At 67.6% G+C, this 56195-nt stretch carries 55 protein-coding genes, 1 tRNA gene and 1 other RNA gene (2 of these 57 cut by a window edge); 32 read left to right on the top strand and 25 right to left on the bottom strand.

What is annotated here, in order from left to right; genetic code table 11:
• A protein-coding gene (locus CQ042_RS08610) for a DedA family protein (RefSeq protein WP_105670069.1) crosses the window boundary here: on the bottom strand, positions 1-477 show its 5' portion. It extends 141 nt beyond the left edge of the window; 477 of the gene's 618 nt are visible here — the first part of the coding sequence; the start codon lies at positions 475-477; its stop codon lies beyond the left edge, outside the window.
• A 163-nt stretch (positions 478-640) separates the two neighbouring features.
• Here CQ042_RS08610 and CQ042_RS08615 point away from each other — a divergent pair, with 163 nt between their 5' ends.
• The 4 genes from CQ042_RS08615 to CQ042_RS08630 are packed head-to-tail and all read left to right on the top strand — an operon-like array spanning position 641 to position 4017.
• Positions 641-2239, top strand: a complete 1599-nt coding sequence (locus CQ042_RS08615; protein WP_105670070.1) for an ABC-F family ATP-binding cassette domain-containing protein — start codon at positions 641-643, stop codon at positions 2237-2239.
• A gap of 44 nt (positions 2240-2283) precedes the next feature.
• The gene (locus CQ042_RS08620; RefSeq protein WP_105670071.1) at positions 2284-2952 is read left to right on the top strand and encodes an HAD family hydrolase; all 669 of its coding nucleotides are present in this window, start codon (positions 2284-2286) and stop codon (positions 2950-2952) included.
• A gap of 43 nt (positions 2953-2995) precedes the next feature.
• Complete coding sequence (locus CQ042_RS08625; protein ID WP_181157503.1) at positions 2996-3586, top strand: pyridoxal 5'-phosphate synthase; 591 nt, start codon at positions 2996-2998, stop codon at positions 3584-3586.
• The gene (locus tag CQ042_RS08630; RefSeq protein WP_105670072.1) at positions 3583-4017 is read left to right on the top strand and encodes a cupin domain-containing protein; all 435 of its coding nucleotides are present in this window, start codon (positions 3583-3585) and stop codon (positions 4015-4017) included. Before CQ042_RS08625 ends, CQ042_RS08630 begins: the two co-directional genes overlap by 4 nt.
• 15 nt (positions 4018-4032) lie before the next feature.
• On the opposite strand, the gene CQ042_RS08635 is transcribed toward CQ042_RS08630, so the two are convergent.
• From CQ042_RS08635 to CQ042_RS08650, 4 genes are read right to left on the bottom strand one after another with little or no spacing between them, the layout of a single operon-like run.
• Positions 4033-4845: an SURF1 family protein gene (locus CQ042_RS08635; protein ID WP_105670073.1), complete on the bottom strand. Its 813-nt coding sequence runs from the start codon at positions 4843-4845 to the stop codon at positions 4033-4035.
• Positions 4842-5036 carry a hypothetical protein gene (locus CQ042_RS08640; protein WP_105670074.1) on the bottom strand — a complete coding sequence of 65 codons (195 nt, stop codon included), beginning with the start codon at positions 5034-5036 and terminating at the stop codon, positions 4842-4844. The genes CQ042_RS08635 and CQ042_RS08640 overlap by 4 nt, the downstream gene beginning before the upstream one ends.
• Entirely contained in the window at positions 5033-5380 is a 348-nt protein-coding gene (locus CQ042_RS08645; protein WP_105670075.1) for a DUF3099 domain-containing protein, read from the bottom strand. Before CQ042_RS08645 ends, CQ042_RS08640 begins: the two co-directional genes overlap by 4 nt.
• A gap of 55 nt (positions 5381-5435) precedes the next feature.
• A complete protein-coding gene (locus CQ042_RS08650) occupies positions 5436-5972 on the bottom strand; it encodes a DUF4190 domain-containing protein (RefSeq protein ID WP_146115368.1) in 537 nt (178 codons plus the stop codon).
• Between the two features lie 141 nt (positions 5973-6113).
• Here CQ042_RS08650 and CQ042_RS08655 point away from each other — a divergent pair, with 141 nt between their 5' ends.
• The gene (locus tag CQ042_RS08655) at positions 6114-6824 is read left to right on the top strand and encodes a beta-ketoacyl-ACP reductase (RefSeq protein WP_105670077.1); all 711 of its coding nucleotides are present in this window, start codon (positions 6114-6116) and stop codon (positions 6822-6824) included.
• Between the two features lie 15 nt (positions 6825-6839).
• On the opposite strand, the gene CQ042_RS08660 is transcribed toward CQ042_RS08655, so the two are convergent.
• Genes CQ042_RS08660 through CQ042_RS08670 form a run of 3 tightly spaced genes read right to left on the bottom strand, consistent with a single transcriptional unit; the run spans position 6840 to position 9507 of the window.
• The gene (locus tag CQ042_RS08660; RefSeq protein ID WP_105670078.1) at positions 6840-7535 is read right to left on the bottom strand and encodes an alpha/beta fold hydrolase; all 696 of its coding nucleotides are present in this window, start codon (positions 7533-7535) and stop codon (positions 6840-6842) included.
• A 44-nt stretch (positions 7536-7579) separates the two neighbouring features.
• Positions 7580-8215 (bottom strand): phosphoserine phosphatase SerB, encoded by a 636-nt coding sequence (gene serB, locus CQ042_RS08665; protein WP_105670079.1) that lies wholly within the window; start codon positions 8213-8215, stop codon positions 7580-7582.
• A 50-nt stretch (positions 8216-8265) separates the two neighbouring features.
• Positions 8266-9507 carry a glucose-1-phosphate adenylyltransferase gene (locus CQ042_RS08670; protein WP_105670080.1) on the bottom strand — a complete coding sequence of 414 codons (1242 nt, stop codon included), beginning with the start codon at positions 9505-9507 and terminating at the stop codon, positions 8266-8268.
• A gap of 46 nt (positions 9508-9553) precedes the next feature.
• Between CQ042_RS08670 and glgA the strand changes: the two genes are divergently transcribed.
• From glgA to CQ042_RS08685, 3 genes are all read left to right on the top strand, one after another.
• Complete coding sequence (gene glgA / locus CQ042_RS08675) at positions 9554-10738, top strand: glycogen synthase (RefSeq protein WP_105670081.1); 1185 nt, start codon at positions 9554-9556, stop codon at positions 10736-10738.
• Positions 10739-10755: 17 nt separating this feature from the next.
• A complete protein-coding gene (locus CQ042_RS08680) occupies positions 10756-11541 on the top strand; it encodes an ABC transporter ATP-binding protein (protein ID WP_105670082.1) in 786 nt (261 codons plus the stop codon).
• A 91-nt stretch (positions 11542-11632) separates the two neighbouring features.
• Positions 11633-11890, top strand: coding sequence for a type B 50S ribosomal protein L31 (locus CQ042_RS08685; RefSeq protein ID WP_028501712.1), 258 nt, complete (start codon positions 11633-11635; stop codon positions 11888-11890).
• Positions 11891-11983: 93 nt separating this feature from the next.
• Here CQ042_RS08685 and CQ042_RS08690 read toward each other — a convergent pair whose 3' ends face one another.
• From CQ042_RS08690 to CQ042_RS08700, 3 genes are read right to left on the bottom strand one after another with little or no spacing between them, the layout of a single operon-like run.
• Complete coding sequence (locus tag CQ042_RS08690) at positions 11984-12265, bottom strand: hypothetical protein (RefSeq protein WP_105670083.1); 282 nt, start codon at positions 12263-12265, stop codon at positions 11984-11986.
• Between the two features lie 56 nt (positions 12266-12321).
• Positions 12322-13575, bottom strand: coding sequence for an alpha/beta fold hydrolase (locus CQ042_RS08695; RefSeq protein WP_105670084.1), 1254 nt, complete (start codon positions 13573-13575; stop codon positions 12322-12324).
• Entirely contained in the window at positions 13572-15575 is a 2004-nt protein-coding gene (locus CQ042_RS08700; protein WP_105670085.1) for a DUF262 domain-containing protein, read from the bottom strand. The genes CQ042_RS08695 and CQ042_RS08700 overlap by 4 nt, the downstream gene beginning before the upstream one ends.
• A gap of 176 nt (positions 15576-15751) precedes the next feature.
• Here CQ042_RS08700 and CQ042_RS08705 point away from each other — a divergent pair, with 176 nt between their 5' ends.
• Positions 15752-16525 carry a hypothetical protein gene (locus CQ042_RS08705; protein ID WP_105670086.1) on the top strand — a complete coding sequence of 258 codons (774 nt, stop codon included), beginning with the start codon at positions 15752-15754 and terminating at the stop codon, positions 16523-16525.
• A gap of 199 nt (positions 16526-16724) precedes the next feature.
• Positions 16725-17228, top strand: coding sequence for a DUF3145 domain-containing protein (locus CQ042_RS08710; RefSeq protein WP_028501717.1), 504 nt, complete (start codon positions 16725-16727; stop codon positions 17226-17228).
• 140 nt (positions 17229-17368) lie between these two features.
• Here CQ042_RS08710 and CQ042_RS08715 read toward each other — a convergent pair whose 3' ends face one another.
• The gene (locus CQ042_RS08715) at positions 17369-18772 is read right to left on the bottom strand and encodes a PLP-dependent aminotransferase family protein (protein ID WP_105670087.1); all 1404 of its coding nucleotides are present in this window, start codon (positions 18770-18772) and stop codon (positions 17369-17371) included.
• A gap of 94 nt (positions 18773-18866) precedes the next feature.
• On the opposite strand from CQ042_RS08715, the gene CQ042_RS08720 reads away from it, so the two are divergent.
• Entirely contained in the window at positions 18867-19532 is a 666-nt protein-coding gene (locus tag CQ042_RS08720; protein ID WP_105670088.1) for a YitT family protein, read from the top strand.
• A 74-nt stretch (positions 19533-19606) separates the two neighbouring features.
• On the opposite strand, the gene CQ042_RS08725 is transcribed toward CQ042_RS08720, so the two are convergent.
• The 6 genes from CQ042_RS08725 to aceE form a co-directional block, all read right to left on the bottom strand.
• The gene (locus CQ042_RS08725) at positions 19607-20845 is read right to left on the bottom strand and encodes a beta-ketoacyl synthase (RefSeq protein ID WP_105670089.1); all 1239 of its coding nucleotides are present in this window, start codon (positions 20843-20845) and stop codon (positions 19607-19609) included.
• 97 nt (positions 20846-20942) lie between these two features.
• Positions 20943-21191: an acyl carrier protein gene (locus CQ042_RS08730; RefSeq protein WP_017830435.1), complete on the bottom strand. Its 249-nt coding sequence runs from the start codon at positions 21189-21191 to the stop codon at positions 20943-20945.
• Positions 21192-21259: 68 nt separating this feature from the next.
• Positions 21260-22261, bottom strand: a complete 1002-nt coding sequence (locus CQ042_RS08735) for a beta-ketoacyl-ACP synthase III (RefSeq protein WP_105670090.1) — start codon at positions 22259-22261, stop codon at positions 21260-21262.
• Positions 22258-23178, bottom strand: a complete 921-nt coding sequence (locus CQ042_RS08740) for an ACP S-malonyltransferase (protein ID WP_105670091.1) — start codon at positions 23176-23178, stop codon at positions 22258-22260. Before CQ042_RS08740 ends, CQ042_RS08735 begins: the two co-directional genes overlap by 4 nt.
• Before the next feature lie 92 nt (positions 23179-23270).
• Positions 23271-24467, bottom strand: a complete 1197-nt coding sequence (locus tag CQ042_RS08745) for a CdaR family transcriptional regulator (protein ID WP_105670092.1) — start codon at positions 24465-24467, stop codon at positions 23271-23273.
• 31 nt (positions 24468-24498) lie between these two features.
• Positions 24499-27225 (bottom strand): pyruvate dehydrogenase (acetyl-transferring), homodimeric type, encoded by a 2727-nt coding sequence (gene aceE, locus CQ042_RS08750; protein WP_105670093.1) that lies wholly within the window; start codon positions 27223-27225, stop codon positions 24499-24501.
• A gap of 153 nt (positions 27226-27378) precedes the next feature.
• Between aceE and CQ042_RS08755 the strand changes: the two genes are divergently transcribed.
• From CQ042_RS08755 to CQ042_RS08765, 3 genes are all read left to right on the top strand, one after another.
• A tRNA-Val gene (locus tag CQ042_RS08755) sits at positions 27379-27451 on the top strand.
• Between the two features lie 292 nt (positions 27452-27743).
• Complete coding sequence (locus tag CQ042_RS08760; RefSeq protein ID WP_181157505.1) at positions 27744-29522, top strand: ATP-dependent endonuclease; 1779 nt, start codon at positions 27744-27746, stop codon at positions 29520-29522.
• 326 nt (positions 29523-29848) lie between these two features.
• Positions 29849-30409 carry a recombinase family protein gene (locus CQ042_RS08765; protein WP_105670095.1) on the top strand — a complete coding sequence of 187 codons (561 nt, stop codon included), beginning with the start codon at positions 29849-29851 and terminating at the stop codon, positions 30407-30409.
• 191 nt (positions 30410-30600) lie between these two features.
• Here the strand turns inward: CQ042_RS08765 and CQ042_RS20695 are convergent, their stop codons facing one another.
• On the bottom strand, positions 30601-30735 hold the full coding sequence (locus tag CQ042_RS20695; protein ID WP_258132154.1) for a hypothetical protein: 135 nt from the start codon (positions 30733-30735) through the stop codon (positions 30601-30603).
• A gap of 72 nt (positions 30736-30807) precedes the next feature.
• On the opposite strand from CQ042_RS20695, the gene CQ042_RS20700 reads away from it, so the two are divergent.
• The 4 genes from CQ042_RS20700 to CQ042_RS08785 all read left to right on the top strand — a co-directional run bounded on the left by CQ042_RS20700 (position 30808) and on the right by CQ042_RS08785 (position 34212).
• Positions 30808-31218: a TIGR02391 family protein gene (locus CQ042_RS20700; RefSeq protein ID WP_258132155.1), complete on the top strand. Its 411-nt coding sequence runs from the start codon at positions 30808-30810 to the stop codon at positions 31216-31218.
• Between the two features lie 453 nt (positions 31219-31671).
• Entirely contained in the window at positions 31672-32229 is a 558-nt protein-coding gene (locus tag CQ042_RS08775) for a dihydrofolate reductase family protein (RefSeq protein ID WP_105670097.1), read from the top strand.
• Between the two features lie 84 nt (positions 32230-32313).
• Positions 32314-33201 carry a TIGR01777 family oxidoreductase gene (locus CQ042_RS08780; RefSeq protein WP_105670098.1) on the top strand — a complete coding sequence of 296 codons (888 nt, stop codon included), beginning with the start codon at positions 32314-32316 and terminating at the stop codon, positions 33199-33201.
• 57 nt (positions 33202-33258) lie between these two features.
• The gene (locus CQ042_RS08785; protein ID WP_105670099.1) at positions 33259-34212 is read left to right on the top strand and encodes an L-lactate dehydrogenase; all 954 of its coding nucleotides are present in this window, start codon (positions 33259-33261) and stop codon (positions 34210-34212) included.
• Positions 34213-34249: 37 nt separating this feature from the next.
• On the opposite strand, the gene CQ042_RS08790 is transcribed toward CQ042_RS08785, so the two are convergent.
• Positions 34250-35014 (bottom strand): SDR family oxidoreductase, encoded by a 765-nt coding sequence (locus CQ042_RS08790; protein ID WP_105670100.1) that lies wholly within the window; start codon positions 35012-35014, stop codon positions 34250-34252.
• A gap of 101 nt (positions 35015-35115) precedes the next feature.
• Between CQ042_RS08790 and CQ042_RS08795 the strand changes: the two genes are divergently transcribed.
• Positions 35116-35952 (top strand): helix-turn-helix transcriptional regulator, encoded by an 837-nt coding sequence (locus tag CQ042_RS08795; RefSeq protein WP_105670101.1) that lies wholly within the window; start codon positions 35116-35118, stop codon positions 35950-35952.
• A 12-nt stretch (positions 35953-35964) separates the two neighbouring features.
• Here CQ042_RS08795 and CQ042_RS08800 read toward each other — a convergent pair whose 3' ends face one another.
• Entirely contained in the window at positions 35965-36813 is an 849-nt protein-coding gene (locus tag CQ042_RS08800; RefSeq protein WP_105670102.1) for an aldo/keto reductase, read from the bottom strand.
• A 42-nt stretch (positions 36814-36855) separates the two neighbouring features.
• On the opposite strand from CQ042_RS08800, the gene CQ042_RS08805 reads away from it, so the two are divergent.
• The 6 genes from CQ042_RS08805 to CQ042_RS08830 all read left to right on the top strand — a co-directional run bounded on the left by CQ042_RS08805 (position 36856) and on the right by CQ042_RS08830 (position 42483).
• A complete protein-coding gene (locus tag CQ042_RS08805) occupies positions 36856-37278 on the top strand; it encodes a YchJ family protein (protein WP_105670103.1) in 423 nt (140 codons plus the stop codon).
• Positions 37279-37314: 36 nt separating this feature from the next.
• A complete protein-coding gene (locus tag CQ042_RS08810; RefSeq protein WP_105670104.1) occupies positions 37315-38049 on the top strand; it encodes a zinc ribbon domain-containing protein in 735 nt (244 codons plus the stop codon).
• A gap of 22 nt (positions 38050-38071) precedes the next feature.
• Entirely contained in the window at positions 38072-39772 is a 1701-nt protein-coding gene (locus CQ042_RS08815; RefSeq protein ID WP_105670105.1) for a bifunctional 3'-5' exonuclease/DNA polymerase, read from the top strand.
• A gap of 44 nt (positions 39773-39816) precedes the next feature.
• An RNA gene (gene rnpB / locus CQ042_RS08820) (RNase P RNA component class A) lies at positions 39817-40173 on the top strand.
• 122 nt (positions 40174-40295) lie between these two features.
• Positions 40296-40826, top strand: coding sequence for a hypothetical protein (locus CQ042_RS08825; RefSeq protein ID WP_105670106.1), 531 nt, complete (start codon positions 40296-40298; stop codon positions 40824-40826).
• A gap of 175 nt (positions 40827-41001) precedes the next feature.
• Positions 41002-42483, top strand: coding sequence for an arylsulfatase (locus CQ042_RS08830; RefSeq protein ID WP_105670107.1), 1482 nt, complete (start codon positions 41002-41004; stop codon positions 42481-42483).
• Positions 42484-42579: 96 nt separating this feature from the next.
• On the opposite strand, the gene ppgK is transcribed toward CQ042_RS08830, so the two are convergent.
• Positions 42580-43326, bottom strand: a complete 747-nt coding sequence (gene ppgK / locus CQ042_RS08835; protein WP_105670108.1) for a polyphosphate--glucose phosphotransferase — start codon at positions 43324-43326, stop codon at positions 42580-42582.
• A gap of 68 nt (positions 43327-43394) precedes the next feature.
• Here ppgK and CQ042_RS08840 point away from each other — a divergent pair, with 68 nt between their 5' ends.
• From CQ042_RS08840 to CQ042_RS08855, 4 genes are read left to right on the top strand one after another with little or no spacing between them, the layout of a single operon-like run.
• Positions 43395-43619 carry a hypothetical protein gene (locus CQ042_RS08840; RefSeq protein ID WP_105670109.1) on the top strand — a complete coding sequence of 75 codons (225 nt, stop codon included), beginning with the start codon at positions 43395-43397 and terminating at the stop codon, positions 43617-43619.
• A gap of 2 nt (positions 43620-43621) precedes the next feature.
• Positions 43622-44959: a type I glutamate--ammonia ligase gene (gene glnA, locus CQ042_RS08845; protein WP_017830463.1), complete on the top strand. Its 1338-nt coding sequence runs from the start codon at positions 43622-43624 to the stop codon at positions 44957-44959.
• A 9-nt stretch (positions 44960-44968) separates the two neighbouring features.
• Positions 44969-47944: a bifunctional [glutamine synthetase] adenylyltransferase/[glutamine synthetase]-adenylyl-L-tyrosine phosphorylase gene (locus CQ042_RS08850; RefSeq protein ID WP_105670110.1), complete on the top strand. Its 2976-nt coding sequence runs from the start codon at positions 44969-44971 to the stop codon at positions 47942-47944.
• Between the two features lie 49 nt (positions 47945-47993).
• Complete coding sequence (locus CQ042_RS08855) at positions 47994-48914, top strand: diacylglycerol kinase family protein (protein WP_105670111.1); 921 nt, start codon at positions 47994-47996, stop codon at positions 48912-48914.
• A gap of 20 nt (positions 48915-48934) precedes the next feature.
• Here CQ042_RS08855 and CQ042_RS08860 read toward each other — a convergent pair whose 3' ends face one another.
• Positions 48935-50068, bottom strand: coding sequence for an AI-2E family transporter (locus CQ042_RS08860; RefSeq protein ID WP_258132158.1), 1134 nt, complete (start codon positions 50066-50068; stop codon positions 48935-48937).
• Between the two features lie 105 nt (positions 50069-50173).
• Positions 50174-51649: a LuxR family transcriptional regulator gene (locus CQ042_RS08865; RefSeq protein WP_105670113.1), complete on the bottom strand. Its 1476-nt coding sequence runs from the start codon at positions 51647-51649 to the stop codon at positions 50174-50176.
• A gap of 252 nt (positions 51650-51901) precedes the next feature.
• Between CQ042_RS08865 and CQ042_RS08870 the strand changes: the two genes are divergently transcribed.
• The 3 genes from CQ042_RS08870 to CQ042_RS08880 all read left to right on the top strand — a co-directional run bounded on the left by CQ042_RS08870 (position 51902) and on the right by CQ042_RS08880 (position 56037).
• Positions 51902-52855: a DUF1214 domain-containing protein gene (locus tag CQ042_RS08870; protein WP_105670114.1), complete on the top strand. Its 954-nt coding sequence runs from the start codon at positions 51902-51904 to the stop codon at positions 52853-52855.
• Positions 52856-52895: 40 nt separating this feature from the next.
• Positions 52896-53702 (top strand): tyrosine-protein phosphatase, encoded by an 807-nt coding sequence (locus CQ042_RS08875; RefSeq protein ID WP_105670115.1) that lies wholly within the window; start codon positions 52896-52898, stop codon positions 53700-53702.
• A gap of 94 nt (positions 53703-53796) precedes the next feature.
• Entirely contained in the window at positions 53797-56037 is a 2241-nt protein-coding gene (locus tag CQ042_RS08880; protein WP_105670116.1) for an arylsulfatase, read from the top strand.
• A gap of 81 nt (positions 56038-56118) precedes the next feature.
• Here CQ042_RS08880 and glnA (CQ042_RS08885) read toward each other — a convergent pair whose 3' ends face one another.
• Positions 56119-56195 carry the end of a type I glutamate--ammonia ligase gene (gene glnA / locus CQ042_RS08885; RefSeq protein ID WP_105670117.1) on the bottom strand. It continues 1348 nt past the right edge of the window, so only the last 77 of its 1425 coding nucleotides appear in the window; its start codon lies off the right edge, out of view — the gene reads right to left on this strand; it ends in the stop codon at positions 56119-56121.

Here is a 56195-nt window from a genome sequence, read left to right on the forward strand (position 1 = left end):
CAATCCGATCGCGAGGCTGAAGATGCTCCAGCTGAGGCCGGCGATCAGACTCAGCGGGAGGAAACGCCGCCAGGGGAACCCGAGTGCACCGGCGGACATGTTGACTGCGACACGTCCGACGGGGATGTAGCGGGCACCGAGGATGAGCGTCGCGCTGCGCTGATCGAGTGCGCGCTGGGCGTACCCGAACGCCGCAGCGACACGGGGGCGTCGCATCCACGCGAAGCGTGTGGTGCCGAGCCCCCGGCCGATCACGAAGGCGATGTTGTCGCCGATGGCGGCGCCGATCGCCGCGACGGCACCCAGGAGCAGCAGGTTGCCTTCCCCGGTGGATGCGGCCACGGCCGCCGCGGCGACGAGCACGGTCTCGCTCGGTACCGGCGGGAAGAAGCCGTCGATGACGGTGACGGCGAAGAGGACCAGATACAGCCAGGGCGATGCGGTGGCCTGCATGATGAGGTCGTTGAGGATGTCCACTCGAGCACGTTATGCGGGGGGTTGCGGCGCCGGCATCCCTCTGGGGTATCGCAGGCCTCACTCTCCGGGCTGATCTTGCTGACCGCGGCTCCCGGTCAGGCCGCTTATACTGGGAGGCTGGCCGATCGGCCGAACAACCTCCCTGAAAGAACGGACGTCCGCTGTGCTTGCCGTGCACGACCTCGAGATCCGCGTTGGCGCGCGCCTGCTGATGGAGAACGTCTCGTTCCGCGTCGCCGACGGAGACAAGATCGGACTCGTCGGTCGCAACGGGGCCGGGAAGACCACGCTCACCAAGGTGCTCGCCGGTGACGTGCTGCCCTCCGGCGGCAGCGTGATCCGTTCGGGCGAGCTCGGTTATCTGCCGCAGGACCCCCGCTCCGGCAACCCGGAGGACCTCGCGCGCACGCGCATCCTGGATGCCAGAGGGCTCGGCCAGCTGAACCTCGGGATGACCGAGGCGGCTCTCGCGATGGGGTCCGACGATCCCGCCATCGCGGACAAGGCGATGAAGCGCTACGCCCGCCTCACCGAGCAGTTCGAAGCGCAGGGAGGCTATGCGGCCGAGGCGGAGGCGGCGTCGATCGCCAACAACCTCTCGCTGCCCGACCGTATCCTCGACCAGCCGCTGTCGACCCTGTCCGGTGGCCAGCGTCGTCGTATCGAGCTCGCGCGCATCCTCTTCTCCGATGCCCAGACGATGATCCTCGACGAGCCGACCAACCACCTCGACGCCGACAGTGTCGTGTGGCTGCGCGAGTTCCTCAAGGGTTACAAGGGCGGGCTGATCGTGATCAGCCACGACGTCGAGCTCGTCGGCGAGACCGTGAACCGCGTGTTCTATCTCGACGCGAACCGCCAGATCATCGACACCTACAACATGAACTGGAAGAACTACCTGCGTCAGCGGGTGGCCGATGAGGAGCGCCGCAAGAAGGAACGCGCGAACGCCGAGAAGAAGGCGACGACGCTGCAGCTGCAGGCGGCACGCTTCGGAGCGAAGGCCTCGAAGGCTGCCGCTGCGCATCAGATGATCGCGCGCGCCGAGAAGCTGCTCGCAGGACTCGACGAGGTCCGCCAGGAGGACCGGGTCGCCAAACTGCGCTTCCCGAAGCCTGCCCCCTGCGGCAAGACGCCGATGATGGCGAGCGGACTGTCGAAGTCGTACGGCTCGCTCGAGATCTTCACCGATGTCGATCTCGCGATCGACCGCGGGTCCAAGGTGGTCGTCCTCGGCCTCAACGGTGCGGGCAAGACCACGCTGCTGCGGATGCTCGCGGGCGTCGACCAGCCCGACACGGGGCAGCTCGAACCCGGCCACGGCCTCAAGGTCGGCTACTACGCCCAGGAGCACGAGAACCTCGACGTCAGCCGCTCGGTGCTCGAGAACATGGTCTCTGCCGCACCGCACATCACCGAGACCGAGGCGCGCAAGGTGCTCGGCTCTTTCCTGTTCACGGGCGATGACGTCCTCAAACCCGCCGGGGTGCTCTCCGGTGGCGAGAAGACACGTCTGTCGCTCGCGACGCTCGTCGTGTCGTCCGCGAACCTGCTCCTGCTCGACGAGCCGACCAACAACCTCGATCCCGCGTCACGCGAGGAGATCCTCGGGGCGCTCGCGCACTACGAAGGCGCCGTCGTCCTCGTGTCGCACGACCCGGGAGCGGTGCAGTCGCTCAACCCGGAGCGCGTTCTGATCCTCCCGGATGGCGTCGAGGACATCTGGAGCCAGGAGTACCAGGACCTCATCGAGCTCGCCTAGCAGCGTTGCATCCCGTGTCGGCGGCCCGGGATACGGTGACGAGCATGGATCTGGGACGCATCCGAGCCGTGTGCTGGGACTGGAACGGCACGCTGCTCGACGACGCGGAGATCTGCCGTCAGGTGATGAACTCCGTGCTCGAGGAGCAGGGCCTCTCTCCTCTCGTCGATGGGCAGTCGTACCGGTCGGTCTTCCGATTCCCCATCCGCGACTTCTACCGCTCCGTCGGACTCGATGACGACCGGTTCGTGTCGGCGGCCTCGGTGTATCTCGCACTGCTCGCGACGCGGGTGGGCGAAGCGCGGCTCCACGACGGCGCCCGCACCACGCTCGCGGCGCTCCGTGCGCGCGGCGTCCGACAGATTCTCGCCTCGGCGACGCTTCCGGACGCTCTCGCGGGGCAGATGGCGCCGTACGGGCTGGACGACGCGTTCGAGGAGGTGCTGTCGATCGACGACCCCTACCGTGCATCCAAGCACGATGTCATCGCGCGGTGGCTGTCGAGGTCCGGGCTGGCGGCGCGTGACGTGCTCGTCATCGGCGACACCAATCACGATCGAGAGATCGCCGACGATCTCGGCACGCCGTTCGTGCACTTCGATGGAGGGCATCAGGCGTGGTCGGGCGAGACCCTCCGGATCACGGCGCTCGGTGAAGTGGTCGAGCTGCTTGCACCTCGGCAGAGCCCTGCCCATCTGGCGGACCTCGCCTGAGTGGTCCGCGCCCACGTCGGAGACCCTGTGGCACTATCGGAGGATGGTGGCCGAGTGGACGCTCCCCGTGTCGGAGATGAATGTCTGGCTGCGTGCGCAGCCCTCACTCACCGGGATCGCGCCACCGCTCGACCTCGCGGGACTCCCCGATGAACCGGTTCCGCTGTTCGTCGGCTGGCTCGGGCAGGCAGCCGCCGAGGGCGTCCCCGAACCGCATGCGGCAACCCTGGCGACCATCGGGGAGGACGACGTACCGGATGCTCGGACCCTGATCCTCAAGGACGTCGGTCAGCGCGGCTGGGCGTTCGCCGGACCACGGTCATCCCGGAAGGGCGCCCAGCTGGCCGCACGCCCATCGGCGGCGCTGAACTTCTGGTGGCCGGCGCTCATGCGGGCGGTCAGAGTCCGCGGGCTGGTCCGCGAGGCCTCGGTGGAGGAGAGCGCCGCAGACCTCGCCGCGCGATCCGTCGCGGCCCGCGACGGAATCGGGCCAGGGGAATGGGTGCTCTGGAGGATCATCCCGACGCGCGTCGAGTTCTGGCAGGGATCCGCTGACCGCGATCACACGCGGATCGTCTACGAGCGCGCGAACAGCGGGTGGACGCGCACGGTCACCACGAAGGAGCGAGGATGAGCGGGTATCAGGTGGTCGAGATCGGGTCGCTCGACGAATGGCGGGAGCACCACGGAGGATTCGATGCGGCGCGCTCGCGTGACGGTCGTCGGGTCGTCGACCACGAGCTGACCATGCAGTACATCGGGATGACGGCGAACGCGCTGGAGCCCGGCGAAGAGGCCGGATACTGGCACGTGCACCGGAAAGTCGAAGAGGTGTACGTGTTCCTCGGCGGGCGCGGCCAGATGGGCCTCGACGACGACGTGGTCGAGGTCGGTCCGGGGACGGTTATCCGCGTGGGACAGGGCGTCGCGCGCACCTGGCGTGCGCGACCGGACAGCGAGGGGGAACTGCGTTGGCTCTGTCTTCGTGCGGGCGGGGAGGAGCTGCCGCATCTTCCCGATGACAGCTCACGTCTGCCGGAGCGTCCGATGCCGTGGCAGGACTGATCGTCCGCCCAGCGCTCAGCGCACGTCGAGCAGCTCGTCCTCGACGTCGGCGTCGTGATCCTTGCGGCGGGGTTTCCGGATGGGAGCGGGGATGCCTTCGACTTCTTCTCGATGCTTCACGATCTCGGTGCGGATGATGTATCCGATGAAGATGAAGCCCATGAGGGCGAAGAGGATCCACTGGATGGCGTATGACAGGTGAGGTCCCGGATCGTCGGTGGGGGAGTCGAAGCCGCCCAGCGCACCGTCACCGGCGGGCTCCTCCGTCATCACCCGCCCGTAGGCGCCGGTGATCACATCGCCGCCGACCGTCTGGGCGATCGAGGGCAGATGGATGGTCGGGACCTGCCCGTCCGGTGCGCCGCGCCCCGAGGCGGGCAGCTGTTCGCCGGGGCGCAGACGCACCGTCACCTCGACCTCGCCCGACGGCGGAGCCGGCACCGAATCCGGGGCATCGCCGTCGCCCGGGGGCACCCAGCCCCGATCGACGATGAAGACGCGGCCGTCGACGTCACGGAACGGCACCAGCACCTCGAAGGCGCTCGTCCCCCCATGCGGGCGGTTCCGCACCAGCAGCTGCTCGTCGGGGAGGTACTCGCCCTGCAGGATCACCGGATGCCATTCATCGGACGGGTCGAGCATGCCGTCCTCGCCGATGATGTCGGCCAGCGGCACGGCGTCGGCGTCGTAGTTCTGCTCGACCAGCTCGATCTGCGCGGCCCTGGTCTCATTGCGCTCGAACTGCCAGTTCGAGAGGAAGACGCACGCGACAGCGAAGCCGATCGCGATGAGCACGTAGACGGTCCACCGGGTCAGACGTCCGCTCATGCGGGGACTCCATCGCGGACCGTGACCGGGAAGTCACGCGCTGCCAGGTAGTCGCGGAGGAACTCCACGTGCTCGTCGCACGCCAGCCAGATCTTCTCGCGATCGGCGGCGTGGATGCGCGGGTTGCGCCACACGACTTGTCTGGTCGCCGCGCTCCGGCAGCCGGCGCGCGAGCATACGAGGTCTGTCATCGGTCTTTCGGGCCTTCGTGGATCGTGAACACCGGGGGAATCGTCGTGTCGGTCTCGATCGGCGCGGGTCCAGGGGCGTCCAGTTCCTGCACGGGGGACTCGGCACCGGTCTCGGTGCTGTCGCTGCCCGCATTGGCGAAGACCACGGCGATGTAGGGAAGCACCGCAGCCGAGATTCCGAAGACCCACGTGTACCACCCGTAAGGCTGGACCAGCACCATCAGAGCGAAGCACACGATGCGGATCGTCATGGTCAGGGCATAACGGCGCACACGGTGGTCAGCCTCATCCCGCGGAGACTGCGGCAGTGAGGTGACGGCCGGGACTTGACGCGCGTTCTTCACGATGTCTCAAGCCTACGCCGGTGCAGGCCTCCCGGCGTGCCGTTCCTCCGGCTGCTCAGCTCGAGAGGAGGAACGGCAGGCTGAACGCGCCCACGAACAGGAAGCTGATGATGGTGGCCACGAGCGTGAAGGCGCTGATCGCGATCACGACGTACCCGAGGATCAGGCCGGTGATGGCGAGCCCTCGCCCTCCGACCCCGGGGTCGCGCTTGATCTGTCCGAGCGCCAGGTGGCCCGTGATGACGGCGGCGATCGAGGCGAGGACGGGGATGAGCGCCCAGAACAGGACGGCTCCGGCGATGCCGCAGACCAGTGCCGTGACGGCGAGTCCGCTCGTGGGACGCGGGGCGAATACGGGAGGGGACGCCACGCCGTACGGGGCATATCCCGGCTGCGCGGGTGGGAAGCCGGGCGGTGCCTGTCCCGGGGGCGCATATGCCGGTGGGGCGCCGGGGTAGCTCTGCATCGGCTGCGGGACGGGCTGCACCGGGTATGCCGGGAGTGCGGGGGTGGCCGCAGGGGCGCCGGGAGCAGACGGGGGTGGTGCGTACGGCGGCTCGCCACTCGGAGACGGACTGTGGTTTTCGCTCACGATGAAGCCTTTCGTCTGGACCAGATTCCCAGCACCGTTCCCTGCCTGTCAAACACGGAACGACGGTCGCCGGAGGCATCGTCGGTAGGATCGATGACGGCTCGGAAACCACGAGTCACCGGCCCCGAGCAGGAGTGTCCCATGAGCGCTGAGCGCGTCGTCCTCGTCACCGGCGGAAACCGCGGTATCGGCCGTGCGATCGCGGAGCGCTTCGTGCGTGACGGCTATCGCGTCGCCGTCACCGCCCGCAGCGGAGAGGGGCCGGAGGGCACGCTGACGGTCCGCGCCGATGTCACGGATGCCGCCGCGCTGGATGCCGCCTTCACCGAGGTCGAGCAGCAGCTCGGGCCGGTGGAGATCGTCGTCGCGAACGCCGGCATCACGAAGGACACGCTGCTGCTGCGCATGAGCGAGGACGACTTCGACAGCGTGGTGGCGACGAACCTCGGCGGCACGTTCCGTGTCGTCAAGCGCGCCTCCAAGGGCATGCTCCGTGCACGCTTCGGCCGCATCATCCTGATCTCCAGCGTCGTCGGTCTGTACGGTTCCGCGGGCCAGGTGAACTACTCGGCCTCGAAGAGCGCGCTGGTGGGCTTCGCCCGTTCGATCACTCGCGAGCTCGGAGCTCGCGGCATCACGGCGAACGTCGTCGCCCCCGGCTTCATCGAGACCGACATGACGGCGGAGCTCCCCGAAGAGACCCAGAAGCAGTACAAGGCGAGCATCCCCGCCGCACGTTTCGCCACGCCCGACGAGGTCGCCGGTGTCGTGACCTGGCTCGCGGGCGACGATGCCGGCTACATCTCGGGTGCGGTCATCCCCGTCGACGGCGGTCTCGGGATGGGACACTGACCCCGAGACGCGGTTTCACCGCGTGATCGCCGCGTCGACGAGGGCGGCCAGTCGCTCCGGGACGGAGAACTGAGGCCAGTGGCCGGAGCCGATCCTGACGACCTCCGCATCGCGGATCGCTCGATACTCGTCGGCGTAGGCGCCCCACTGATCGATCATCCCCTCGAAGGTCTGCTGATCGAGGCCGCCCATCAACAGGGTCACCGGAACCCGGTGCCGTGCCGGATTCTCGAGCGCGATGCCGTCGGTCGGGACACGCGCAGGGACGCTGCGGGTGAGCGGTGCCGTGCGCGCTCGCGTCGCGTCGTCGAGATCGCTCACGTCTTCGTCCGGGAAGAAGTCCCACCCCGGGAACGGCACGACCCCGTCGACGATGTCGAACTCGCTGATGCCGTTTCCGGGAGGCGGCGGCACGGTGTCGACGAAGATGACGCGGCTCACCCGCTCGGGGCGTGCATCCGCGACGCCCCAGGCGACGTTCCCGCCGCCGCTGTGCCCGACCACGACGACGTCTCCTGAGACGGCGTCGACCGCGGCCGTGGCCGTGGCGACCCAGTCGGCGATGCCGATCTCCGACGAGACCGACGCCGGCTGACCGAATCCGGGGAGTGTGAGGGGATGCACGCGATGTCCGGCCGCTTCGAGCCCGGGGATCACGTCTTCCCAGCTGGAGGCGTCGAGCCAGAGTCCCGGGATGAGGATGATGTCCATGAGCCGACGCTAGCGGTGACCGTGGACATTCTCCACGGGTCTTCCTACGGCAGCAGAGCGATGACCTCGGACAGGTCCTGCGGGCCGATGACGAGACTGGCGGCGGCTCGTACCGCCGGCTTCGCATTGAACGCGAGGCCGAGGCCCGCGACCGCCATCATCGGCAGATCGTTCGCGCCGTCGCCGATCGCGATGGTCGCGTGCGGCGCGACGCCGAGCTCGACGGCCCACTCCTGCAGCGAGGTCGCCTTCGCCGCCGCGTCGACGATGTCGCCGTCGACGCGCCCCGAGAGCTCGCCACCCACGACCTCGAGGCGGTTCGCGCGCCAACGATCGACGCCGAGTCCGGGGGCGACGCCGTCGAGGATCTCGTGGAAGCCGCCGGAGACGACGCCGACGACACCGCCGCGGTCGTGGATCGCCGCGGTGAGCTCCTGCACTCCGGGGGTCGGCTCGATCCGCGCGCGCACGCGCTCGAACGCCTCGACGGGCACTCCCTCGAGGGCTGCGACCCGCGAGCGCAGGCTCGCGGCGAAGTCGAGCTCGCCGCGCATCGCCGCCTCCGTCGTCGCCTGCACCTCGGGACGGCGCCCCGCCTCGTCGGCGAGCAGCTCGATCACCTCGTTGCGGATGAGGGTGGAATCGGCATCGAGGACGACGAGGAAGCGCGTGGCGGTCACACCGTCGAGCCTAGCGATCCGGCGCACGCCCGCCGTGCCACGTGACGCGCTCAGCGCTCGATGAAGACGCCCTTGCCTACGACGGTGATCCCGGACTCGGTCACGGTGAAGCCCCGTTCCAGGTCGCGTTCGCGGTCGACGCCGACGGTCGCGCCGTCGGCCAGCACGACGTTCTTGTCGAGGATCGCGCGATGCACGCGCGCGCCCTGACCCACGTGGACATGATCGAACACGACCGAGTCGGTGATGGTCGAACCGCCTCCGGCGAGCGTCCACGGTCCGACCACGCTGCGCTCCAGGTGCGTGCCGGAGAGCACGGAACCGAGCGAGACGATCGAATCGATGGCGTTGCCGATCCGACCGACCGAGTCGCGGACGAACTTCGCGGGCGGGGAGTTGACCGCCTGCGAATGGATCGGCCACTCCATGTTGTAGAGGTTGAAGATCGGCAGTGTCGAGATCAGGTCGCGGTGCGCGTCGTAGAAGGAGTCGATCGTCCCCACGTCACGCCAGTACGACCGGTCGCGCGGGGAGGACCCGGGGACCTCGTTCTGCTTCATGTCGTAGTAGCCCGCCTCGCCGCGCTCGACGAAGTAGGGAACGATGTCGCCGCCCATGTCGTGCCCGGACACCGGCGACTCCCCGTCGGCCTCGACAGCGGCGATCAGCGCGTCCGCGTCGAAGATGTAGTTGCCCATCGAGGCGAGAACCTCGTGGGGCGAGTCCTCGAGCCCGGCGATGTCGGTCGGCTTCTCCAGGAACTGCTTGATCCGTCCGGATTCCGCATCGGCGTCGATCACCCCGAACTGCGAGGCCAGGGCGAGCGGCTGGCGGATCCCGGCGACCGTCGCCTTCGCGCCGGACTCGATGTGCGCTTCGAGCATCTGACGGAAGTCCATCCGGTAGACGTGGTCGGCGCCGATCACGACGACGATGTCGGGCTTCTCGTCGTTGATGAGGTTCATGCTCTGCAGGATCGCGTCTGCCGAGCCGGAGAACCACCGCTTGCCCAGACGCTGCTGCGCGGGCACGGAGGTCACGTACGAGTCCAGGAGGGCGGACATGCGCCAGGTCTGCGAGATGTGTCGATCGAGGCTGTGCGACTTGTACTGCGTGAGCACCACGATCTGGCGCAGCCCGGAGTTGATGAGGTTGGAGATCGCGAAATCGATGAGTCTGTACTGTCCGCCGAACGGCACTGCCGGTTTCGCCCTGTCGGCCGTGAGAGGCATGAGTCGCTTGCCCTCGCCGCCGGCGAGGATGATCCCGAAGACCTTCTTTGGAGCGGACATGGCTCCACCATAGATGCCTTCGTCCTCGCTGTACTAGCGTTCAGACATGCGAGTTGAAATGATCACGAAGGAGTATCCGCCGGAGGTGTACGGCGGTGCCGGCGTGCACGTCGCCGAGCTCGTCGCAGCCCTCAGGGAGCACGTCGACGTGCGGGTCCGCGCGTTCGGATCGCCTCGCGACGAGGCTGACACGTTCGCCTATCGCGCCCCTTCCGAGCTGGCAGGAGCGAACGCGGCATTGCAGACGCTGGGCACGGATCTCGAGATCGTCTCGGCCATCGCCGAGGCCGATGTCGTGCACAGCCACACCTGGTACGCGAACTTCGCCGGCCACCTCGCCTCGCAGCTGCACGGCATCCCGCACGTGCTCACCGCGCACAGCCTCGAGCCGCTTCGCCCCTGGAAAGCGGAGCAGCTCGGGGGAGGGTATGCGATCTCGAGCGGCATCGAGCGGCTCGCATACGAGAACGCGGCGGCAGTGATCGCGGTGAGCGCCGGGATGCGGGCCGACATCCTGCGCAGCTACCCGCAGGTCGATCCGGACAGGGTGCGCGTGATCCACAACGGCATCGACGTCGAGCGCTGGCGCCCCGTGCAGGATGCGGCCTTCGTGCAGTCGATAGGTATGGACCCGGCACGTCCCTCCGTCGTGTTCGTCGGACGCATCACCAGGCAGAAGGGGCTGCCGTATCTGCTGCAGGCGGCACGACTGCTCCCGCCGGAGGTGCAGCTCGTGCTGTGTGCCGGAGCACCGGACACGCCGGAGATCATGGCCGAGGTGCAGGAGGGCGTACGGCTGCTCCAGCAGAGCCGGGACGGCGTGATCTGGATCGAGCGGATGCTGCCGCGTGATGAACTGTCGGCGATCCTCACGGCGGCGACGACCTTCGTGTGCCCGTCGATCTACGAGCCGCTGGGCATCGTGAACCTCGAGGCGATGGCATGCGGAGCGGCTGTCGTCGGAACCGCGACCGGCGGGATCCCGGAGGTCGTCGCCGACGGGATCACCGGACGTCTCGTGCCGATCGAGCAACTGCAGGACGGCACCGGCACGCCCGTCGACCCGGAGCGCTACGTGGATGACCTCGCCGCGGTGCTCACCGAGGTGGCCATGGATCCGGAACGGGCGCGCGCCTACGGTGAGGCCGGACGCGAACGCGCACGCGACGAGTTCAGTTGGGCGGCGATCGCCGAGACGACGCGCGCGCTCTACGCGGAGCTGACCGCCTGAGCCGATAGGCTGGGAGCATGCCGAGTGCTCTGGAATTCACCGACGTCGTCGTGCGCCGTGAGGGGCGCAACATCCTCGATCACGTGTCCTGGGGGGTCGATGACGACCAGCGATGGGTGATCCTCGGCCCGAACGGCGCGGGCAAGACGACACTCCTGCAGCTCGCGGACACGCTCATGCACCCGACCTCGGGGACGGTGACCGTGCTGGGGGAGACCCTGGGGCGCACCGACGTGTTCGAGGTGCGCCCGCGCATCGGCTTCGCCTCCTCGGCGATGGCCAAGCGCGTCCCCCGCGACGAGACGGTCCTCAACACCGTGCTGACCGCCGCCTACTCCGTTCTCGGACGCTGGAACGAGAACTACGAGGACATCGACGAGCGCCGCGCGCTCCGGGTTCTCGGCGACTGGCGCCTCGACCACCTGGCCGACCGCACTTTCGGAACGCTCAGCGACGGCGAGCAGAAGCGGGTCCAGATCGCGCGAGCCGTGATGACCGACCCGGAGCTCCTGCTGCTCGATGAGCCGACGGCCTCGCTCGACCTCGGCTCCCGTGAGGAGCTGCTCGCGCTCCTCAGCGGGTACGCGTCCTCGCCGACCACCCCGGCCATGCTGATGGTCACGCACCACGTCGAAGAGATCCCCGTGGGGTTCACTCACGTCATGCTGATCCGTGACGGTGCCGTCGTCGCTGCAGGCCCGATCGCCGAGACGCTCACAGCCGAGACGCTCACCGACACGTTCGGCATGCCGATCGTGCTCAGCAGCGAAGACGGCCGCTACGCCGCCCGCGCAGCAGCCTGACCAGCGTCTGATAGAATCGATCCTTGGTGCTCACTGCACCGCAGACTTCCCTCGTCCCTGGCACAATCCAGGGCAGCAACTAAGGAATCCCATGAAGACTGACATTCACCCCGAGTACAAGGCAGTCGTGTTCCGCGACCTCGGCTCGGGCGAGACGTTCCTCACCCGTTCGACCGTGACCGGCGACAAGACCATCGAACTGGACGGCGTGGAGTACCCCGTCATCGACGTCGAGATCTCGTCGGCTTCGCACCCGTTCTACACGGGCAAGCAGCGCATCATGGACTCGGCCGGCCGCGTCGAGAAGTTCAACCAGCGCTTCAAGGGCTTCGGCGGCTCGTCCAAGTAACGACTGCCATCGACGAAGGCCCCACGCTCCGCGGAGCGTGGGGCCTTCGTCGTACCCGGCGCTGCGTTTCGTGACGGGCGCTATGCCGATGCCTCAGATCTCGAGCCGGATCCGGCCGTCGTCGATCGCGTCCGGAGGATCGCCGGGTGATGGCGACGGCGCGGTCCGTTGCGTCTGACGGTCGCGCTCCATACCCGCGTCGTGCGCGGTCGGCGACCAGACGGCATCGAACGCGCCGCCGAGTCCAGCACCGCCGGTCTCGTACTTCTTCTCGATGGGGACCTTCGAGAACCCGAAGGCGATCATGACGATCGCGGCGGAGACGAGGAGCAGGAGCACACCGACCGTCACGATCACACCCACGCCCTCTTCCATGCCCTCCAGGGTAGGCGGCGGGTGGGCCGAGGGCATCCTCCTTTCGGGGGATCCTCTCAGCGGACGCGACGTCCGTGCGCCAGATCGATCAGACGCGAGAGCACCGGTCCCGAGCGCAGCCCGTTGTGCTCGTGCTCGCTCGTCTGCCAGAGCTGCACGCCCGGGAGGAGCTTCGCGGTCTCGAGCGAGAACTCGTAGGGCACGTACACGTCGTTCACGTAGACCGCCGCCGCGCCGGTCGCTCCCGACGCGGCGATCGCTGCCGCATCGTAGATCTGCGGCCACTCGAACTCGGCGAGGGCGAGGGCGACGTCGCGCCAGGGGCGGAAGGCCGGCACGGTCTCGGTCCAGTCGCGCCGGATGTGCTCGCCGGTGAAGAGCGTGGGGTCCTCGCGGAAATCGGTCGGCTCCGTGCGCTCGGCGGACCACCGGGTGGCATGCCCGTCGGCGTAGCTGGACTCGTGGAAGGCGAAGTACAGCGGGTTCCGACCGTCGAAAGGCATCGCGTGCATCAGGTCGTAGCGGAAGGCATTCGAGGAGGGATCACGCTCCAGGAGGGACCACACGGCCTGCCAGCCGTCGTCGGTGCCGAGGGCCGAGCCCATCGATCGCAACCGTGAGCGCGAGACGATCTCGCCGTCGGGAAGGACGATGTCGCCGGCATCCGCGAGATCGACCAGGCGCCGCATCGCGTCCCGGTGCTCAGGGAAGCGCCGGTAGTACCGCTCGGAGGCCGAGCGCATCTTGTCGTAGCAGAGCGCGTAGACGTCGTCGGGGTGGCGTCCGACGGCGCTCAGGCCGCCCGTGATGAACACGTCCTCGAGAGATGCCGCATCGGTCGTCAGATAGGCCAGGGTCGTGAAACCGCCGAACGACTGTCCGAGGACGCTCCAGGTGGCGGCGCCCAGGTGCTCGCGCATCGCCTCGCAGTCGCGCACGATCGCATCAGCGCGCAGATGGGTCAGGTGCTCGGCCACGGCCTCGGTCCCGCGTGCGAGATCCTGATCGCCGACCGGCGTGGAGAGCCCGGTGCCGCGCTGGTCGAGGAGCACCAGGCGATAGTGCGCGAGTGCCTCATCCAGCCAGGCCGGTGACGTCGACGAGTGGAACGGGCGCGGAGCCTCATGCCCGGGACCGCCCTGCAGGAAGACCAGGTAGGGGAGCGACTCCCCACCTTCGCGGGTGACGACGCGCGCGAAGATGTCGATCGTGCGGGTGTCGGACGGGTCGCCCCAGACCAGAGGGACGGTGAGCGTGTGCTCTTCGACGGTGAGATCCAGCAGCTGACGGATGACGGTGCTCATGTTCACATCACATTTCCGATGTAGGAGTACTTGACGAAGACCTCCGAGGCGATGCCCGACTCCTCGAGCACACCCTGCACGGCGGTCATCATGTAGTTGGAATCCCAGCCCATGTAGAGGAAGTGGGACTCGTCGAGTTCATCCCACTGCCCCTTCCAGGCCATGTCCTGGTAGATCGGTCCGCCGTGGGTGGCGCAATAGGCGAGCGCCGCCGCACGCGTATCGGTCCACGCACGTCGGAACACCCGGTTGAAGAGGTATTTGACATCCGGGACCTCCCAGCGCTCACCGCGGTACTCGACGTAGTCGAACTCCCGCTCCCATCCGGTCGGCCATCCGCGCCGGCGGACGGCGTCCAGGATCGGCGTCAGGCCGTCGTCGTCGATCTCGGGCAGCGCGGGGCGGGCCCAGATGCGGATCAGGTCGGACGTGAGCGCGACGGTGCGCTGCGTGATCGCGGCCGTGTTCCAGGTGGGGACCGCGGCAAGGTCACGCGTGGCCGGAACGGCACTGCGGGCGTATGCCTCAGACCGTTTGACGGGGAACGACGCCCCGAACACACGCTCGGTCAGCGCCTCTTCCAGCAGGGTCAGGTTGCCGAGGGTCGGAGCGAGGGCGCGGTGACTGTTCTGCTCGTCCTCGGAGTAGTCGACCCATGCCCGCTCCCCGTCACCCGACCACGCGTCGCCGGGCACGACGGGGACGATGTGCTCGATGTCGAAGGAGTCGAGGTCGTCCACGCCTTCCAGGCGTCCGAGGACGTAGGCGGGATGGGGGAGCTCGCTGTACTTCAGCACGGCGCTCACGCGCTCATCCGACGGCGTGATCCGGGCGAAGGCGCGGGCGAGCGCATCGTGACCGTCGCGGCGTGCACGGCAGAGTCGCGCGATGAGTCGCTCGGCCGGCAGATTCACCAGCGCACGTCGGAGGTACAGCGCCTGGAGCCACTCCAGCGTCTCGACGAGCTCCGACCGCTCGATGGCGCCGCGCACATGATCGCTGTAAGCGCTCATCACGAGCGGATACGAGGAGCGGCCGAATGTGTTGACGTGACGCAGCTGCTGCGCGATCTCGGGGTCCTGCTCCCGCGACGGGTCCAGCAGGATGCCGTAGATCTCGGCGTAGTGCCGCCACTCGGCGGCATCGGCCTGCAGATGGGTGACGTCGACCCGGGGGAACGACTTCCGGAACGCGCTGTACACCCCGTGCTCACCGTTCGCTGCGACCTCGCGGCCGGTGACGAGCACCAGGTAGTGCCGCCAGAAGGCCCCGATCGCCTCGCCGGTGTGACGCTCGATCGGCACCCAGAAGCGGGCCTCGACGTCGACCTGCTCGGCATGACTCAACCCCATCAGGATGTAGTTGTGGATGAGCTCGTGGTCACGCAGCGGCTCACCCGTCGAGTTCAGGCTCTCGAAGATCTGCTGGGCGTTCGCCTGCGCACCGAGGGTGATCGACACGTGCTCGAGCTTCTGCAGTCCGCGCCAGATGACCGGGACCTCTTCGACATGGATCTGACTGCGGAAGAACGCGTAGTTGTCGTCGAAGCGGGACTCCCGGTCGGTGTCACCGCGTTGATCGAGCACGACCGACTCGTACAGGTCCGCCCAGGCATCGTGCGGGCGCAGCTTCGTGCGGCCGGGGGCGTCGGAGCGCACCAGGACACGTGCGAGCTCGGCGGCCAGCGCGGAGTCGGTGTCGCGGATCGCGTGATGCAGGGCGGCCACGAGGAGCATGAGGGTGGTGATGCGCTGCTGGCCGTCGATGAGGATCAGGTCGGTCTCGCCCGTCCCGCCGTCCTGGGCGGAGAGGATGGATCCGATGAAGTGACGGTGCGCCTTGTCTTCGCGCGCGACGGCACGGATGTCGGAGAGAAGGCGTTCGCAGCCGCCGATGTCCCACCGGTATTGCCGCTGATACACGGGGACGACGATGGTGTTCGTGCCCGCCGCGAGCCATTCGATCGTGTTGACTGCCGTCGCCTCGACGTTGGTCGCGGTGCTCATGCTGGTGTGTCGTCCTCCCATTGCCATGGGTGCCGAGGACTCGCCAGGCGCCCGGATCAGTCTATTCGGTTATGCACGGCGGACCTCCGAAGGGCTCGCGGGCTTCGCTGTTAGGCTTGCCTTATCAGGGCCTGTTAAAACGTGCTGGCCCCCGATGAAAGGAACATGACTCGATCATGGGTTACATCAAGTCCGCTGCCCTCGAGGAAAAGGGATTCGTCGTCCTCGACAGCTACAACCAGGAGCTCGACCCCAAGGAATGGCTCGACATCGAGTACAACGACTGGAAGTCGTCGGGTGACACCCGCTTCGCCCCTCTCGCCAGTGCCTTCGGTGACATCGAGTGCAACGGCTTCTGGAACCACAAGCCGCCGCGCACCGACAAGGACGGCGTCTGGATCGACTCGCAGACCGAGAAGGCCCCGAACCTCACGCGTCGCGCGCAGGAGCCGGGAGCCAACGTCGGCCGCTGCCGCGTCATCGAGCTGCAGCCGACCCCGTACGGCGACTGCCTCTACAACCTGCACCAGGACGACAACAACCGTCTGAACCCGGACGGCACCGGTTGGGTCGTGCGAGGCTTCTTCAACCTGACGGACGACAAGGACAGCTACTTCGTCCTGCGCGAGAACCGCACCGACCCGAGCATCGAGTACCGCATCGCCCTGCCGGCCGGCGCGCAGCTCATCGTCGACACGCAGCGCCTGTGGCACGCGGCCACCCACAACGGCACCGAGCCCCGCTACTGCCTCATCACGTCGTGGACCTCGGGCCCCGAGCTCGACGCCTACATCGAGAAGTACAACGGCACCGACGACGTGCCCAACTACGAGGTCGACCAGGAGACGCTCGAGTTCGGCTACGCCGAGCAGGCGCGCAAGGATGCTGCTCGCGCGGCCTACTACGCGGCCAAGGGCCAGCAGGTCAAGCAGGCCATGAGCGAGGCCTGATCCCCGTCCTCAACTGAGGGGTCGCTGACCCGTCGATACGTCCGAAGGCCCCGGTCCCCGCGACCGGGGCCTTCGTCGTGGGGAATCACATGCTTGTGATTTCTGTCGAACTCGGCGAGAATGGGCGCACAACCGCATATTCTCGCCACTTCGTGGTTCAGGTCGTTGGGGAAGACGCACCTGATGAAACGGAGAGATCATGGCGACGGCTTACGCACGCGGAGTGGTGTTCATCCACTCTGCGCCTCGCGCGCTCTGCCCGCACCTGGAATGGGCGGTGGGTCGCGCTATCGGGCGTGCGGTGAACTTCGACTGGACCGAGCAGCCTGTCCTGAACGGCGCGCGACGTGCCGAGTTCTACTGGGACGGCCCCGTCGGTACCGGTGCTGCTCTCGCGACGTCCATCCGCGGGTGGGAGCACCTCCGCTTCGAGGTGACCGAGGACCCGACCCCACGCAGCGACGGCGGTCGCTGGCTGCACACACCCGACCTCGGCATCCACTACGCGCAGACAGACGCGGCCGGCAACATCGTCATCGGCGAGGACCGGATCCGCTACGCGATGGAGATCGCCGCTGGCAGCGCGGTCGAGCTCCAGCGCGAACTCGACATCGCCCTCGGCTCCGCCTGGGACGAGGAACTCGAACCGTTCCGCCACGCCAGCGACGACGCCAGAGTCGTCTGGCTCCACAAGGTCGGGTAGTCCCGACTCCACAGACCGGGAGCGGGGGAGGCGTGAGTATCGGATGCCGGTGAATCATCCCGGACGCTGAGAAGACGTATCCCCGCTTCGCACGACGAGGACCCCGCCCCGGAAACGAGGCGGGGTCCTCGTCGTGCAGGTCAGATCACCGCCGCGTGCTGCAGCTCCTCGGAACGCGCGCGGGTTCCGCCCCGCACATCGTCCCAGGCCAGCGCAAGGCGCTGCATCGCCTCTGCCGTGCGCTCCGGCGGCAGAGTGATGGGGATCCGCAGGCGGCGTTCGAGTACACCGCCCGTCGTGAAGCGGGGGCCGGGCGGCAGGATGAGCCGCCTCTCACGCGCGGCGAGTGACAGGGACGTCGAGAGCGGGGCCCCGATGTCGACCCACGCGGAGAGACCTCCCGGCGTCGGCGGCATCCGGAAACCGGGGATTCCGGCCACGCCGGCCTCGACGGACGCCCGTCCCGCGTGCAGACGTCGGCGGACGTGCGATGTCAATGCGGGCACGTCGGAGAGCAGCTCCACCGCGATGCACTGTTCCAGCAGAGCGGTTCCGAGCTCGAAGGAGGGGCGGACGGCGAGCAGACGGGCGATGATCGAGCGCTCCGCCCGGATCCAGCCGATCCGCATGCCGCCCCAGGCGATCTTCGACATCGAGCCCACGGTGATGACGTTCGGTCCACTCGCGGCCATCGGCGCCGGCGCCCACCCCCGGTCGATGTCGAGCTCCGTGGTCGTCTCGTCCACGATCAGGTGGGTGCCCACGTTGCGCGCGGTCGTCACGACGCGCGACCGCTCGTCGTCGGGGAGCGTGGCCCCGGTGGGGTTGTGGAAATCGGGGATGAGATAGGCGACGTGCGGTCGCGCGCTGAGCAACGTCTCGTTCAGGTGCCGGGTGTCCCAGCCGTCGACGTCGACGGGCGTGGGAACGAGGCGGTACCCGTGGCGGTGGAGCGCTTCGAGCGCGTGTGGGAACGTCGGCTGCTCCACGAGCGCCCTCTCGCCCCGTCGTCCGATCGCGGTGAGGATGAGGTTTACCGCGTTGAGGGCTCCCGACGTGATGATGACCTCGTCGGCAGAGGTGGGTGCTCCGCGTTCGCTGAAGCGCTGAGCGACCGCATCGCGGAGTTCGGGGAGCCCGCGCAGGGAGTAGCCGCTCGTGCCGCGCAGTGCGGCGAGGCGGGGGAGAGACCTGACCGTCGCGTCGTACAGCCCAGGGGTGGAATCCATCGAGGCGATGGACAGGTCGATGGAATCGTCGTCGGCGTCCGCACCCGGAGCGGCATGCCCGTTCGGAAGCGTGACCCTGGTGCTTCCCCCGTGCAGACGTGAGACGTAGCCGTCGGTCTCCAGCAGCCCGTATGCGCGAGTGATCGTCGAGCGCGAGCGGCGCAGCTCGAGTGCGAGGGACCGCTCGCTCGGCAGTCGCTCCCCGACCGTCAGCCGACCGTCGAGGATCAAGGCCCTTATCTGGTCCGCCAGCGCAGCCGCTGTCGCTCCCGCGACGTTGTGCGCGCCCAGCTGCTCGACGAGTCGTGATCCCATGCTTACAGCATGGCGCAAAGTGGCCTCAGGTATGCAGGCCACTTTGCCCCGAGTGGTTCGCTGCAGAGGGCGGTCCAGACGCCAGAGTGGAAGCATGCTCCCGCGCTCCGTGCTCCTCCCCATCACCGCCACCAGTCGGCGTGACCTCATCGAGCGCTCCGTGCAGCTCCTCGTCGGCCTCTTCCTCTACGGTGTCGCGCTGGGCTTCATGGTCCGAGGCGGCATCGGCGTGGCGCCGTGGGACGTGCTGGCGCTCGGTCTCGCCGGACAGACGGGGCTCGGCTACGGCACGATGACCGTCCTCGTGTCGATCGTCGTGCTGCTGCTGTGGATCCCGCTGAGACAGCGCGTGGGGTTGGGAACCGTGCTGAACGCGCTCCTGGTCGGTCCGAGCGCCGATCTCGCTCTCGCCCTGATCCCGCAGCCGGCCTCGGTCTGGATCGGTGCGCCGATGTTCGTCTTCGGGCTCCTGCTTCTGGCCTTCGCCACCGGTCTCTACATCGCCGCGGATTTCGGCCCCGGCCCCCGTGACGGCCTGATGACGGGGCTCGTCCGGCGCACCGGGTGGGCGGTGTGGATCGTGCGCACGCTGATCGAAGGCAGCGTGCTGCTCGTCGGGTTCCTGCTCGGCGGCCCGGTCGGCGTCGGAACCGTGCTCTTCGCGTTCGGTGTCGGCCCGCTGATCGGCTGGTTCCTGCCGCGCATCACGCGGATGCGGGAAGAACGCTCACGGCGGCTCGGCGCTCTGCGTTCCACCTGAGCTCCGACCGGAGCCTGGAAGCAGGAGAGGCCCTCGGGATTCCGAGGGCCTCTCTTCGTCGATCGGGACGGACGTCAGTCCGTGCCCGCGACCACCAGGACGGCGTTGTGTCCGCCGAACCCGAAGGAGTTGCTGATCGCGATCTGCGGGCCGTCGCCGAGGGGGGTGGCCTCGCCGGAGAGACGGAACGGCACCGCCGGGTCTGGCTCGGTCATGTTGATCGTCGGCGGTGCGACACGGTCGCGCAGGGCGAGGAGCGAGAAGATCGCCTCGAGTGCGCCGGTGCCGCCGAGCAGGTGCCCGGTCGATGCCTTCGTCGCGGAGACGGGGATCTCGTCGATCCGGTCGCCGAAGACCTTCTTGAGTGCGACGTACTCGTTGGGGTCGCCGACCGGCGTCGAGGTCGCGTGGGCGTTGATGTGCGTGATCTGATCGGCCGTGACACCCGCTTCCTCGAGCGCCTGCGTGACGGCACGGGCCGCGCCGTTGCCCTCGGGGTCGTTCCCGGTGATGTGGTACGCGTCGGCGGTGACGCCACCCCCGAGCACGTAGCCGTAGATCTTGGCGCCGCGGGCCTTGGCGTGCTCCTCGGTCTCGAGGATCAGCACGGCGGCACCCTCGCCCATGACGAAGCCGTCGCGGTCGATCGCGCCGGGGCGGGAGGCGTGTGCCGGGTCGTCGTTCCGACGCGACAGTGCCTGCGCGGATGCGAAGGATGCCATCGTGATGGGGTGGATCGCGGATTCGGTGCCACCGGCGATCACGACATCGGCGAGGCCGTCCTGCAGATGGTGGTACGCGTGGATGATCGACTCGGTGCTGGACGCGCACGCACTGACGACGGTCTGGGCGTAGGCGCGGGCGTGGAACTGCAGCGACAGGTTTCCGGCCGCGGCGTTCGGCATGAGCATCGGGACCGTGAGCGGCATGACCCGGCGGGGGCCCTTCTCGCGGAGGGTGTCCCAGGCATCCAGGAGAGTCCAGAGGCCGCCGATGCCGGTGGCGAAGTCGATGCCGAGGCGCTCGGGAGCGACCTCGGGGGAACCGGCATCCTCCCAGGCCTCGCGAGCAGCGATCAGGGCGAACTGCGACGAGGGGTCGAGGCGCTTGGCCTCATGCCGGGGGAGCACCTCTTCGGGGCGGACGATCGCCTCGGCGGCGAAGGTGACGGGCAGCTCGTACTGCTGGACCCAGTCGTGCTCGAGCGGGCGGGTGCCGGACATGCCGGCCAGCAGGTTCGTCCAGTTCTCCGGGGCCGTGCCGCCGATGGCGGAAGTGGCGCCGATGCCGGTGACGACGATGCGCTTGGTCATGAGGTGTGGTTCCTTGTCGAAACGAAGTCGAACGGGTGAGAAGGCAGAGCGGAGGATGCCACTCCCCGCGAGGTGCGGGGGTGGCATCCTGCCGGGATTACTCCTGGCCCGCGACGATGAAGCTGACGGCGTCGCCGACGGTCTTCAGGTTCTTGACCTCGTCGTCGGGGATGGTGACGCCGAACTTCTCCTCGGCGTTGACGACGATCGTCATCATCGAGATCGAGTCGATGTCGAGGTCGTCGGTGAACGACTTCTCCAGGGCGACCTCGGAGGCGTTGATGCCGGTCTCGTCGGTGATGAGCTCTGCGAGGCCAGCGAGGACCTCATCGTTGGTGAAAGCCATGTGGTCTTCCTCTTTCTTGCGGGTTGTATTCGGAACCGTGGAACAGTCTAGGGAAGGTCAGCGCATTCTCAGGGAAGGACGACGACCTGGGCGGCGAACACGAGACCTGCGCCGAAGCCGATCTGCAGGGCGAGTCCACCCGAGAGCTCGGGGTGCTCGGCCATCAGGCGGTGGCTGGCCAGAGGGATCGACGCCGCTGAGGTGTTGCCCGTGGTCTCGATGTCGCGGGCGATCACCGTGGTCTCCGGCAGCTTGAGCTGCTTGGCGAACTCGTCGATGATGCGCATGTTCGCCTGGTGCGGGATGAACGCGGCGATGTCGGAGGGCTCGACGCCGGCCTTGTCGAGCGCCTCGCGCGCCACCTTGGCCATCTCCCAGACCGCCCAGCGGAAGACCGTCTGGCCCTCCTGGCGAAGCGTGGGCCAGGGCGCCTCGCCATCGCGGAACTCGGTGAGTGTGGCGTTCATGCCCACGGCGTCGGCCTTCGAGCCGTCGGAGCCCCACACGGCGGGGGCGATCCCCGGCGTGTCGCTCGGGCCGATCAGTGCCGCGCCCGCGCCGTCGCCGAGGAGGAACGAGATGCTGCGGTCGGTCGGGTCGACGACATCGGACAGCTTCTCGGTGCCGATCACGAGCGCGTAGCGGGCGGCGCCGGCCTTGATCAGGGCGTCGGCCTGGGCGATCGCGTAGGCGTATCCGGCGCAGGCGGCGTTGATGTCGTAGGCCGCTGCGGGGTTTGCGCCGACGCGGTCGGCGACGATGGCCGAGACCGACGGCGTCTGCTTGGGGTTGCTGATGGTCGCCACGATCACCAGATCGACCTGGTCGGCGGGAACGCCCGACTTCTCGATGGCCTCGGCTGCCGCCGTGGTGGCGAGGTCGATCGCGTCCGTGCCCTTGTCGGCCCTGGCGCGGGTGATGATGCCGGTGCGCTGACGGATCCACTCATCGCTCGAGTCGATCGGACCGATCAGGTCGTCGTTCGGCACGGCGTTCTCTCCGCGGGCGGCGCCGTAGGAGTAGATGCGCGTGTACGCGGGACCGGTGAGCTGGGCGAGGGTGACGCTCATGCGGCTTCTCCGTTCAGCAGCGCGACGGCTGCATCGAGATCTTCGGGGGACTTCACCGCGACGGTCGGAACTCCGCGGAGGCCGCGCTTGGCGAGGCCCACCAGGGCGCCGGCGGGCGCGAGCTCGATGACGCCGGTGACGCCGGCGTCGGAGAACGACTGCATGCAGAGGTCCCACCGGACGGGGGAGGACACCTGGTCGACGAGGTAGCTGAGCGCCTGTGCGCCATCGGCGACGGAGGAGCCGTCACGGTTCGACCACAGGGTGATGTCGGGGTTCGCCGGGGTGACACCGGCGACGGCGTCACGGAGCGCGGCGACGGCCGACGCCATGTACCGGGTGTGGAAAGCCCCGGCGACCTGGAGCGGAATGACGCGCGTGCCCTTGAGCGGATCCTCCGCGAGGGCCGCGAGGGCCGGAAGCGCGCCGGCGACGACGATCTGTCTTCCGCCGTTGTAGTTCGCGGGGGAGAGGTCGAGTTCGGCGAGGCGGGCGAGGAGGGCATCCTCGTCTCCGCCGAGGACCGCGCTCATGCCGGTCTGCTCCTGCGCGGCGGCATCGGCCATCGCTCGGCCGCGGATGCCGACCAGGCGCATGCCGGTGTCGGCATCGATCACACCGCTGCCGACCAGGGCCGCGATCTCACCGACCGAGTGCCCGGCGATGCCATCGGCACGACGTCCGGCTCGCTGTGTCAGGGCGTCGCCCGCGATCAGGGACGCCGCGACGATCAGCGGCTGCGCGATGCGCGTGTCGCGGATCGTGTCGGCGTCCGACACCGTGCCGTGTTCGCGAAGATCGACCTCCGCGGCATCCGAGTAGGCGGCGAGGCGCTCGGCGACCCCGTCGAGCTCGAGCCAGGGGGCGAGGAATCCGGGGGTCTGCGAGCCCTGTCCGGGGCATACGACGACAATCACCCACCCAGTCTGCCAACGATTGCGGCAAAGCGGTGGATGATCCATCACAAGATTGCGAGAAACCCTTGTGTGTGGCGCACAGATCGTGGCGATCAGCGCTGCGGGCGGCGGAGCGGTGCGCGCCGCCGAACCTGTTCTGCGGCTCCGATGGAGCCGAGGATCAGGGCTGTCTGCAGAATGAGCGCTTCGCGGGGTCCTGTCGCGTCCCATCCGATGACTTCGCTGACGCGCTTGAGCCGATAGCGCACGGTGTTCGGGTGCACGAACAGCTCGCGTGCCGTCGCCTCGAGGGAGCGCCCGTTGTCGAGGTAGCTCCAGAGGGTGGTGACCAGGTCGGTGGAATGGGCTTGCAGGGGGCGGAAGATGCGCTCGATCAGCGTCTGCTTCGCGAGCGGATCACCGGCGAGGGCGCGCTCCGGGAGCAGATCGTCGGCCTCGACCGGGCGGGGCGCCCCTCGCCAGGCCCGGGCGACAGCGAATCCCGCGAGGGCGGCGCGTGCGCTCTGGCTCGCGTCGACCAGTGCGGCGACGGCGGGTCCGAGCACCACATAGCCGGGGCCGAACGACGGCTCGAGGCGTGTGGCGATCTCCTGGAAGCCGAGTTCCTCGTCCTCGCCCTCCTGGCCTTCGACGCGGGCACGACCGAGCACGAGCACGAGGCGTGAGCCCTGGACGCCGATGAGAACGTCGACGGCGAGCTTCCTGGCCGTCCGGCGCACGAGATCCACATCGAACTGGGGCGGCGTCGTGCCGACGAGGACAGCGACCTCGCCATGCCCGTGCCATCCGAGTGCGGCGATCCGGCTGGGGAGCTCCTCATCCGCTTCGCCCGTGAGGATCGAGTCGACGACGAGGGCTTCCAGCCGTGCGTCCCAGAGGCCGCGGGCCTCGGCGGCCCTGGCGTAGACGTCGGCGGCCGCGAAAGCGACATCGCGGGAGTAGAGGAGGATCGCCTCGCGGAGATCGTCTCCCCGCCCGGCGACCCGCTCCTCGGTGACCTCGACGGTGACACGGATGAGCTGCAGCGTCTGCTGGAGGCTGACGCTGCGCAGGAGTTCACGCGGAGCCGCGGCGAAGATGTCCGCGGCGATCCACGGGGTGGAGGTGGGGTCCTCGTACCACTGGATGAACGACGTGATGCCGGCCTGTGCCACCAGCCCGACCGCAGAGCGGCGGGCTGGTGGCATGTCGGCGTACCACGGGAGGGTGTCCTCCAGGCGCTTGATCGTCACCGAGGCGATGTCGCCGGAAATCCGGCGCAGCCAGGTGAGCGTCGCGGCCTTGTCCATGCCGGAAGGAGAGGATCCTGTCACCGAGGGCTCAGCTTTCGCCGCCTGCGTTGCCGCTGGTTCCGGCGTTCACATCGTGCAGGCTGTACTTCTGGATGGCCTGCGCTGCGAGAGAACGGTCGACGACCCCGTCTTCGGCGAGCGACTGCAGCGTGCGGACGACGATCGACGGGCCGTCGATCTTGAAGAAGCGACGTGCGGCGGCACGGGTGTCGGAGAAGCCGAAGCCGTCAGCGCCGAGGGTGGCGAAGCGGTTCGGGACCCAGGGACGGATCTGGTCCTGCACGGCGTGCATGAAGTCGCTGACGGCGACGACCGGTCCCTCGGCACCCTGCAGCTTCTGCGTCAGGTACGCGGTGCGGGGCTCTTCCTCCGGGTACAGGAAGTTGTGCTCGTCGGCGGCGAGGCCGTCGCGGCGCAGCTCGGTCCAGGAGGTGACCGACCAGACGTCGGCGATCACACCCCAGTCGTCCTTCAGCAGCTGCTGCGCCTCGAGGGCCCAGGGGAGTCCGACGCCCGACGCGAAGAGCTGGGCACGGGGGCCCTCGCCCTCGCCGACCGAGACACGGTGGATGCCGCGCACGATGCCGTCGACATCCGCGTTCTCCGGCTCGGCCGGCATCACCATCGGCTCGTTGTAGAGCGTGATGTAGTACATGACGTTCGGGTCTTCGTGGTTGCCGCCGTACATGCGCTCGAGACCGGAGCGCATGATGTGCGCGATCTCATATCCGTAGGCCGGGTCGTACGAGACCGTCGCCGGGTTGGTGGCCGCGAGCAGGTGCGAGTGACCGTCAGCATGCTGCAGGCCTTCACCCGTGAGGGTGGTGCGACCTGCGGTGGCGCCCATGATGAACCCGCGGGCCATCTGGTCGCCGGCCGCCCACTGCGCGTCACCGGTGCGCTGGAATCCGAACATCGAGTAGAAGAGGTAGATCGGGATCAGCGGCTCGCCGTGCGTGGCGTACGAGGTGCCCGCCGCAGTGAACGCCGCGAGGGCGCCTGCCTCGTTGATGCCGACGTGCACGATCTGGCCCTGCGGGCTCTCCTTGTAGGCGAGGAGGAGTTCGCGGTCGACCGACGTGTAGTGCTGGCCGTTCGGGTTGTAGATCTTCGCCGACGGGAAGTAGGCGTCCATTCCGAACGTCCGCGCCTCGTCCGGGATGATCGGGACGATGCGGTGGCCGAAGTCCTTCGAGCGCAACAGATCCTTCAGCAGACGGACGAACGCCATGGTCGTGGCGATCTCCTGCGTGCCGGAGCCCTTCTTGGGCAGGGCGTACGCGGTGTCGTCCGGCAGTGACAGGCCGACGTGCGTGGAACGGCGCTCCGGCAGGTAGCCGCCGAGAGTCTGGCGGCGTTCGAGCATGTACTGGATCGTCTCGTCCTGGGGGCCCGGGTTGTAGTACGGGGGCAGGTACGGGTTCTCCTCGAGCTGTGAATCCGTGATCGGGATGTGCATCGCGTCGCGGAACGTCTTGAGGTTGTCCAGCGTCATCTTCTTCATCTGGTGGGTCGCGTTGCGGCCCTCGAAGTGCGGACCGAGGCCGTAGCCCTTGACGGTCTTCGCGAGGATGACGGTGGGCTTGCCTTTGTGCTCGGTCGCTGCCTTGAACGCGGCGTAGACCTTGCGGTAGTCGTGGCCACCGCGCTTGAGGTTCCAGATGTCTTCGTCGGAGTAGTCCTTGACGAGGGCGGCGGCGCGCTCGTCGCGTCCGAAGAAGTGCTCGCGGACGTAGGCGCCGGACTCGGCCTTGTACGTCTGGTAGTCGCCGTCGGGAGTGACGTTCATCAGGTTGAGCAGTGCGCCCTCGGTGTCGCGGGCGAGCAGGTCGTCCCATTCGCGACCCCAGACGACCTTGATGACGTTCCAGCCCGCACCGCGGAAGAACGACTCGAGCTCCTGGATGATCTTGCCGTTGCCTCGCACAGGACCGTCGAGGCGCTGCAGGTTGCAGTTGACGATGAACGTGAGGTTGTCGAGGCCCTCGTTGGCGGCGACCTGCAGCTGGCCGCGGCTCTCGACCTCGTCCATCTCGCCGTCGCCGAGGAACGCCCAGACATGCGACTGCGAGGTGTCCTTGATGCCGCGGTTCTCGAGGTACTTGTTCGACATCGCCTGGTAGATGGCGTTGATCGGGCCGAGGCCCATCGACACGGTCGGGAACTGCCAGTACTCCGGCATCAGACGAGGGTGCGGGTACGACGGGATGCCGTTCGGGGCGTGCGACTTCTCCTGGCGGAAGCCGTCGAGCTGGTCTTCGGTCAGGCGCCCCTCGAGGAACGAACGCGCATAGGTGCCGGGGGAGGCGTGACCCTGGACGAAGATCTGGTCTGCACCTCCGGGGTTGTCCGCACCCTTGAAGAAGTGGTTGAAGCCGACCTCGTACAGAGCCGCCGACGAGGCGTAGGTGGAGATGTGACCGCCGACGCCGATACCAGGGCGCTGCGCACGGTGCACCGTGATGGCGGCGTTCCAGCGGATCCAGGCGCGGTAGCGACGCTCGACCTCTTCGTCGCCGGGGAACTCCGGCTCGTTCTCCGAGGCGATGGTGTTGATGTAGTCCGTCGTCGGGACCATCGGCACGCCCAGGTGCAGCTCCTTCGAGCGCTTGAGCAGGCTGAGCATGATCTCGCGGCCTCGGCCGTGGCCCTTGGCATCCACCAGCTCATCGAGGGACTGCTGCCACTCGCCGGTCTCCTCCGGATCGCTGTCGAGGGGGCCCTGGGAGTACGGATCCTGGTCGTGCACGGTCACGGGGGAACCTTTCGTCAAGCTGGCAGGTCTTGCCAAGGAAACGGGAAGCGACACGGGCAGCCTTGTCAGCTGTGCACAACGCGCGCCGCCATCAGCCTATCCCTCTTCCACGACACGGGTGCGCAACGGGTGGCCGATAGACTGACGGCACCAGGGCCTTTAGCTCAGCTGGTAGAGCGCCACGTTTACACCGTGGATGTCGTCGGTTCGATCCCGGCAGGGCCCACCTAGAAAGCAGTGGCATCGACCGGAAGCAATCGGGGCTGTGAAACGGTGCGCGGCCCCCCGGCGGCCCCCGAGCTAGCGGTCCGCTTCGGCGCGCTTCGCGAGGGCATCAGGCGGATGATCCTTGATCAGCGTTGCTGGTTCGACCTAGCGGGCGTATTTCGGCGCCTGGGGTTATTGGCGTGATTTGGTTCAAGACCGATAGGCCCGCGACGCAGTCGCTTTCGAGCGAGGCTGTGCTTCCGAAGATCCGAGCTTCACCTAGGCTCGCTTCGGGAGGAAGTATGACATCCATGGACTACGAGCTGAGCCTCAATCTTCCGCAAGATGATCATGGGGGGGACCCAGACTCGTTCAGCGCCCACGTAGCTCGAATTGCAGTTCAGGACGGTGAGCCCATCGCTCTCGGTGCAACAGGAGTGACTCTCATCGTCGGGGGGAATAACGCCGGAAAGTCGACTCTGCTCAAGCAGATTCACGCCCGGATCACCTCTGGTTGGGGAGGGAGTTCCGGCAACCCCTCACCTCGGCTCCTCACCACGTTGGATGTGGCCACGACCGGCACTAGGGCGGACGTTTTCGCGTGGCTCGCGTCCGAAGGTCATGTGAGCGAAAAGTCCATCGTCCGAAACGGAATCAGTATCAGCCCTTCGGTGGTGAACGTCGTTTGGGACACGTCACGGGCCCAAGGGCGTTTCGACAAGATCGGACAGGCGTTCACGCTCGCGCCGAACGCGCGTACACGCTTCAACGCTGTCGCCGCAGCACCTCGCCGTCCAGACGTCTCCGACCCGCCAGCCACAGATTTGCATTACTTCGAAGACGATCCCGCGCTGATGGCCGAACTCGATGAGTACACCAGGGACATCTTCGGCGTTGGACTCACCCTCGACCCGCTCAGCGGAAGCCTTATCCTCCGATTCGGGCACGTGAACGTCGAGGCACCAAGAGTCGACAACATCTCCCATGAATACCGGCAGGCCGTGGCTGCCTTGACGCCGTTGGAAAAGCAAGGAGACGGGATCAGCAGCACCCTCGGCCTTCTCATTCCGCTCCTGGCAGGGCGTCGTCCCATCACTCTCGTGGACGAGCCCGAGGCGTACCTGCACCCTCCCCAGGCCTACAAACTCGGCCAGATCGTCGCTCGAATCGCGGACCGGCACAAGATTCAAGCCGTCATCGCCACTCACGACCGCAACTTCGTCGCGGGAGTCCTCGCCCATCGAGATGCTTCGCCAACTGTCATTCGGCTAGAACGACTTGGTGACACGACCGCTGCATTTGCCGTCGACCCACAGCGGCTTCGGGAAATCTGGTCCAGCGCCCTACTCAGGCATAGCAACATCCTTGACGGACTTTTCCACCGCGCCGTGATCATCGCCGAACAAGAACGTGACTGCGTCTTCTACCACGCTGCCCTCGAATCGGCGGGGGACCTCCCCGGAGATTTGCTCCCCAGCGACGTCCTATTCGTCTCTGCTCACGGTATGGGCGGGATTCCAGAGATCGCGTCTGTGCTGAAATCCGCACACGTTCCCGTTGTTGCTGCCATCGACATCGACGGGCTACGAGACAAAGTAGCTCTTCGGAGGATCGTGGCTTCCCTGGGTGGAATGTGGACCGAAACCATTGACAAAGCCTTCACTGCGGCGACCGCCCAATTTCGAACTGTGCGGAAGCCGCTGACTCGTCAGCAAGTACTCGCTGCAGTCGCCTCCGTGCTCGACGACGATCGAACGAAGGTATATGACATCGATGCGCAGAGAGCCGTGAAGGCGGCGCTCTCTGTGGATGACCCGTGGGCGTCCGCCAAGTTGCACGGACTCTCGGCGTTCCACGGTGACCGCCCTGCCGCCGACCGGCTGTTCGCAGAACTCGCCGAGCAAGGCGTGGTCCTCGTTCCCGTAGGTGAACTGGAACGGTTCGCGCCCTCCCTCGGAGTCGCAAAGGGGAAGAACTGGCTCCCCGCTGCCTTGGAGGCATCCGCTCATGAACTCGACGCGGCGACGAGCTATGCAGCGTCCCTGGCTGCCGCAGCCATTGTCGCCGAGACGCGATCAGCGCCCGCATGAGATAGGCCAGGCGTGACTTGATCGCGCGCAGTGCTTGGCAGGTGCCTCTCGTGACCGCCCGGGATGGTGCCCGATTTTGAACCCTCCATCAGCAGCACAAGAAGCAGGCTGCGGCAAATCCGTTTCCCTCCTCGACCTGCCAGGGTGGAACATGCGTCGACCCGGCCAGGTGGAACGGAGGGCTCGGTCCGCCATTCAACGGCTGGTCTCACAAACGATGGCTGGGTGAGAGTGCTCTCAGAGCGTCGATCAGGAGCAGATCACCCTCTCAAAAGTATCTCGCAAAACCTCTTGATTTGAGAGTCGAGTATTGAGAGAATAGCCGCATGGCAATCATCGGGTACACGCGAGTCAGTACAAAGGATCAGGACACAGCCTTGCAGGATGCGGCGATGGCTGAGGCGAAGGTAGATCGGCTCTACACCGACCACGGCGTGAGCGGCACGCTGGCATCGCGTCCAGAACTCGACAAGGCCCTCGACCGCCTCGACCGCGGCGACACTTTCGTCGTGTGGAAGCTCGACCGACTGGGGCGAAACACAAAGAACGTGCTTGAGGTCATCGAAGATCTCATCGACCGCGGCGTGACCTTCAAAAGCCTCACCGAGCAGATCGACCTCGGCGCCGGTCCGATGGGCAAGGCCATGCTGACGATCCTCGCGGCCTTCGCGGAGCTGGAGCGCGCCACCATGATCGAACGCACCCGCGCCGGACTCGATGCGGCCAAGTCGCAGGGCCGCGTAGGGGGTCGCCCCTCCAAGGTGGATGCCAAGAAGCTGACGACGATCAAGAAGCTCCTGGCCTCCGGCGAGCACAGCCGCGCCGAGATCGCGAGCATGACCGGCATCTCTCAGGCAACGCTCTATCGGGTGATTTCCTCGCTCTGACCAGCGTCGATTCGAAATGAGTACTCACGCGGAGGGCGTGCGTTCGGTCCTCTCGCTATGGTGAGAATGTGGATGAGGCATGGGCGATTGAGCGTCTTGAGTGGTGGGCCGAACATGCGTCAGCTGTTCGATGGGTGACGCATGGTTACGGAAGTTCTTCCACGACGGAGGCGTACACGCGGATCAACCACTCAGGTCTGGATGCGCTCAGGGCGCGTGAGGACCAGACCGCGAGGATCCTGCAGAGAGTCCTCCGCCTCCCCTCCCAGCCCGATCTGCTTCCAAGCGATCACGAAGTTGTCGTAGTTCAGCCCGGTATAGATCAATGTAAGAAGGCTCTCGGCGTCATCCGAACCGGAGCGGAGACGCGCGAGAAGCTGGGGAGCGATGCTCCGACCATGACAGCAGATGCTCTACATCCGAGCGTGTGGGGCGCGGCTTCGAAGCATTGGCAGGTGGGGCACTTTTCCGCGGCCGTGCAGCGTGCAGCGACCATGCTCAACGCTGAAGTCCAAGATCGAGTGGGGCGTCACGACGTGTCTGACGCCGGGCTGATGCAACAGACGTTTTCGTTGGACTCGCCTCAGGCCGGGCGCCCTCGCCTGCGCTGGGGAGGGGACGACTCCGACCTGACAGTCAAGGCGATGCGTCAGGGCATCCTGAACATGAGTCAGGGCGTCTTCTCCGCAATTCGTAACCCCGCCACTCACTCGACTGACGACATGGCGCGTCAAGAAGCGCTGGAGCAGCTGGCAACGCTGAGCATCCTTGCCCGATGGATCGATCGCTGCGAATTGGTCACCGCATAGCTGGGTCCCGCAGGCCGCCGTCCGCATCTTTTGGGGCAGAAACTCTGGCGTGGTGTCACCCCGGATAAGGAATATCCTCTCTGCGCCCGAACGACTGCCAATGGACAACGTTCCTAGTCTCGCCTCAGGGCAGCTCGCGCGGCACTCGACGGCGGTGAGCGGCTTCCCTGGCGGACTCGGCTCCGCGGTGGCGAATGTATAGTTTCGCGTTGAGCCATAGCGGATCCGGGCCCTTCCCGGGCATGCGATCGGAGCGTCGCGTACCCCCCGGCGTACCCCCAACATGAGAAACAGTCAGAATCCGGGGCCCCATGAAACTTCAGAAACGCCGGAAATGAACTGTCCAACGGGGTCGTGCCCGTTTACACCGTGGATGTCGTCGGTTCGATCCCGGCAGGGCCCACCTCCCTTCGAACTCTGGCGGTCGCCCCGTCGCAGATCTAGGCTCCCCGCATGGGACTTCTGACTTTCAGCATCAACGTCACCCTGGACGGCTGCGTCGATCACGAAGTGGGGATCGCCGATGACGAGACCCACGCCTTCTTCACCCGCCTTCTGGACGAGTCCGGAGCGATGCTCTGGGGCCGCACGACCTACGAGATGATGGAGGTCTCCTGGCCGGCGGTCGCCCGCGGTGAGGTGGAGGCTCCGCCCGCGCTGCGCGAGTGGGCGGTCAAGCTCGATGCCAAGCCGAAGTATGTGGTGTCGTCGACGCGCGACGACTTCCCTTGGATCAACAGCCATCGCCTGGACGGCGAGCTGCGCGCGAGCGTGCAGCAGCTCAAGGACGACACGCCGGAGGGGGTTCTCCTGGGCAGCGGCATGCTCGCGGCGGAGCTGGACCGCCTCGACCTGATCGACGAGTACCGATTCCTCGTCCAACCTCGCATCGCCGGACACGGCCCGACGCTCTATCAGAGCGGACTGCCCGCGACGCGACGGCTCGAGCTGGTCTCGGCGACACCGCTTCGCAGCGGCGTGCTCGCGACGCACTACCGGCGCGCCCGCTGAATCAGCCCGGCCCGACGCAGAGGCGGCGCGTACGCTGGACCGCACGACACGACTCGATGATCGACGGATGGGGAGTTTTCACACATGTCGCGACGCATCGTCGTCAGCGGGGCCTCGGGGTTGATCGGCTCCGCACTCGTCTCCTCACTGCGATCCGATGGTGTCGAGGTCACCACGCTCGTCCGCCGTGCTCCGCGGTCCGAGGACGAGACGCAGTGGGAGCCCGGGGAGCTCGCGCTGGACCCGGACGTCCTGGCCGGATCCGAAGCGATCGTCGCACTGGGCGGTGCGAGCGTCGGGCGTCTGCCGTGGACCAAGCGCTACCGGCACGAGCTGGTCGATTCCCGCCTGCAGGCGACGAGGACGCTCACGACGGCCCTGCGCGCACTGCGCTCCGACGCTCCGGCCCTCGTCTCGGCCTCCGCGGTCGGCTACTACGGTTCCGCACCCGGTGAGATCCTCACGGAGGACTCGACCGCGGGGCAGACGTTCCTCGCCGATCTCACCGCGCGCTGGGAGTCCGAAGCGCGACAGGCGGAGGACCACACCAGGGTCGCGTTGCTTCGCACGGCCCCGGTCGTCCACCGGCGCGGCGTCCTCAAGCCCCTCGTCCAGTTGACCCGGTTCGCGGTCTCCGGCCCCCTCGGGCCCGGCACGCAGATCTGGCCGTGGATCTCCCTCGACGATGAGGTGCGGGCGATCCGCCATGTCCTGGACAGGAAGCTCGCGGGGCCCGTCAATCTCACCGGACCGACGCCGGCATCCGCGAACGACATCGGCCGTGCACTCGCCGCCCGGATGCACCGCCCGTTCTGGCTTCCCGCACCGGCATGGGCGCTGCGTATCGCTCTCGGCGATGCGGCGGACTCGCTGCTGCTGCCCGACGCGGACGTGCGGCCGCAGGTGCTGGAGCGCTCGGGGTTCCGATTCACGCACTCGACAGCGACCGAGGCGGTCGACGCGGCGCTGTGACGATCGTTCCGGCGACACCTCTCCCCGACCGGGGGTCCCCACTGCAAGACTGAGCGCATGGAGATCATCGAGAACTCGAAACTCACGGTCGTCGGCGCGGGAAGCGTGGGATCGAGCGTCGCCTATGCGGCACTGATCAGGGGATCTGCCCGCCATGTCGCCCTCTACGACATCGCGACGGAGAAGGTCGAGGCCGAGGTTCTCGACCTCGCGCACGGCACCCAGTTCACGGGCTCCAGCGACATCATCGGTGGCAGCGACATCTCGGTCGCTGCCGGCTCGCACGTCGTGGTGATCACCGCGGGCGCGAAGCAGAAGCCCGGCCAGACCCGCATCGAGCTCGCCGAAGTCAATGCGGGAATAATCCGCAGCATGATGCCCGACCTGCTCGAGGTCGCCCCGAATGCGGTCTACGTGATCGTCACGAACCCGTGCGACGTCCTCACGGTCATCGCGCAGGAGGAGACCGGACTCCCTCCCGAGCGGATCTTCGCCTCGGGCACGGTGCTGGACACGTCGCGACTGCGGTGGAAGCTCGGCCAGCGCGCCGGAGTCTCGACCGCGAGCGTCCACGCGCACATCATCGGCGAACACGGCGACACCGAGTTCCCGCTCTGGTCCCGTGCGACGATCGGCACCGTGCCGATCCTGGAATGGGAGACTCCGGGCCACCCCCGCTTCACGCTCGACGAGCTGCAGGAGATCGCGATCGACGTGCGCGACGCCGCTTACAAGGTCATCCAGGGCAAGGGGGCGACGAACTATGCCATCGGCCTGTCGAGCGCGCGCATCGTCGAGGCGATCCTCAGTGACGAGCACGCCGTGATGCCGGTGAGCACCGTGTTGCGCGACTTCCACGGACTCGACGGAGTGGCACTGTCCGTCCCCTCGATCGTGAGCGCGAAGGGAGCCGTGCCGATTCGGAACACCTCCTTCTCCGACGGCGAGCTGGCGCTGCTTCGCCAGTCCGCCGACGCGCTCACAGCCGCGGCGGCCTCTTTGCGTCCGTGATCGGGGTGCCGGTGGTGATCCGGCACCCCGTACCGGATCATCTCCCGTGGGGGTCTGTGCGGTTCACCGTGGCGACGACCTGGTCGTAGTCTCCGCGGGCCTCGCCGTAGCGGAGGAACTTCACCCGCTCGACCTGGATCTCGGTGGCCTCCGGCTGCGATTCGATCAACGACATGACCTCTTCGATGAACTCGTCGAGCGGCATGGCCGCCTCGTTCTCCTCGTGTCCGGGCATGAGAGCGGTGCGAACCGCCGGTGGCTCCAGCTCGAGGACCGACACGCTGCTGCCCGAGAGCTGCAGGCGCAGGGATTCGCTGAGCATGTGGATCGCAGCCTTGCTGGCGTTGTAGGTCGGCGTCACCCGGAGGGGCGCGAATGCGAGACCCGACGAGACCGTCATGATGGTCGCGTCCGGTTGTGCACGCAGGTGCTCGATGAAGGCGGCGATCAGCCGGATCGGCCCGAGGATGTTCGTGGTGACCGTCTCCTCGGCGGTGGCGAGGAACCCGGACGGAGTCGTCCAGTCCTCGACGCGCATGACACCGGCCATCGTGATGAGCACGTTCAGTTCAGGGTGCTCGGCGACGACGGCGCGGGACGCCTCGTCGATGCTGTCCGTGTCGGTCGTGTCGATCCGCATCGTCCGAATCCCGGGATGCTCGGTCGCGATGGTCATGAGCCGGTCCTCGCGGCGCCCGCCCACGATCACGGTGTTGCCACGGTCGCGAAGACGCAGGGCCAGGGCGAGGCCGATGCCGCTCGTCGCGCCCGGGATGAAGATGGTGTTTCCGCTGATGTTCATGTCCCCAGCCTCGGCGTGGTCGGAAAAACGCTCCAGAGAGCGGCTATCCAGGGATCGGGCGTCCCTGGAACAGACGTCGGCGCCCGGGGGATACTTCTGGAATGGATCGCGATGCCCTGGCCGAGTTCCTCGTGCGTCGGCGCGAGGCGCTGACGCCCGCCGACGTCGGACTCTCGTCTGGGCCCCGACGACGCACCGCGGGGCTGCGCCGGGAGGAAGTGGCACAGTTGGCGACGATGTCGACCGACTACTACACGCGCCTGGAGCAGCGGCGAGGACCGCAGCCGAGCGTGCAGATCCTCGCTTCGCTCGCCCGTGCGCTGCGTCTCACGGAGGACGAACGCGACTATCTCTTCCGGCTCTGCGGCCACAGCGCCCCCGACCGCGCTCACATCACGGAGTACGTGCGCCCCGGCATCCTCCGCGTGCTCGACCGGTTGCACGACACTCCCGCTTTCGTCGTGTCGGTTCTCGACGAAGTGCTCGTGCAGAACGACGCCTCCCGGGCGATCGTCGGCGATGCGAGCGGTCTCCGCGGGCTCGACCGCAGTGGGATCTATCGGTGGTTCGCGTACCCCGACGTCGAACGGCTCCGGTATCGCGAGGTCGACCATCCCCGGCAGGCCCGCGCGCTCGTCGCTTCGCTGCGCGCCGCGCACGGTGCGATGGGAGCCCGCTCCCGGGCGGGGGAGATCGTCGCCGAGCTGACCGCCCGGAGTCCGGAGTTCGTCGAACTGTGGGACGCGCATGAGGTCAGCCGCCGATTCGAGCAGCACAAGGTGATGGTGCACCCCGAGCTGGGTGAGATCGAGGTCGACTGTCAGGCGCTCTTCACCGAGGACGAATCGCACGCGCTGATCGTGCTCACCGCCGCGCCGGGAAGCGAATCGGCGAGCAAGCTCGAGTTCTTGCGGGTGCTGGGAACGCAGAACGTCTGACGCGAGGGGGAGTCAGGACTCCTCGTGGCTCCGGGGGTCGCCGTCGAACAGCCGTCCGTCCGCGCGTCCGAGCCGGGTGATCGCGGCGACCTCGTCGTCGTCGAGGACGATCTCCGCCGCCGCGAGGTTCGCGACCTGATGCTCGAGCGACGATGCCTTCGGGATCGACACCGTGCCGCGGGCGACGTGCCAGGCCAGGACCGTCTGCGCCGTCGTGATGCCGCGGGCGGCGGCGATGTCGTTGATCACGCCTTCGTCGAAGAGCTCTTTCGCGCGCCCCAGCGGACTCCACGCCTCGGTGAGGATGCCGTGCTCCCGGTGATACGCGAGCTGCTCCTCCTGCGGGAAGTACGGGTGCACCTCGATCTGGTTGACGACGGGGCGCACGCCGGTCTCCCGCTCGATGCGCTGCAGGTGCTCAGGGAGGAAGTTCGAGACGCCGATCTGCCGGACGATTCCGCGCGACTGCGCGTCGACGAGCGCGGCCCAGGCCTGGACGTACTCGTCCTGGATGGGGTTCGGCCAGTGGATGAGGTGCAGATCCGTCACGTCGAGACCGAGGCGGGAGCGACTCTCCTCGATGCTGGTGCGTGCCTTCGCGGACGGATGATGGCGACCGGGGAGCTTGGTGGTGACGATGATCTCGGAGCGCGCGACACCGGAGGCGGCGACCCCGCGGCCGACGGAGCCCTCGTTCTCGTAGTTGAACGCCGTGTCGACGAGACGGTAGCCCGCGCCGATGCCTCCGCTGACGGCTTCTGCTCCGGCATCGCCGTTGAGTCCGTAGGTGCCGAGGCCGATGGCCGGGAGGGCGAACCCATTGTGAGCGGTGAACGAGGGGACGACGGGCTGAGTGGTCACGGTGCTCCTTCTTGGCCTTTTCCTCGAGCGTACGCTGAGGGGATGACAACGGAGGCGGAGATGGCGGCGGATGACGTCGTGATCGAGGACGAGGCCCGCTGCCCGTGTTCCTCCGGGGACGTGTTCGGCGGATGCTGCCGCCCGATTCTCGAAGGTGCACCCGCACCGACCGCCGAGCGTCTGATGCGTTCCCGCTACACGGCGTTCGTCCTCGAAGATGCGGAGCACCTGCTGCGCACCTGGCATGCGACCACCCGGCCGGCGATGATCGATTTCGAGCCGGACCTCGAATGGCGGCGCCTCCTCGTCCTCGACCGCGTGGCCGGCGGCCCGTTCGATCGCGAGGGCGTGGTGGAGTTCGAGGCGCTCTGGCGACACGGCACCGAGCGCGGTTCGCTGCACGAGCGCAGTCGCTTCGTGCGCGAGGACCGGCACTGGTACTACGTCGACGGCGACGTGCACTGATGGGCGCATGTCGCGACAGCGACTAGATTTGGAAGCGTGAACGCCAGCCCCGAGAACCAGCGCACCCTGCTCGACATCGCCGACCTCGACCGGCGCATCGCGCAGGCCGAGCGTGCCCGAACGAAGCCGAGCCAGGCGGGGCGGATCACCGAGCTCGTCGCCATCCGCCAGGAGCAGCTTCGCGAGCTGACCACCCTGACCGGCACCCGCGACGACGTGCGCACCGAGCTGAAGCGTCTGGAGTCCGATGTCGCCGTCGTCGAGGCGCGACGGAACCGTGACGCCGAACGACTCGCCGCGTCGACCAATTCGAAGGATGCGCAGGCGCTCGAGCATGAGCTCGCCAGCCTCGCCCGCCGACAGAGCGACCTGGAAGACGCCGAGCTCGACGTGATGGGCCGGCTCGAAGAGGCCGAGGCCGCCGTCGCCGCCCAGCAGGCTCTGCTCGACACCACGACTGCGGAGGGCTCCACGCTCACGGCGCAGGCCAAGGCCGACGTCGCTGCAGCGACCGACCTGGGAGCACAGCTCGCTCGCGATCGTGCTGCCGTCGCCGAGGGCGTGTCACCGGAGCTGATGGCCGAGTACACCCGCCGTGCCACGAACAGCGCCGGTGCGGCGCTTCTCACCCGTGGGACGTGCGAGGGCTGCCGCATCCTGCTGCCCAGCACCGATCTGAACGACATCCGCCGCGCGGCGGACGACCTGGTGGTCTCGTGCCCCGAATGCGGTTGCATCCTCGTGCGCACCGAGGAGTCCGGGCTCGCATGAGCGGTGCCTGCGCGCGCCGACCATGACGGCGCCGGCGTCGGGTGCCGAACGACGCATCGCACTCGTCTCCGTGGGCTCGCGGGAGTACGCCGCCGTCGAACTCGACGGGAACGACGAGGAGCAGAGCCGTACCCCTCTGCGCGCCGATGATCTCCCGGAGTGGGTCGCCGCCGTCGAGGCGTCCGATGCCCCGCGCTGGATCATCCGCACCGCAGCGGAGACCTATGCCGTTCTCCTCCGCGCCGGCGTGCGGGTGAGCCGCAGCCACGACCTGGTGCTGTGTCACGCGATTCTGCGCGACACGGCCTCGGTTCCGGCGCCGCTGCCGACCGCCCCAGCATGGGAGCGCCGCGAGCCGACCGTCTCCGCACCGTCGCTGTTCGACGTTTTCGAGGAGGCGAACGGCGATGAGGCGATCGACGCGACCCTCGATCAGTACCGGGCACAACGGGAGGTGATCGCGGCGGCCCCCGACGGCCGCCTCACGCTCCTGTGCGCGGCCGAGTCGGCCGGCGGACTGATCGCGGAGGAGATGCGAGTCGCGGGCCTGCCGTGGGATGAGGCTGTGCATGATGCGATCCTGACCGAGACCCTCGGTACCCGTCCGGTCGCAGGCGGGCTGCCGAGCCGCATGGTCGAACTCGGCGACATGGTGCGGGAGCTGCTGGGCGATGCGACGCTCCATCTCGACAGCCAGCAGAAGCTCCTGCGCGCACTGCATCGGGTGGGGGTGCAGGTCGAGTCCACGAGTCGGTGGGAGTTGGCGGAGCACGATCACCCGGCCATCGAGCCCCTGCTCGTTTACAAGAAGCTCTCGCGCCTGCTCAGTGCCAACGGCTGGGCCTGGCTCGCCGAATGGGTGCACGAGGGACGCTTCCGTCCCGTGTACATCCCGGGAGGCGTCGTCACCGGACGCTGGGCGTCGGCGGGTGGAGGTGCGCTGCAGCTGCCGCGGAGTCTGCGCCCCGCGGTGCGCGCCGATCCCGGCTGGACGCTGGTCGTGGCGGACGTCGCTCAGCTGGAGCCGCGGATGCTCGCGGCGATGGCAGCGGACGAGGCGATGGCGCGCGCCGCGCGCGGCAGCGACCTCTACGCCGGTGTCGTCGCGTCCGGTGCGGTCGCCACCCGCGAGGAGGCGAAGTACGCGGTGCTCGGAGCGATGTACGGCGCCACGACGGGGGACAGCGGCCGGCTCGTGCCGCGTCTGCGGAAGGTCTATCCCCGCGCGATGGCGCTCGTCGACGCCGCCGCGCGGACGGGCGAGGACGGCGGCATCGTGTCGACCTGGCTCGGTCGGTCGTCGCCGCGTCCTTCGACGGAGTGGATGCGGCTGCAGTCGGAAGCGACCGGTGCCGACGCGGACCCGGCAGTCGTGGCCCTCGCTCGACGCCGAGCGCGCGATTGGGGGCGGTTCACGAGGAACTTCGTGGTGCAGGGCACCGCCGCGGAATGGTCCTTGATCTGGCTTGCCGAGATCCGCCACCGTCTGCAGCAGATCCCCGAGGTGTTCGCGGAGGCCACAGCATCGGGGGCCTTCGCGCGTTCCCCGCATCTGGCGTTCTTCCTGCACGACGAGGTGATCCTGCATGTTCCCCTCGAATACGCGGACGCCGCGGCGGCTGCCGTCCGCGATGCCGCAGCCACCGCGACGACCCGGCTGTTCGGCTCCTTCCCGATCGACGTGCCCCTCGACCTGCGCATCGCGGAGTCGGCGGAGAAGTAGCCGCAGGTTGCCCGCATCCGGAGAACGTAGACTGGACAGGCGAATGGGTCGACTGGACGGCCGCGTTGCGGGCAACCGCACCGAGGAACGTCCGGGCTCCTCAGGGCAGGACGGTGGGTAACACCCACCCGGAGCAATCCGCGAGAAAGTGCCACAGAGAGCAGACCGCCCCGCAAGGGGTAAGGGTGAAAGGGTGGTGTAAGAGACCACCGGGGGCCATGGTGACATGGCCCGCCAGGTAAACCTCGTCCGGAGCAAGGTCAGACAGAGGATGATGACGCGGCTCGCCGAGTCCTCGGGTAGACCGCTAGAGTGCCACGGCAACGTGTCGCCGAGAGAGATGGCCGTCGAAGGGGCGAAGAACCCCGGAACAGAACCCGGCGTACAGGTCGGCCCATTCGCATTCACGATCTGATCAAGTTCATTTTGATTCTGTACGTCGAGCTGGCGCGTGGGGACCTCGCAGCGACATGCTCGGCGTCCGCTGCTGGTTCGTAAGCCGGGTGCCCGGTAGCGTTCGTTCATGTCGTACCGCACCCCCGCCGCGACCACGGCGCTTCTCTTCGGCTTGTCCGCCGCAGTGCTCACCGGCTGTGGCGCGCCGACCCCGGGGGGGGGGGTCATCGAGCCACCTGCTGAGGCGCAGCCCACCCTGGCGCCGAGCACCGAGCCGACGTCGGGCGCCGACCCGGCCCCCGCGGCGACACCCCAGTGCCGGCGGCCAGGCGGAGATGGGACGATCTCCAACGGCGAGCCGCTGAACGTCGGTCTGTACGACGGCATGGTCGACCTGGGACCGCGCGTAGGAGCGAATGGGACCGTCGCGTCCGCGGATGACGGCTCACTCGCGTCGTACGTGGTCGCGCCGGGTGACTACAAGGATGCGATCCTCGAACGGCTCTGTCTCGGCCCGTACTCCTACGAAGCGCTGAATGCCGTTCGTCGCGGGAGCCTGTACTCTGTCGACCCTACGAACCAGACGTACCTGACCCCGCTCCACGCCGGCGACACGCTGAACCTCAGCCCTTACACGATCACGAGCGTGGGGACGTGAACGGCGAGGTGCATTCGTATGAGACCGTGTTCATCCTGCCGCCGCAACGCTGAGCGCATCGGGTCTTTCGCGCAGGATCGGTCGTCTCCTCCCCAAGGGTGAGCTCGGCATTCCGGTGCGAAGAGTATCTTGCTAACTTCTGCTTCATCGTGCACGAATCGACGGAGGAGATCTCATGGCGAAGAAGCCGAACATCATCCTGTTCATGTCCGACGACGTGGGATGGGGCGACCTCGGGTGCTACGGAGGCGGTGAGAACCGCGGGGCCCCGACCCCGAACCTCGATCGGCTCGCCGCCGAGGGCCTGCAGTTCATGTCGTTCTATGGACAGCCCAGCTGCACGCCTGGACGTGCTGCCGCGCTGACAGGGCGCCTCCCGATCCGCAGCGGCATGACGACGGTGGCCTTTCCTGGAGACGGCGGAGGTCTTCCCGCACCGGAGTGGACGCTGGCCAGCGTGCTGAAGAAGGCCGAGTACAACACGTGCCACATCGGAAAGTGGCATCTCGGTGAAGCGGACTACGCCATGCCGACAGCCCACGGCTTCGATGAGATGTACAACACGACGCTGTACCACCTGAACGCCTACACGTACACCGACAAGGCCTTCAACCCGGACTTCCCGTTCGACGATGAGGCGACCATGAAGATGTGGGGCAACGTCATCGGGGCCCTCGATGGGAAAGCCGGTGAAGCACCCACCGAGGTGGAGAAGCTCGACTCCGCCAACATCCCCTTCATCGACGAGAAATCCACGGATCACGCGATCGACTACATCGAGTCCCATGCGAAGGACGAGGAGCCCTTCTTCCTGTACCTGAACACGGCCAAGTTGCACCAGCCGAACCTCCCGCATCCGGACTTCGAAGGAGCCTCGCTCGGGAAGTCGAAGTTCCTCGATTCGCTCGTCGAGCTCGACCATCGAGTGGGAGTCGTCATCGACAAGATCCGCGAACTCGGCATCGCCGAGGACACGCTGGTGGTGTGGACGACCGACAACGGCGCCTGGCAGGACGTCTACCCCGACTGCGGGTACACCCCGTACCGCGGGACGAAGGGCACGGACTACGAGGGCGGCAGTCGCGTCCCCGCCATCGCGTGGTGGCCCGGAACGATCGAAGCCGGTCGCCGCAACTCGGAGATCGTCGGATCGCTCGACCTCATGGCGACGTTCGCGAGCCTCGCCGGCGTCGATCTTCCCACCGAGGACCGGGAAGGAGAACCGACCATCTTCGACAGCTTCGACCAGTCGGGACTCTTGAAGGGGGAGGGAGGGTCGACCAGAGACCATTGGCTCTACATGACCGAGACCGAGATGATCCCCGGCGCAGTGCGGGTAGGCAAGTGGAAGGCGATCTGGAACGTCCGCGACCAGTGGCGCGGGCCTTCGTCGTACACGGCCATCGTCCCGGAGCTCTTCGATCTCTGGCAGGATCCGCAGGAGCGCTACGACATCTTCATGACCAGCTTCGCGGAGAAGACGTGGCAGGCGCCGCAGATGGCCGCACGGCTGCTGAGCGTGCTCCCAAGCTATCAGAAGTACCCGAACCGTCCTCTGCAGTCCGCCGGGATCAGCTACGCGATGTTCGACGTCGAGGACGCACAGGTGCAGCAGCAGATCCAGAAGATGCTCCACGGGCTGAGCTCCAGCGCCTGACCCGGATGCATGAGGAAGGCCCCGACGACCGCATTCGTCGGGGCCTTCCTCATCGGGACGCGGCGTGCTCGCCCTGGCCCCGGAGCCTGCGAAGGATCAGTCGCCGGAAAGGGAAGCAGCTCCGATGATCCCCGAGTTGTTGCGGTGGATCGCCGGGACGATCGGGGTCTTGAGGTCGAGGAGCGGGAGGAAATCTCCGGCGTTCTTCGACACGCCGCCGCCGACGACGAACAGGTCCGGACTGAACAGGAACTCGATGTGCGAGTAGAACGCCTGCAGACGCTCCGCCCACTCTGCCCACGTGAGGTTCTCGCGTTCGCGCGCGGAGGTCGCGGCGTAGGTCTCGACCGACTCGTACTCGCGGAAGTTGAGGTGGCCGAGCTCGGTGTTCGGCAGCAGCACGCCGTCGTAGAGGAAGGCGGATCCGATGCCGGTGCCGAGGGTCGTCAGCAGCGTGAAACCGCGCACGTCCCTGGCGGCCCCGTGGCGCGCCTCGGCCACGCCTGCGGCATCGGCGTCGTTCACGAACACGATGTTGCGCCCGAGGCCGTCGCGGAAGAAGCGCTCCGCGTCGAAGTCGATCCACTCCTTCGAGACGTTCGCGGCGGAGAGCGTCTTGCCGCGCTTGACGATCGCGGGGAACGCGACGCCGAGCGGCAGCGTCGAGTCGTGCACGTCGAGCGTCTTCAGAACGGTCTGCACGGCGACCAGGACATCCTGTGGCGATGCGCCCTCAGGCGTGGGGACCCGCACCCTGTCGGAGGCCATGATGCCGTGCTCGAGGTCGACGATTCCTGCTTTGATACCCGTGCCGCCGATGTCGACGCCGATCGCTTTTGCCATGGGCGATAGCTTAGCGACCGCGGTGCGCGCCAGTAGGATCGATGACATCACGTGAAGAAGGGGCAGACATGTCTGACGGCGACCACAAGTACTGGTACAACTCCACGACCGGCGAGATCGAGTTCGGAATGATCTCACCCTCCATCGACCGCATCGGTCCGTTCGACACGGAGTCCGAGGCCCGCCGTGCCCCCGAGGTCGTCAAGGAGCGTGCGCGCGCCTGGGCCGACGAGGAAGCCGTCGAGCAGGGCTGGGATGTCAAGGGCGACGCAAAGGGCCAGGGCGCAGAGTAGCCATGGACAAGCAGAGGGACTTCGTCCTCCGCACGATCGAGGAGCGCGGCGTCAAGTTCGTGCGCCTCTGGTTCACCGACGTCATCGGCACGCTCAAGTCGGTGGCGATCGCCCCGGCCGAGGTCGAGGGCGCGTTCGCGGAGGGCATCGGATTCGACGGTTCGGCGATCGAGGGACTGACTCGCACCTACGAGTCCGACCTGCTGGCCCAGCCTGATCCGACGACGTTCCAGACTCTGCCCTGGCGCGGGGAGATCGACCCGACGGCGCGCATGTTCTGCGACTTGACGACCCCCGACGGCCAGCCGGCCGTCGCCGACCCGCGTCATGTGCTCAAGCGCACACTCGCGAAAGCCGCGGACGCCGGCTTCACGTTCTACACGCACCCGGAGATCGAGTTCTATCTGCTGAAGTCCTCGTCGTTCGGCCCCGACGGTCCCGTCCCCGTGGACTCCGCCGGCTACTTCGACAACGTTCCCGGCGGTACGGCCCACGACTTCCGTCGCCGTTCCGTGCGGATGCTCGAAGACCTCGGCATCTCGGTCGAGTTCAGCCACCATGAGGGCGGTCCCGGGCAGAACGAGATCGACCTGCGCTACGCCGACGCACTGACGACGGCCGACAACGTCATGACGTTCCGAACCGTGATCAAGGAGGTGGCGATCGAGCAGGGCGTCTATGCGACGTTCATGCCGAAGCCTCTGAGTGGTCAGCCGGGCAGCGGGATGCACACGCACATGTCGCTGTTCGAAGGCGACCAGAACGCGTTCTACGAGGAGGGCGCGAAGTACCAGCTCTCCAAGACGGGGAGGCACTTCATCGCGGGCCTGCTCAAGCATGCGAACGAGATCTCGGCGGTCACGAACCAGTTCGTGAACTCGTACAAGCGGCTCTGGGGCGGCGACGAGGCTCCGAGCTTCATCACGTGGGGTCACAACAACCGCTCCGCGCTCGTGCGGGTGCCGATGTACAAGCCCAACAAGGGGCAGTCGTCACGGGTCGAGTACCGCGCGCTGGACTCCGCCGCGAACCCGTACCTGGCCTACGCGCTCATGCTCGCCGCCGGGCTCAAGGGCATCGAAGAGGGGTACGAGCTTCCGCCGGAGGCCGAGGACAACGTCTGGGCACTCAGCGACGCCGAGCGGCGGGCACTGGGCTACTCGGCCTTGCCGGCGAGCCTCGACCACGCGCTCGAGTACATGGAGGCTTCCGAACTCGTCGCCGAGACCCTCGGGGAGCAGGTGTTCAACTACGTGCTGCTCAACAAGCGCAAGGAGTGGGAGGCCTACCGCGGTCAGGTCACCCCGTTGGAGCTGAAGAACAACCTCGAGCTTCTCTGAGGGGCGCGCATGGCCCGTCCGGACGACTCCGTCTCGCTCTCCGCCCTGGCCAGGCTCGGGTTCGCTGAGTTGAGCGAGGCCGCGGCCGGCCTGGCGGAGCTGGCGACGATCCTCGATCGACCACGAGCGGTGCTGCTCGAGGCCGACGATGCTGCGGATCCCGACGCGGCGGTGCGCGGACTGCTCCGTGTCGCGCGCCGGGATGCGACGCCGTTGCGTGCGCTGCTCGATGACGAGGCGACGCGCCGGCGCGTCTGGCGGGTCTTCGGTGCCTCGGAAGGTCTCGCCGACTTCTTCCTCCGTCATCCGGACCAGCTCACGGTGCTGGAGGGGGCGACCACCAGCCTTCCCTCGGCGAGCGACCTGCACGAGGGACTGCTGAGATCGGTCGACGCGGTCGAGGGTTTCGCGAGGAGTGCGGACGACGACGTGATCGTCGCGCTCCGGGTCGCCTATCGCCGGAACCTGGCAGCCATCGCGGCGTTCGACCTCACGCACCCGGCTCCGGAGACGATCGTCGCCGAGGTGTCGGCCGCGCTGGCCGACGTCGCCGGCGCTGCCCTGGAAGCGTCCCTCGCGGTGGCCAGGACCCGGCTCCAGGAGTCGACGGCCCGGGAAGAAGTCGCCGCGACGCGCTTCGCCATCATCGGCATGGGGAAGGCCGGTGCCCGGGAGCTGAACTACGTCAGCGACGTCGACGTGATCTTCGTCGGGGGGACCAGCGACGAACACGTCGTGAGCGAGGCGCGCGCGATCGACACCGCCACCCGCCTGGCCCGGGAGACGATGCGCAACCTGAGTGCGATCGAAGTCGAACCGCCGCTGTGGGAGGTGGATGCCGCGCTCCGCCCCGAGGGGAAGCAGGGGGCACTGGTGCGGTCCCTCGCCTCGCATCTCGCGTACTACGACCGCTGGGCCAAGAGCTGGGAGTTCCAGGCTCTGCTCAAAGCGCGTCCGCTCGCCGGTGACCCCGGACTCGGTGCGGAGTACATCGAGGCTGTGCAGCCGAAGATCTGGTCCAGTGCGGCGAGGCAGGACTTCGTCGAGAGCGTGCAGCGGATGCGCGAGCGCGTCATGGAGCACATCGACCCCGAGGATGCGCCGTATCAGCTGAAGCTCGGCGCCGGCGGGCTGCGCGACATCGAGTTCACCGTGCAGCTGCTGCAGCTCGTGCACGGTCTCACCGACGAGTCGCTGCGCACGAGGGGCACCCTCGAGAGCCTCGATGCGCTCGTCGACGGCGGCTACATCGGGCGCGTGGATGCCGCCGCATTCGCCGACGACTACCGTCTGCTGCGCCTGATGGAGCATCGCCTCCAGCTCCGAGAGCTCAGCCGCACGCACCTGATGCCGCGCACACCGGCAGGATTGCGCATCCTGGCGCGGGGGACGGGCTTGGCGGAGAGCGGCGAAGGCGTCTGGGCTCGGTGGGAGACCGTGCGCCGCGAGGTGCGTGAGATCCACACCCGACTGTTCTACCGGCCGCTGCTCAGCGCCGTGGCAGGTCTGCCGGAGGAGGAGCGCACGCTCTCCGCCGCGCAGGCCCACGATCGCCTGGCCGCCATCGGATTCCGCGACCCTGCAGGGGCACTGCGCCACATCGGTGCGCTCACGAGCGGACTCAGCCGCAAGGCGACCATCCAACGCCACCTGATGCCCATCATGGTGCGGTGGTTCGCCGACGGCAGCGATCCGGACTACGCGCTGCTCGCGTTCCGGCGCATCAGCGAGCGCCTCGGCGACACCCCGTGGTTCCTCCGGATGCTGCGGGACTCCTCGGGAGCAGCCGAGAGCCTCACACGGCTGCTGTCCTCCTCGCGCTACATCGGCGAGCTCCTGGAGTGGATCCCCGAGTCCGTCGCCTGGTTGGACAGCGCAGGGCGCCTGCGTCCGCGGGGCGGTGCCGCACTGGACGAGGAGGCCCGTGCCATCCAGACGCGGCATGAGACGGTCGGTGACGCCCTGCGGGCGGTCAGGGCGCTGCGACGCCGGGAACTCCTGCGCACCGCGATGGGAGCCGTTCTCGATGTCCTCACGATCGAGGAGGTCGCCACCGCGCTCACCGAGATCACCGAGGCCACGATCCAGGCCGCGTTGCGGGCGGTGATCCGTGAGGTGGTGCCGTCGGAGGACGAGGCTCTGGACTTCGCCGTCATCGCGATGGGGCGGTTCGGCGGTGCAGAGCTCGGGTTCGGCTCCGATGCGGACATCCTCTACGTGTATGACGCGAACGGCGTCGACTCGGAGCGTGCACAGAAGCTCGCGACGCAGATCGTGGCAGGTCTGCGTGAGCATCTGACCGACCATCGCCTCCCACTCGATCTCGACGCCGACCTCCGACCCGAGGGGCGCAACGGACCGGTCGTGCGGTCACTCCAGGCATACACCGAGTACTACCGACGCTGGTCGCTGTCGTGGGAGGCGCAGGCCCTCCTCCGCGCCCGCGGCGTGGCGGGGAGCGTGAAGCTGATCGAGAAGTTCACCGCGCTCGCTGACACGATCCGCTACCCCGAGGCCGTCGATCTGCAGGGGATGCGCGAGATCAAGCGCATCAAGGCCAGGGTCGAGGGGGAGAGGCTGCCCCAGGGCGCGGACCCGCGTCGGCACCTGAAGCTCGGTCCCGGCAGCCTCAGTGATGTCGAGTGGCTGGTGCAGCTGATCCAGCTCCAGCACGCGCATGCTGTGCCGGGGTTGCGCACGACCTCGACGCTCGGTGCGCTGGACGCCGCGGTGGGCGCCGAACTCGTGCCGCACGACGATGCCGAGCGGCTGCGCGAAGCCTGGCGGCTCTCCAGCCGCCTCCGTTCGGCGATCACCCTGCTGACCGGGCAGACCAGTGACGTGCTCCCCGCCGATCGGAGGCAGCTCGACGCGATCGGTCGGCTCCTCGGCTATCCCGACCGCTCGGCGACCGAACTCGAAGAGGACTATCTCGGTGTGACCCGACGCGCACGGAAGACGTTCGAGCAGCTCTTCTACGGCTGACCGCGCCCGCCGGTTTGCAGTATGGGGCGCGGTGTCGCAAGCTGACGACATGACCCACGCACGCATCGGCATCGTCTGGAACCCCTCGAAGGTCGCGCAGGAGGTCCTGCAGGATGCGGTGGACCGCGTGTTCGCCGACCACGACGACATCCGCTGGTGGGAGACCACTCCGGATGACCCGGGCCGGGGGATGGGAAGCGAGGCGCGGGAAGACGGCCGGGACATCGTGATCGCGGTCGGAGGAGACGGCACGGTCCGCGCCGTCGCGGAGTCGCTGGCCGGTTCGGATGTCGCTCTCGGCATCGTGCCGCAGGGGACGGGAAACCTCCTCGCCCGCAATCTCGAGGTTCCGCTGAACAACGTGGTCGCCGCGCTGGAGCGTGTCCGCGACGCGGAGCCGCGGCGCATCGATCTGGGCTGGGTGTCGTATGACGGTACGGAACATGCGTTCGCCGTGATGGTGGGCTTCGGCATCGACGCCCAGATGCTGGTGGAGACCGACGACGACCTCAAGTCGAAAGCCGGGTGGCTGGCCTACGTCGAGGCGATGGGGCGCGCTCTGGCGGGCACCGAGATGACCGACATCACCCTGGCGATCGACGGGGAGAAGGCGGTCGCCGTGCGGGGTCACACCATGCTCATCGGAAACTGCGGCATGGTGCAGGGCGGCATCCGCCTGCTGCCGGACGCCGTCCTCGACGACGGCAAGCTCGATGTGCTCATGGTCAGTGCGGACGGCGCGCTGCAGTGGCTGGACACCCTGCGCTCCTTCGTCTGGGACAACGGCATCCGCCGCATCTTCGGCGCCACGGATGAAGCGGTGAGCACGGACTCCGCGCGCCATCTTCCCGTCGAGACGCTCAGTGTCGAGTTGAAGACGCCCCTCGTCTTCGAGATCGACGGCGAGGAGATGGGCGAGGTCACCGCGTTCGACGTGCGGGTGGAGCCGGGCGCTCTGCTGGTCCGCTGAGAGGCGACCCCCGGTGCAAGTCAGCGGGTGGCGGCCGGAGGAACGATCTTCCGGTCCTGCGCGGGGAACGTCACCTTCTGCACGATGATGATGATGCTCGCCGCGACGGGGATCGCGACCAGCGCGCCGAGGATGCCGCCCAGCGCGGCTCCGGCCACGGCAGCGATCACCACGAGTGCGCCCGGCACGGCCACGGCCTTGCTCATGATGCGCGGCGACAGCACATATGCCTCGATCTGCATGTAGATGAGGTAGTAGATGATGGCGATCAGGGCGGTGAGTGGCGAGATGAAGAGGCAGATCAGCGAGTTGATGATCGAGGCGGTCAGCGTGCCGACCAGCGGGATCATCGAGCCGATGAAGGCGATGAGCGCGAGCAGCGCCGGCACCGGGGCGCCGATGATGCTGAGGAAGATGAGGCTCAGGATCCCGTTGATCAGCGCGAGGCTCACCTGCCCGATCACGTAGCGGCCGACGGCACTCGACACATCTTCCAGAAGCCCGCTGAAGGTGTCGCGCTGGTAGGCGGGGACGAAGCGGGCGGCGACGTGCTTCATGCTCCGCAGCGACGCCATGAAGTACAGCGTCAGGATCAGGACGATCGTGATCCCGGTGAAGCCCCCGGCGATGCCGGCGCCCACTGCGAACACGCCACCGCCGATGTCGAGGAAGTTGTCCGGGTTCTGAACGAAGTCGAGGATGCCCTGCACCGCGTCGTCGATCGTGGAGCCGAACTGCCCGCTGACGTCCTTGAACCACGCACTGGCCATGAAGTCCTCGACCATCTGCGGTCCGTCTTTGATCAGATTGCTGATCTGTTCGACGAGCAGAGGGACGATGGCGAGGATGATGCCCGCGAACGCGATGATCACACCCGCGACCACGATCGTGACGGCAGCGGGGCGGGGGAGCTTCTTCTCGATGAACCTGACGATCGGGTCGAGCCCGAGGGCGAGGAACACTGCGACTCCGACGTAGACAAGCACCGTCGCGAGTTGTCCGATGATGCCGCCGATGGCCAGAGCCACCAGGACCCCGAGCGCGCCCAGGAGCCCGAACATGAACGGGTTCGTCCTGGCGTATGCGGCCACCGCATTCGACGGCTGTGGCGGCGCGGCGTCGACCGGCCTCCGCAGCTCGGTGCTCGCGATCACTCTTCTACGGCGCATGGTTCCCCCGGTCGACGGTCAGACTCACAAGTTGACCACCCGGATCACGCCGGGTCAAGCCGGTGGTGCGGCGTGGCGGGGTGTGCCGTCTCACCGCACATCGGCGACGTGGATGGCCGCTCGCCGACTGGTCACCCCGAGTTTGCGATAGATGGATCGGATGTGCGTCTTCACGGTGGGATACGCGACCCCGAGATGGCCGGAGATCTCCTCCGCCGTCATCGTCGTACGCAGACACGCGAGCACTTCGCTCTCCCGGGGAGTGAGGACCCCGGACAGGTGTCGTGCGAGCTGCCCCCGTCGTTCCAGGATGACCCCGAGGAAGGCATCATGCGGAGACCCTCGGTGAGCATGCGCTCTGAGGAGGTCGCCGATCAGTGGGTCGGGGGAGAGGAACGGAGCGAGGATGCGCTCGGGGGCGGCGGCTTCGAGGGCTCTGTCGATGTGCACGTGGGCGTCCGGTCCGTGTCCTGCGCCTGAGCGGAGTGCGGCGCTGGTGACCAGTGTGCTGACTCGCGCATAGCGAGGCAGTGCGCCGGCCGTCGCGAGCCGGAGCGCCTGTGTGGCGAGGGCAGGCTCTTCGAGGACCCGATACAGCTCCGCGAGTACCGCGTGCGCCACGGCGGCACCGGGACGGGCGAGCGCCGGCGCCGCGATGCTCCGCGCACGCGCATCCTGCCCCTCGGCGTGTGCCAGCTGTGCCGAGATCACTCGGCGCAGGGTGTCCCACGGGATGCCGTGCTTGTCGGTCCTGCTCACTCCCTGGAGGAGCTCGGCGGCGGCGAAGTAGCGGTCCTCGCGACGCAGGGCGACCAGGGTCATCACGAGATACAGACGCGCAAGCGCCTCGAAGTTGTGTCCTGGCGCGCCTTCGGCGACGACCGCGTCGAGCCACGAGACGGCCTCGTCGTACTCCCCTCGCCAATAGGCGATGGTTCCGCGATTGGCGTGAGGGAGACCGCCTTCGAAGAGGTCCCAGTCCGAGGCTGAAGGGGACACCGGAAGGGCATCGAGTGTCTGTTCTGCTTCGGTGAAGAGGCCGGCGTGGGTCAGGGCGAAGGCGAGATTGGACTGCGCGAGCCGGAACGTCTCCGCTCGTCCGTGCAGACGGGCCTCGTCAGCGGCCGAGCGGAGCAGGCCGATCGCCGCGCCGAGGTCGCGACGGAGCCTGACCTCCGTCCAGCCCAGGAGGAACAGGGCCGAGGGGTAGTCGTCTTCGGGACCGCAGTCGGTCAGCGCGTCGCGCGCGCGGTCGGCGGCCGCGGCCTTCCCCGCGTTGTCGGCCGTGAGGAGGAGATCTGTGAAGCACACCACGAAGTCGTCTGCCGCAACCCGCAACCCCTGCCCGCGGAGGAATGCCGCGCCGTGCGAGTCGCCGAGGAGATCTCGGCAGCAGGCGCGGATGAGCAGCACGTGCGGGTCGTGCGGCTCGGGGTGGGCGAGGCACAGCTGTTCGAGCTCGCGCGTGCGTGATTCGAGGATGAGGCGGAGCCAGTTGCGGCGCAGGGTCGCGCCGGTGCTGTCCGGATCAGCGGAGGAGGGGTCCTCACGGACGGCGTCGATCACGGATCAACGATATCGGCGCGCCGACCGCCGGCGTGCGACGGCATCGTCGCATCTCATCCGCTGAGGATGAGATGCGAGTTCCGACGGTCGTGGAATGACCAGAATCTCAGGCGAGGCTCGTGCCTCGGATCTGTTCCGGGGCCGGGCACCCGACACTGATCCTCACCCTCGCCGGCCGCGCTGTGGGTGACGAGCGTCCGAAGTCGAAGGCGCTCGCCTGATCCCGCTCGAACCCCGACCGCAAGGAGCAACATGTCCGTCACGAGAGTGACCGTGCGCAACTTCGCCCGTGCCGAATCCGACCTCATGTTCTCGCGCCTCGCCACGGGGCCTGGACTCGGCGAATGGAATCACACCCGGGGCCTGAAGTCCCTCGACGATCAGCCCATCATCCGCCAGAACCGCGACACGCTGTACAGCAGTGCCATCGTCGACGTACGCGACGACGTGGCGCTCACGGTGCCGGAGACCAGCGGGCGATACATCTCCGCCTTCATCCTGAACCAGGACCACTACGGCACGCACCTGCTGCGGGAACCCGGTGAGTACATCCTCACGCGAGAGGCCGTCGGCACGGACTACGCAGCGATTCTGGTGCGCATCCTCGTCGACCCGAACGACGACGTCGATGTGGCGCAGGTGGACCGGCTGCAGGACGGGCTGCGTCTCGCAGGCGGCGGTGAAGGGGGATTCCCGCTCCCGGACTATGACGTGCCCTCGCACGGCGAGACCCGCGACGCGCTGCTCACTCTCGGGCGCGGGGTATCGACCTACGACCGTGCGTTCGGATCGAAGGACGAGGTCGATCCGGTCATGCATCTGCTGGGGGCTGCAGGGGGGTGGGGCGGCTTGCCCGAATACGAGGCGACGTACGTCAGCGTCGACGAGGGCCTGCCCGTCGCCGACTACCGACTCCGGCTGAAGGACGTCCCCGTCGACGCTTTCTGGTCCGTGTCGCTGTACGACGCCGCCGGCTACTTCGCCCCGAACGAGCTCGGTGTGAACAGCATCAACAGCCTGACGGCCGTGGCCGACGACGACGGCGCAGTCACCATCCATCTCGGTGCGCATCCTGAGGGTGCGAAGAACGCCCTGCCGATCATGCCGGGGTGGAACTACACGCTTCGGCTCTACCGTCCGCGCCTCTCCGTCCTCGACGGCTCCTGGGTCGCTCCGCGACCCGAGCCGATCTCGGGACTCGCGTGATGTCGACGGCTGTCGACGGAGACCTGCAGGAGGAGACACGATGACCAGCACCCTCGACCGCCGCATCCCGTTGCGCAGCGCTCCCAACTTCCGCGATCTCGGCGGACTGCCCGCTGCTGGAGGCGTCGTCCGATCCCGGTCGCTCTATCGTTCGGCGACGCTCGCCCGGCTCGAGGGCGACGATCTCGAGGCCTTCCGGCGACTGGACATCGGGACGGTCTATGACCTGCGCACGGCGGGGGAGCGCAGCACATCACCGGACCACCTGCCGGATGGGGTGAAGCTCTTCGGCCTGGACGTGCTGGCCGACAGCACCACGGATGTCGCTGCCGGCGTCGGTCGACTCGCCAGTGATCCGGCGGCCCTTGCGGCGTCGCTCGGCGACGGGCGTGGTGCCGCTCTCATGCGGGAGTCCTACCGGAACATCGTGAGTCTCCCTTCCGCTCTCGCCGCATATCGCTCCTTCTACTTCGACCTGATCGATCCGGCGCGCTCGGGTGCGGCGCTGTTCCACTGCACGACCGGCAAGGACCGTACCGGCTGGGCCGCGGCGTCGTTCCTCCTGCTGTTGGGCGTCGGTGAGGATGACGTGCGCGCCGACTACCTCGAGACGAACGCGGACCTTCTCCCCGCGCTGCAGCCGCTCCTCGCCGCCGCGGCGGATCGGGGCGTCGACACCCAGTTGCTCCTCCCGGTGCTCGGGGTGCGCGGCGAGTACCTCGATGACGCCATCGACGAGGCGCGAACGCGGTTCGGCAGCATCGAGGGCTACGCCACCGAGGGCCTCGGTCTCAACGAATCGGATCTCGACGTCCTGCGTCGCCGATTCGTCGTCCCCCAGGTCTAGGCCTGCCGTCCAACGCTGAAAGGGCTCCACCGTGGTTCCGCAAGACGTTCTTCCCTTCCCTCCCACACCGTCTGCGAGCATCGCCGGCCGGACCATGCAGGAATCCTCCTATGGTCAGCGGGCGACGCCGTCGCGACTGCCGGGGGATGCGCCGAACATCCTCATCGTCCTGATCGATGACGCCGGTCCGGGGCTCCCTGACACCTTCGGTGGCGAGGTGAGGACCGACACCCTGTCCCGTGTCATCGACGAGGGGATCGGTTTCAACCGATTCCACACCACCGCGATGTGCTCACCGACTCGGGCATCTCTGCTGTCCGGCCGGAATCATCACCGGATCGGGAACGGGCAGATCGCGGAGCTCGCCAACGACTGGGACGGATATGCGGGGGAGATCCCACGGTCGAGCGCACTCGGGGCGGAAGTGCTGAAGGACTACGGCTACTCGACGGCGGCGTTCGGCAAATGGCACAACACCCCGGCGATCGAGACGGGAGCGACGGGGCCGTTCCACAACTGGCCGTCCCACATCGGGTTCGAGTACTTCTACGGCTTCCTCGCAGGCGAGGCGTCTCAGTACGAGCCCCACCTGGTACGCAACACCACGAGCGTCCTGCCGCCGAAGACAGCCGAAGCGGGCTACCACCTGAGCGAGGATCTCGCCGACGACGCCATCGGCTGGCTGCGCGACCACAAGGCGCTCGCGCCCGACAAGCCCTTCTTCCTGTACTGGGCGTCCGGTGCGCTGCACGGACCGCACCACATCATGAAGGAGTGGGCGGACAAGTACGCGGGGCGATTCGACGGCGGGTGGGACGAGTACCGCGAACGCGTCTTCGAGCGCGCGAAGGAGCGGAAATGGATCCCCGACGAGGCCGTCCTGACCGCGCGCGACCCGCGGATGCCCGCGTGGGACGACATCCCCGAAGATGAGCGCGCGTTCCAAGCGCGACTGATGGAGGTCGCCGCAGGCTTCGGCGAGCACGCCGACGTGCAGGCTGGTCGGGTCATCGACGAGATCGAGGCGCTCGGATACGGCGACAACACGCTGATCCTCTACATCTGGGGTGACAACGGCTCCTCAGGTGAAGGTCAGAACGGCACGATCAGCGAACTCCTCGCCCAGAACGGCATCCCCTCGACGGTGCCGATGCACATCCAGGCGCTGAAGGAGATGGGTGGGCTGGACGTACTCGGGACTGCCAAGGCGGACAACATGTACCACGCGGGCTGGGCGTGGGCGGGAAGCACCCCTTACAAGGGCATGAAGCTGCTGGCCTCCCATCTCGGGGGCACGCGCAACCCCATGGCGGTGCGCTGGCCGGCACGGATCACCCCCGACCCGGCCCCGCGGACCCAGTTCGTGCACTGCACCGACATCGTTCCCACCATTTACGATCTGCTCGGCATCACCCCTCCCCGTGAGGTCGGCGGCGTGCATCAGGATCCGATCGACGGCACCAGCTTCGCCGCGGCTCTGACGGATCCGGGGGCCGCGGAGACTCACCTCACGCAGTACTTCGAGATCCTCGGCAGCCGGGCGATCTACCACGACGGGTGGATGGCCTCCGCCTTCGGCCCGCGTGCCCCGTGGGTGCCCGGGCTTCCGGACGGGATCGCCGACTGGAGCCCGGACCAGGACGCCTGGGAGCTCTACCATCTCACCGAGGACTGGACTCAGGCACACGATCTCGCCGCGGAACATCCGGAGAAGCTGGCACAACTCAGGGAGCTCTTCGCGATGGAGGCGGCGAAGAACAGCGTCTACCCGATCGGCGGCGGCCTCTGGGTGCCGATCTACCACCCCGAGTTCCGCATCTCGACCCCGTATCGCAGCTGGAGCTTCACGGGCGATCTGCGCCGCATGCCAGAGGTCATCGCACCGGCCCTGGGAAATCGGGCGAACAGGGTGACCATCGATGCGGTCCTCCCCGAGCGTGCCGAAGGCGTGCTCTACGCCCTCGGCGGTGCGGGCGGCGGGCTCACCTGCTACCTGGACGACGGGTACCTCTGCTACGAGTACAACACCTTCATCATCCACCGCACGAAGATCCGTTCCTCGGAGCGGCTTCTCGCGGGGCGGGCGGAGATCGTCGTGGAAACCAGTTACATCGATCCCCGCCCGACGGGACCGCTGCGCATCGATATCTCGATCGACGGTCGCCGGATCGTGACCGGTACCGTGCCCGTCAGCGTCCCGTTGCTGTTCACCGCGAACGACTGCCTCGACATCGGAGTCTGTCTCGGCGGCTCCGTCTCGCTCGACTACTTCGACCGCGCTCCCTTCCCTTTCAGCGGAGAGATCCACTCGGTCGACGTGATCTACACGAACTGACCTGCGCCCACCGACGCCCGGACGCGGACGAGCCCGCCCCAGCACAAGCTGAGGCGGGCTCTTCGCGATGCGCTGCGGTCGTCAGACGCCGAAGTACAGCTCGTACTCGAACGGGTGCGGGCGCTGGGCCATCGGCAGGATCTCGTTCTCGTACTTGT

It is taken from the genome of Microbacterium sp. MYb62, from assembly GCF_002979475.1.
GTDB lineage: Bacteria > Actinomycetota > Actinomycetes > Actinomycetales > Microbacteriaceae > Microbacterium.

What these genes read in the sequence shown, in the direction of transcription:
- CQ042_RS08705 (WP_105670086.1), top strand. Translation starts at nt 15,752, where the DNA reads ATGGGTTACATCAAGTCCGCTGCCCTCGAGGAAAAGGGATTCGTCGTC.
- CQ042_RS08815 (WP_105670105.1), top strand. Translation starts at nt 38,072, where the DNA reads ATGACGGCGCCGGCGTCGGGTGCCGAACGACGCATCGCACTCGTCTCC.
- CQ042_RS08795 (WP_105670101.1), top strand. Translation starts at nt 35,116, where the DNA reads ATGGATCGCGATGCCCTGGCCGAGTTCCTCGTGCGTCGGCGCGAGGCG.
- CQ042_RS20700 (WP_258132155.1), top strand. Translation starts at nt 30,808, where the DNA reads ATGACAGCAGATGCTCTACATCCGAGCGTGTGGGGCGCGGCTTCGAAG.
- CQ042_RS08880 (WP_105670116.1), top strand. Translation starts at nt 53,797, where the DNA reads ATGCAGGAATCCTCCTATGGTCAGCGGGCGACGCCGTCGCGACTGCCG.
- CQ042_RS08765 (WP_105670095.1), top strand. Translation starts at nt 29,849, where the DNA reads ATGGCAATCATCGGGTACACGCGAGTCAGTACAAAGGATCAGGACACA.
- CQ042_RS08855 (WP_105670111.1), top strand. Translation starts at nt 47,994, where the DNA reads ATGACCCACGCACGCATCGGCATCGTCTGGAACCCCTCGAAGGTCGCG.
- CQ042_RS08745 (WP_105670092.1), bottom strand. Translation starts at nt 24,467, where the DNA reads ATGGACAAGGCCGCGACGCTCACCTGGCTGCGCCGGATTTCCGGCGAC.
- CQ042_RS08725 (WP_105670089.1), bottom strand. Translation starts at nt 20,845, where the DNA reads ATGACCAAGCGCATCGTCGTCACCGGCATCGGCGCCACTTCCGCCATC.
- CQ042_RS08830 (WP_105670107.1), top strand. Translation starts at nt 41,002, where the DNA reads ATGGCGAAGAAGCCGAACATCATCCTGTTCATGTCCGACGACGTGGGA.
- CQ042_RS08655 (WP_105670077.1), top strand. Translation starts at nt 6,114, where the DNA reads ATGAGCGCTGAGCGCGTCGTCCTCGTCACCGGCGGAAACCGCGGTATC.
- CQ042_RS08790 (WP_105670100.1), bottom strand. Translation starts at nt 35,014, where the DNA reads ATGAACATCAGCGGAAACACCATCTTCATCCCGGGCGCGACGAGCGGC.
- CQ042_RS08825 (WP_105670106.1), top strand. Translation starts at nt 40,296, where the DNA reads ATGTCGTACCGCACCCCCGCCGCGACCACGGCGCTTCTCTTCGGCTTG.
- glnA (WP_017830463.1), top strand. Translation starts at nt 43,622, where the DNA reads ATGGACAAGCAGAGGGACTTCGTCCTCCGCACGATCGAGGAGCGCGGC.
- CQ042_RS08785 (WP_105670099.1), top strand. Translation starts at nt 33,259, where the DNA reads ATGGAGATCATCGAGAACTCGAAACTCACGGTCGTCGGCGCGGGAAGC.
- CQ042_RS08850 (WP_105670110.1), top strand. Translation starts at nt 44,969, where the DNA reads ATGGCCCGTCCGGACGACTCCGTCTCGCTCTCCGCCCTGGCCAGGCTC.
- CQ042_RS08640 (WP_105670074.1), bottom strand. Translation starts at nt 5,036, where the DNA reads ATGACAGACCTCGTATGCTCGCGCGCCGGCTGCCGGAGCGCGGCGACC.
- CQ042_RS08670 (WP_105670080.1), bottom strand. Translation starts at nt 9,507, where the DNA reads ATGTCCGCTCCAAAGAAGGTCTTCGGGATCATCCTCGCCGGCGGCGAG.
- CQ042_RS08635 (WP_105670073.1), bottom strand. Translation starts at nt 4,845, where the DNA reads ATGAGCGGACGTCTGACCCGGTGGACCGTCTACGTGCTCATCGCGATC.
- CQ042_RS08660 (WP_105670078.1), bottom strand. Translation starts at nt 7,535, where the DNA reads ATGGACATCATCCTCATCCCGGGACTCTGGCTCGACGCCTCCAGCTGG.
- CQ042_RS08715 (WP_105670087.1), bottom strand. Translation starts at nt 18,772, where the DNA reads ATGGGATCACGACTCGTCGAGCAGCTGGGCGCGCACAACGTCGCGGGA.
- CQ042_RS08805 (WP_105670103.1), top strand. Translation starts at nt 36,856, where the DNA reads ATGACAACGGAGGCGGAGATGGCGGCGGATGACGTCGTGATCGAGGAC.
- CQ042_RS08620 (WP_105670071.1), top strand. Translation starts at nt 2,284, where the DNA reads ATGGATCTGGGACGCATCCGAGCCGTGTGCTGGGACTGGAACGGCACG.
- CQ042_RS08760 (WP_181157505.1), top strand. Translation starts at nt 27,744, where the DNA reads ATGGACTACGAGCTGAGCCTCAATCTTCCGCAAGATGATCATGGGGGG.
- CQ042_RS08690 (WP_105670083.1), bottom strand. Translation starts at nt 12,265, where the DNA reads ATGGAAGAGGGCGTGGGTGTGATCGTGACGGTCGGTGTGCTCCTGCTC.
- CQ042_RS08630 (WP_105670072.1), top strand. Translation starts at nt 3,583, where the DNA reads ATGAGCGGGTATCAGGTGGTCGAGATCGGGTCGCTCGACGAATGGCGG.
- CQ042_RS08685 (WP_028501712.1), top strand. Translation starts at nt 11,633, where the DNA reads ATGAAGACTGACATTCACCCCGAGTACAAGGCAGTCGTGTTCCGCGAC.
- CQ042_RS08775 (WP_105670097.1), top strand. Translation starts at nt 31,672, where the DNA reads ATGGGACTTCTGACTTTCAGCATCAACGTCACCCTGGACGGCTGCGTC.
- CQ042_RS08625 (WP_181157503.1), top strand. Translation starts at nt 2,996, where the DNA reads ATGGTGGCCGAGTGGACGCTCCCCGTGTCGGAGATGAATGTCTGGCTG.
- CQ042_RS08710 (WP_028501717.1), top strand. Translation starts at nt 16,725, where the DNA reads ATGGCGACGGCTTACGCACGCGGAGTGGTGTTCATCCACTCTGCGCCT.
- ppgK (WP_105670108.1), bottom strand. Translation starts at nt 43,326, where the DNA reads ATGGCAAAAGCGATCGGCGTCGACATCGGCGGCACGGGTATCAAAGCA.
- CQ042_RS08840 (WP_105670109.1), top strand. Translation starts at nt 43,395, where the DNA reads ATGTCTGACGGCGACCACAAGTACTGGTACAACTCCACGACCGGCGAG.
- CQ042_RS08870 (WP_105670114.1), top strand. Translation starts at nt 51,902, where the DNA reads ATGTCCGTCACGAGAGTGACCGTGCGCAACTTCGCCCGTGCCGAATCC.
- CQ042_RS08735 (WP_105670090.1), bottom strand. Translation starts at nt 22,261, where the DNA reads ATGAGCGTCACCCTCGCCCAGCTCACCGGTCCCGCGTACACGCGCATC.
- CQ042_RS08700 (WP_105670085.1), bottom strand. Translation starts at nt 15,575, where the DNA reads ATGAGCACCGCGACCAACGTCGAGGCGACGGCAGTCAACACGATCGAA.
- CQ042_RS08780 (WP_105670098.1), top strand. Translation starts at nt 32,314, where the DNA reads ATGTCGCGACGCATCGTCGTCAGCGGGGCCTCGGGGTTGATCGGCTCC.
- glgA (WP_105670081.1), top strand. Translation starts at nt 9,554, where the DNA reads ATGCGAGTTGAAATGATCACGAAGGAGTATCCGCCGGAGGTGTACGGC.
- CQ042_RS08730 (WP_017830435.1), bottom strand. Translation starts at nt 21,191, where the DNA reads ATGGCTTTCACCAACGATGAGGTCCTCGCTGGCCTCGCAGAGCTCATC.
- CQ042_RS08875 (WP_105670115.1), top strand. Translation starts at nt 52,896, where the DNA reads ATGACCAGCACCCTCGACCGCCGCATCCCGTTGCGCAGCGCTCCCAAC.
- CQ042_RS08680 (WP_105670082.1), top strand. Translation starts at nt 10,756, where the DNA reads ATGCCGAGTGCTCTGGAATTCACCGACGTCGTCGTGCGCCGTGAGGGG.
- CQ042_RS08720 (WP_105670088.1), top strand. Translation starts at nt 18,867, where the DNA reads ATGCTCCCGCGCTCCGTGCTCCTCCCCATCACCGCCACCAGTCGGCGT.